The sequence below is a fragment of the Streptomyces sp. VTCC 41912 genome, assembly GCF_045799175.1.
GTDB lineage: Bacteria > Actinomycetota > Actinomycetes > Streptomycetales > Streptomycetaceae > Streptomyces > Streptomyces albulus_C.
Genome location: NZ_JBJMAB010000038.1, coordinates 1 through 56,201, shown reverse-complemented (window position 1 = coordinate 56,201; position 56,201 = coordinate 1). Strand labels below are relative to the sequence as shown.

At 72.0% G+C, this 56,201-nt stretch carries 50 protein-coding genes and 3 pseudogenes (1 of these 53 running past the window's edge); 25 read left to right on the top strand and 28 right to left on the bottom strand.

The features are described from left to right. From ACJ6WD_RS34040 to ACJ6WD_RS34030, 3 genes and pseudogenes are all read left to right on the top strand, one after another. Window positions 1-2, top strand: a 2-nt sliver of a protein-coding gene (locus ACJ6WD_RS34040) for a DUF1152 domain-containing protein (protein ID WP_233661359.1). It extends 1,114 nt beyond the left edge of the window; just 2 of its 1,116 coding nucleotides fall inside the window; its start codon lies beyond the left edge, outside the window; its stop codon straddles the left edge of the window (only 2 of its three bases are visible, at window positions 1-2). Window positions 3-188: 186 nt separating this feature from the next. Continuing rightward, the gene (locus ACJ6WD_RS34035; protein WP_233661360.1) at window positions 189-890 is read left to right on the top strand and encodes a metal-dependent hydrolase; all 702 of its coding nucleotides are present in this window, start codon (window positions 189-191) and stop codon (window positions 888-890) included. A gap of 170 nt (window positions 891-1,060) precedes the next feature. Next, window positions 1,061-1,165 (top strand): annotated as a pseudogene (locus tag ACJ6WD_RS34030) (short-chain dehydrogenase); the annotation flags it as partial. A gap of 28 nt (window positions 1,166-1,193) precedes the next feature. Here the strand turns inward: ACJ6WD_RS34030 and ACJ6WD_RS34025 are convergent. From ACJ6WD_RS34025 to ACJ6WD_RS34000, 6 genes are all read right to left on the bottom strand, one after another. Then, a complete protein-coding gene (locus tag ACJ6WD_RS34025; RefSeq protein WP_407617172.1) occupies window positions 1,194-1,415 on the bottom strand; it encodes a hypothetical protein in 222 nt (73 codons plus the stop codon). A 199-nt stretch (window positions 1,416-1,614) separates the two neighbouring features. Then, window positions 1,615-3,336, bottom strand: a complete 1,722-nt coding sequence (locus ACJ6WD_RS34020; protein WP_233661362.1) for an acyl-CoA dehydrogenase family protein — start codon at window positions 3,334-3,336, stop codon at window positions 1,615-1,617. Between the two features lie 67 nt (window positions 3,337-3,403). Continuing rightward, window positions 3,404-3,961, bottom strand: a complete 558-nt coding sequence (locus ACJ6WD_RS34015) for a PadR family transcriptional regulator (RefSeq protein ID WP_233661363.1) — start codon at window positions 3,959-3,961, stop codon at window positions 3,404-3,406. Between the two features lie 110 nt (window positions 3,962-4,071). Continuing rightward, complete coding sequence (locus ACJ6WD_RS34010; RefSeq protein WP_016573673.1) at window positions 4,072-4,644, bottom strand: dihydrofolate reductase family protein; 573 nt, start codon at window positions 4,642-4,644, stop codon at window positions 4,072-4,074. Between the two features lie 70 nt (window positions 4,645-4,714). After that, window positions 4,715-5,455 (bottom strand): SRPBCC family protein, encoded by a 741-nt coding sequence (locus ACJ6WD_RS34005; protein ID WP_407617186.1) that lies wholly within the window; start codon window positions 5,453-5,455, stop codon window positions 4,715-4,717. 2 nt (window positions 5,456-5,457) lie between these two features. Continuing rightward, window positions 5,458-6,123: a helix-turn-helix domain-containing protein gene (locus tag ACJ6WD_RS34000; RefSeq protein WP_331248944.1), complete on the bottom strand. Its 666-nt coding sequence runs from the start codon at window positions 6,121-6,123 to the stop codon at window positions 5,458-5,460. A 441-nt stretch (window positions 6,124-6,564) separates the two neighbouring features. Between ACJ6WD_RS34000 and ACJ6WD_RS33995 the strand changes: the two genes are divergently transcribed. Beyond that, window positions 6,565-7,185, top strand: a complete 621-nt coding sequence (locus ACJ6WD_RS33995) for a GrpB family protein (RefSeq protein ID WP_233661366.1) — start codon at window positions 6,565-6,567, stop codon at window positions 7,183-7,185. A gap of 9 nt (window positions 7,186-7,194) precedes the next feature. On the opposite strand, the gene truD is transcribed toward ACJ6WD_RS33995, so the two are convergent. From truD to ACJ6WD_RS33950, 9 genes are all read right to left on the bottom strand, one after another. Next, window positions 7,195-8,256: a tRNA pseudouridine(13) synthase TruD gene (truD, locus tag ACJ6WD_RS33990; RefSeq protein ID WP_407617171.1), complete on the bottom strand. Its 1,062-nt coding sequence runs from the start codon at window positions 8,254-8,256 to the stop codon at window positions 7,195-7,197. Continuing rightward, complete coding sequence (locus tag ACJ6WD_RS33985; RefSeq protein WP_407617170.1) at window positions 8,253-9,776, bottom strand: MFS transporter; 1,524 nt, start codon at window positions 9,774-9,776, stop codon at window positions 8,253-8,255. The genes truD and ACJ6WD_RS33985 overlap by 4 nt, the downstream gene beginning before the upstream one ends. A 63-nt stretch (window positions 9,777-9,839) precedes the next feature. Further along, window positions 9,840-10,652, bottom strand: coding sequence for a 2OG-Fe(II) oxygenase (locus tag ACJ6WD_RS33980; protein WP_407617169.1), 813 nt, complete (start codon window positions 10,650-10,652; stop codon window positions 9,840-9,842). After that, window positions 10,645-11,586, bottom strand: coding sequence for a hypothetical protein (locus tag ACJ6WD_RS33975; RefSeq protein WP_407617168.1), 942 nt, complete (start codon window positions 11,584-11,586; stop codon window positions 10,645-10,647). The genes ACJ6WD_RS33980 and ACJ6WD_RS33975 overlap by 8 nt, the downstream gene beginning before the upstream one ends. Beyond that, window positions 11,523-12,107: a hypothetical protein gene (locus ACJ6WD_RS33970; protein WP_407617167.1), complete on the bottom strand. Its 585-nt coding sequence runs from the start codon at window positions 12,105-12,107 to the stop codon at window positions 11,523-11,525. The genes ACJ6WD_RS33975 and ACJ6WD_RS33970 overlap by 64 nt, the downstream gene beginning before the upstream one ends. Further along, window positions 12,092-12,718, bottom strand: coding sequence for a 2OG-Fe(II) oxygenase (locus ACJ6WD_RS33965; RefSeq protein ID WP_233661371.1), 627 nt, complete (start codon window positions 12,716-12,718; stop codon window positions 12,092-12,094). Before ACJ6WD_RS33965 ends, ACJ6WD_RS33970 begins: the two co-directional genes overlap by 16 nt. A gap of 15 nt (window positions 12,719-12,733) precedes the next feature. Further along, complete coding sequence (locus tag ACJ6WD_RS33960; RefSeq protein WP_407617166.1) at window positions 12,734-13,546, bottom strand: SDR family NAD(P)-dependent oxidoreductase; 813 nt, start codon at window positions 13,544-13,546, stop codon at window positions 12,734-12,736. Window positions 13,547-13,793: 247 nt separating this feature from the next. Beyond that, window positions 13,794-14,498: a tyrosine-protein phosphatase gene (locus ACJ6WD_RS33955; protein WP_407617165.1), complete on the bottom strand. Its 705-nt coding sequence runs from the start codon at window positions 14,496-14,498 to the stop codon at window positions 13,794-13,796. Window positions 14,499-14,720: 222 nt separating this feature from the next. After that, window positions 14,721-15,494: a DUF6071 family protein gene (locus ACJ6WD_RS33950; protein ID WP_376439345.1), complete on the bottom strand. Its 774-nt coding sequence runs from the start codon at window positions 15,492-15,494 to the stop codon at window positions 14,721-14,723. A 372-nt stretch (window positions 15,495-15,866) separates the two neighbouring features. On the opposite strand from ACJ6WD_RS33950, the gene ACJ6WD_RS33945 reads away from it, so the two are divergent. The 5 genes from ACJ6WD_RS33945 (at window position 15,867) to ACJ6WD_RS33925 (ending at window position 21,929) form a co-directional block, all read left to right on the top strand. Further along, the gene (locus ACJ6WD_RS33945; protein WP_407617164.1) at window positions 15,867-17,237 is read left to right on the top strand and encodes a B12-binding domain-containing radical SAM protein; all 1,371 of its coding nucleotides are present in this window, start codon (window positions 15,867-15,869) and stop codon (window positions 17,235-17,237) included. Then, window positions 17,234-18,439 (top strand): aminotransferase class I/II-fold pyridoxal phosphate-dependent enzyme, encoded by a 1,206-nt coding sequence (locus ACJ6WD_RS33940; protein WP_407617163.1) that lies wholly within the window; start codon window positions 17,234-17,236, stop codon window positions 18,437-18,439. The genes ACJ6WD_RS33945 and ACJ6WD_RS33940 overlap by 4 nt, the downstream gene beginning before the upstream one ends. A gap of 142 nt (window positions 18,440-18,581) precedes the next feature. Beyond that, complete coding sequence (locus ACJ6WD_RS33935; protein ID WP_233661377.1) at window positions 18,582-20,054, top strand: carbamoyltransferase C-terminal domain-containing protein; 1,473 nt, start codon at window positions 18,582-18,584, stop codon at window positions 20,052-20,054. Further along, the gene (locus ACJ6WD_RS33930) at window positions 20,035-20,802 is read left to right on the top strand and encodes a hypothetical protein (RefSeq protein WP_407617162.1); all 768 of its coding nucleotides are present in this window, start codon (window positions 20,035-20,037) and stop codon (window positions 20,800-20,802) included. Before ACJ6WD_RS33935 ends, ACJ6WD_RS33930 begins: the two co-directional genes overlap by 20 nt. Beyond that, window positions 20,799-21,929: a methyltransferase gene (locus tag ACJ6WD_RS33925; RefSeq protein ID WP_331248938.1), complete on the top strand. Its 1,131-nt coding sequence runs from the start codon at window positions 20,799-20,801 to the stop codon at window positions 21,927-21,929. Before ACJ6WD_RS33930 ends, ACJ6WD_RS33925 begins: the two co-directional genes overlap by 4 nt. Before the next feature lie 15 nt (window positions 21,930-21,944). Here the strand turns inward: ACJ6WD_RS33925 and ACJ6WD_RS33920 are convergent, their stop codons facing one another. From ACJ6WD_RS33920 to ACJ6WD_RS33905, 4 genes are all read right to left on the bottom strand, one after another. Further along, window positions 21,945-23,075: an agmatine deiminase family protein gene (locus ACJ6WD_RS33920; RefSeq protein ID WP_233661380.1), complete on the bottom strand. Its 1,131-nt coding sequence runs from the start codon at window positions 23,073-23,075 to the stop codon at window positions 21,945-21,947. Window positions 23,076-23,215: 140 nt separating this feature from the next. Then, on the bottom strand, window positions 23,216-24,310 hold the full coding sequence (locus tag ACJ6WD_RS33915; protein ID WP_233661381.1) for an agmatine/peptidylarginine deiminase: 1,095 nt from the start codon (window positions 24,308-24,310) through the stop codon (window positions 23,216-23,218). Between the two features lie 295 nt (window positions 24,311-24,605). Continuing rightward, a complete protein-coding gene (locus tag ACJ6WD_RS33910) occupies window positions 24,606-25,190 on the bottom strand; it encodes a TetR/AcrR family transcriptional regulator (protein WP_055583263.1) in 585 nt (194 codons plus the stop codon). Window positions 25,191-25,253: 63 nt separating this feature from the next. Further along, window positions 25,254-25,811 carry a TetR/AcrR family transcriptional regulator gene (locus tag ACJ6WD_RS33905; protein WP_407617185.1) on the bottom strand — a complete coding sequence of 186 codons (558 nt, stop codon included), beginning with the start codon at window positions 25,809-25,811 and terminating at the stop codon, window positions 25,254-25,256. Between the two features lie 151 nt (window positions 25,812-25,962). On the opposite strand from ACJ6WD_RS33905, the pseudogene ACJ6WD_RS33900 reads away from it, so the two are divergent. From ACJ6WD_RS33900 to ACJ6WD_RS33865, 8 genes and pseudogenes are all read left to right on the top strand, one after another. After that, window positions 25,963-27,537 (top strand): annotated as a pseudogene (locus ACJ6WD_RS33900) (serine/threonine-protein kinase); the annotation flags it as partial. 609 nt (window positions 27,538-28,146) lie between these two features. Then, complete coding sequence (locus tag ACJ6WD_RS33895; RefSeq protein ID WP_331248937.1) at window positions 28,147-29,157, top strand: agmatine deiminase family protein; 1,011 nt, start codon at window positions 28,147-28,149, stop codon at window positions 29,155-29,157. Window positions 29,158-29,256: 99 nt separating this feature from the next. Continuing rightward, complete coding sequence (locus ACJ6WD_RS33890; protein ID WP_407617161.1) at window positions 29,257-30,912, top strand: ABC transporter substrate-binding protein; 1,656 nt, start codon at window positions 29,257-29,259, stop codon at window positions 30,910-30,912. Next, entirely contained in the window at window positions 30,909-31,868 is a 960-nt protein-coding gene (locus ACJ6WD_RS33885; RefSeq protein ID WP_233661386.1) for an ABC transporter permease, read from the top strand. Before ACJ6WD_RS33890 ends, ACJ6WD_RS33885 begins: the two co-directional genes overlap by 4 nt. Further along, window positions 31,865-32,722 carry an ABC transporter permease gene (locus ACJ6WD_RS33880; RefSeq protein WP_407617160.1) on the top strand — a complete coding sequence of 286 codons (858 nt, stop codon included), beginning with the start codon at window positions 31,865-31,867 and terminating at the stop codon, window positions 32,720-32,722. The genes ACJ6WD_RS33885 and ACJ6WD_RS33880 overlap by 4 nt, the downstream gene beginning before the upstream one ends. Then, complete coding sequence (locus ACJ6WD_RS33875; protein ID WP_331248934.1) at window positions 32,722-33,735, top strand: ABC transporter ATP-binding protein; 1,014 nt, start codon at window positions 32,722-32,724, stop codon at window positions 33,733-33,735. Before ACJ6WD_RS33880 ends, ACJ6WD_RS33875 begins: the two co-directional genes overlap by 1 nt. Next, window positions 33,728-34,525 carry an ABC transporter ATP-binding protein gene (locus ACJ6WD_RS33870; RefSeq protein WP_233661389.1) on the top strand — a complete coding sequence of 266 codons (798 nt, stop codon included), beginning with the start codon at window positions 33,728-33,730 and terminating at the stop codon, window positions 34,523-34,525. Before ACJ6WD_RS33875 ends, ACJ6WD_RS33870 begins: the two co-directional genes overlap by 8 nt. A 62-nt stretch (window positions 34,526-34,587) precedes the next feature. Further along, window positions 34,588-35,748, top strand: a complete 1,161-nt coding sequence (locus tag ACJ6WD_RS33865) for an agmatine deiminase family protein (RefSeq protein ID WP_331248932.1) — start codon at window positions 34,588-34,590, stop codon at window positions 35,746-35,748. 111 nt (window positions 35,749-35,859) lie between these two features. On the opposite strand, the gene ACJ6WD_RS33860 is transcribed toward ACJ6WD_RS33865, so the two are convergent. From ACJ6WD_RS33860 to ACJ6WD_RS33840, 5 genes and pseudogenes are all read right to left on the bottom strand, one after another. Beyond that, a complete protein-coding gene (locus tag ACJ6WD_RS33860) occupies window positions 35,860-36,120 on the bottom strand; it encodes a hypothetical protein (RefSeq protein ID WP_407617159.1) in 261 nt (86 codons plus the stop codon). Between the two features lie 272 nt (window positions 36,121-36,392). Continuing rightward, window positions 36,393-37,274 (bottom strand): serine protease, encoded by an 882-nt coding sequence (locus ACJ6WD_RS33855; protein ID WP_376439381.1) that lies wholly within the window; start codon window positions 37,272-37,274, stop codon window positions 36,393-36,395. 162 nt (window positions 37,275-37,436) lie between these two features. Further along, window positions 37,437-37,580: pseudogene (locus ACJ6WD_RS33850) on the bottom strand (FAD-dependent oxidoreductase); the annotation flags it as partial. Between the two features lie 213 nt (window positions 37,581-37,793). Next, window positions 37,794-38,531, bottom strand: a complete 738-nt coding sequence (locus tag ACJ6WD_RS33845) for a DUF998 domain-containing protein (RefSeq protein ID WP_407617158.1) — start codon at window positions 38,529-38,531, stop codon at window positions 37,794-37,796. A gap of 192 nt (window positions 38,532-38,723) precedes the next feature. Continuing rightward, the gene (locus ACJ6WD_RS33840) at window positions 38,724-39,443 is read right to left on the bottom strand and encodes a TetR/AcrR family transcriptional regulator (protein WP_407617157.1); all 720 of its coding nucleotides are present in this window, start codon (window positions 39,441-39,443) and stop codon (window positions 38,724-38,726) included. Window positions 39,444-39,501: 58 nt separating this feature from the next. On the opposite strand from ACJ6WD_RS33840, the gene ACJ6WD_RS33835 reads away from it, so the two are divergent. Continuing rightward, complete coding sequence (locus ACJ6WD_RS33835; RefSeq protein ID WP_407617156.1) at window positions 39,502-40,365, top strand: SDR family NAD(P)-dependent oxidoreductase; 864 nt, start codon at window positions 39,502-39,504, stop codon at window positions 40,363-40,365. Window positions 40,366-40,383: 18 nt separating this feature from the next. On the opposite strand, the gene ACJ6WD_RS33830 is transcribed toward ACJ6WD_RS33835, so the two are convergent. Both ACJ6WD_RS33830 and ACJ6WD_RS33825 read right to left on the bottom strand, forming a co-directional pair. Further along, window positions 40,384-40,962 (bottom strand): MSMEG_1061 family FMN-dependent PPOX-type flavoprotein, encoded by a 579-nt coding sequence (locus ACJ6WD_RS33830; RefSeq protein ID WP_374206895.1) that lies wholly within the window; start codon window positions 40,960-40,962, stop codon window positions 40,384-40,386. Window positions 40,963-41,106: 144 nt separating this feature from the next. Further along, complete coding sequence (locus ACJ6WD_RS33825) at window positions 41,107-41,772, bottom strand: GntR family transcriptional regulator (RefSeq protein ID WP_376555224.1); 666 nt, start codon at window positions 41,770-41,772, stop codon at window positions 41,107-41,109. A gap of 161 nt (window positions 41,773-41,933) precedes the next feature. Here ACJ6WD_RS33825 and ACJ6WD_RS33820 point away from each other — a divergent pair, with 161 nt between their 5' ends. The 3 genes from ACJ6WD_RS33820 to ACJ6WD_RS33810 are packed head-to-tail and all read left to right on the top strand — an operon-like array spanning window position 41,934 to window position 44,775. Beyond that, window positions 41,934-42,713 carry a (Fe-S)-binding protein gene (locus ACJ6WD_RS33820; protein ID WP_407617155.1) on the top strand — a complete coding sequence of 260 codons (780 nt, stop codon included), beginning with the start codon at window positions 41,934-41,936 and terminating at the stop codon, window positions 42,711-42,713. Further along, window positions 42,710-44,149: a LutB/LldF family L-lactate oxidation iron-sulfur protein gene (locus ACJ6WD_RS33815; protein WP_407617154.1), complete on the top strand. Its 1,440-nt coding sequence runs from the start codon at window positions 42,710-42,712 to the stop codon at window positions 44,147-44,149. Before ACJ6WD_RS33820 ends, ACJ6WD_RS33815 begins: the two co-directional genes overlap by 4 nt. Beyond that, window positions 44,146-44,775 carry an LUD domain-containing protein gene (locus tag ACJ6WD_RS33810; RefSeq protein ID WP_233661399.1) on the top strand — a complete coding sequence of 210 codons (630 nt, stop codon included), beginning with the start codon at window positions 44,146-44,148 and terminating at the stop codon, window positions 44,773-44,775. The genes ACJ6WD_RS33815 and ACJ6WD_RS33810 overlap by 4 nt, the downstream gene beginning before the upstream one ends. 159 nt (window positions 44,776-44,934) lie before the next feature. Here the strand turns inward: ACJ6WD_RS33810 and ACJ6WD_RS33805 are convergent, their stop codons facing one another. Then, window positions 44,935-45,396 carry a hypothetical protein gene (locus ACJ6WD_RS33805; RefSeq protein WP_407617153.1) on the bottom strand — a complete coding sequence of 154 codons (462 nt, stop codon included), beginning with the start codon at window positions 45,394-45,396 and terminating at the stop codon, window positions 44,935-44,937. Between the two features lie 665 nt (window positions 45,397-46,061). Here ACJ6WD_RS33805 and ACJ6WD_RS33800 point away from each other — a divergent pair. Further along, window positions 46,062-47,567 (top strand): cryptochrome/photolyase family protein, encoded by a 1,506-nt coding sequence (locus tag ACJ6WD_RS33800; RefSeq protein ID WP_407617152.1) that lies wholly within the window; start codon window positions 46,062-46,064, stop codon window positions 47,565-47,567. Window positions 47,568-47,603: 36 nt separating this feature from the next. Here the strand turns inward: ACJ6WD_RS33800 and ACJ6WD_RS33795 are convergent, their stop codons facing one another. Then, entirely contained in the window at window positions 47,604-48,857 is a 1,254-nt protein-coding gene (locus ACJ6WD_RS33795) for an FAD-dependent oxidoreductase (RefSeq protein WP_376439405.1), read from the bottom strand. A 786-nt stretch (window positions 48,858-49,643) separates the two neighbouring features. On the opposite strand from ACJ6WD_RS33795, the gene ACJ6WD_RS33790 reads away from it, so the two are divergent. The 3 genes from ACJ6WD_RS33790 (at window position 49,644) to ACJ6WD_RS33780 (ending at window position 56,071) form a co-directional block, all read left to right on the top strand. Next, complete coding sequence (locus tag ACJ6WD_RS33790) at window positions 49,644-52,274, top strand: Pls/PosA family non-ribosomal peptide synthetase (RefSeq protein WP_407617151.1); 2,631 nt, start codon at window positions 49,644-49,646, stop codon at window positions 52,272-52,274. Window positions 52,275-52,386: 112 nt separating this feature from the next. Then, a complete protein-coding gene (locus ACJ6WD_RS33785) occupies window positions 52,387-54,900 on the top strand; it encodes a non-ribosomal peptide synthetase (protein ID WP_407617150.1) in 2,514 nt (837 codons plus the stop codon). Between the two features lie 166 nt (window positions 54,901-55,066). Next, entirely contained in the window at window positions 55,067-56,071 is a 1,005-nt protein-coding gene (locus ACJ6WD_RS33780) for a TauD/TfdA family dioxygenase (RefSeq protein ID WP_407617149.1), read from the top strand. Window positions 56,072-56,201: the final 130 nt, after the last annotated feature.

Here is a 56,201-nt window from a genome sequence, read left to right as displayed (position 1 = left end):
GACCACGGCCGACGCCCCGCCCTGGGCGGTCCGCGCGGGAGCACGAGCTCCGCGGACCCCGTCGGGCGGGGCGTTCCGTTGCTGCGGGCGCAGTCCGCCCCCCACCCCGGTCGAACACGCTGGTAGCGTCTCCGCCGTTGTTGAGTGCGTGTCACCTGCACGCACCGGACGGGGAGGACGAACGCACCATGATGGGCCATTCGCACGCGATGAGCGGTGCCCTGCTCTTCGCGGCCACCACACCGTTCCTGCCCCCGCTGGTGATGCACGCCCACCTCGCGCCGCAGGAGATCCTGATGGGCACGGTGCTGTGCGCCGGCGCCGCGCTGCTGCCCGACCTGGACCACCACGACGGCACCATCGCCAACTTCCTCGGCCCGGTGTCCAAGGCCCTGTGCCGGTTCGTGGCCTGGATCTCGGGCGGCCACCGGCACGCCACCCACTCGCTGTTGTTCGTGGCCTTGATGACCGCGGGCACCTGGGCCGGTGTGACGTACCTGGGACGGCCGTTCACCCTCGGCATGACGTTCTTCCTCCTGGCCCTCGCGGTCCGGGCGCTCAACCTGTGCCCGCCCGGCCACGGGTTCTCCGCCTGGAGCACGATCGTCGCCATGGCCGGCATCGGCACCGCGGTGATAGCCAAGTTCATCCCCTCGGCGCCGGGCTGGCTGCCGTACGCCGTCGGTCTGGGGTGCCTGGCCCATCTACTGGGCGACTCCATCACCAAACAGGGTGCCCCGTGGCTGTGGCCGCTGAAGAACCGCTACGAGATCGTCATCATCAAGCACAGCGGCAACAAGCTGGAGACGGAGATCCTCACTCCGATCATGGGTGTGGCCACCGTCGTCCTGCTGTGGTTCACCGCGCTGTCGCCGCACTCCTTCAGCTGAGGCCGCGCCCCGGTCTCGGGGCGGGGGCGTTCACCGGCGCGCATGGTTACCGATGAATGGGCGACTCGCAGGGCAACGAACGAGCCTCCAGGGCGGACGGGACGCAAGTCGGACGAGCTTCAGGTGCGGTGCGCCGCGGTGCGGTGAAGACCGCTGCCGTGCGCGATTCGCGCCCGGCGGAGGCCGCCCGGGGCGCCGTACGGCTGGCGCTCCTGCCGGACGACGGGCCGACCGGCGGGTTCTTCTCCTGGGACGGCACGCCCGTGCCCTGGTGACCGTGGCGCCTGGCGCGGCCCGGTGGCGCTAGATGCCGAGGCCGACCAGGGCGCCGAGGTTCGTCTCGTAGCCCGCGTCCCGCTCGGCGCCGGTGTCCGCGGAGGCGGCGGAGGCCGCTCCGATCGAGAGCAGGACGGCCATCAGGGGAACCGCGACGAGCCGCAGGGCGCGGGAGCGGTGCGCGGCGGCGGTGGCGGGGCGCGCGTGGTCGACGTCGTGGGTGTTCTCTGCCAGCTGCGTGGGGTTCATGCGACAAGAGGTAGTGCATGCGCGGGCACGTTGCGCGGGGCGCGCCGTGGATGCGGTGCGCGAGGGCACGATCGGCGGGACGCCCGGCGAGCCGCTCTGGCGCCGGTCCCCGTCCAGCGGTGTCACGTCTCGGCGCAAGCGGGCGCGGCCCGGGGCCGGTTGTCCGGCCCCGGGTCGGCGGGCAGTGCGCGGGGGTGCGTTACGGCGCCATCTCGTACGTCCCGGCCAGTGCCTCGACGCGCTGCCAGACACGGGCGGACCGGGCCTCGTCGGTGACCGGGCGACGGACCGCGCCCAGTGCCCAGCGCTGCTGGTCCTCAGTGGCGGAGTCCTTGCCGTGCAGCTCGACGGCGTGCGCGGAGAAGTCCCGGACGAGGACCGCGAACAACTCGTCCAAAACGTCGTTCTCCAGGCCGGTCAGGTCCGCCTGCTCCAGGATCAGCTGGCCGTGCACGACCAGCGCGAAGAGCTGGCCGACGGCGAGGAGGAGGTCCAGGTCGCGGCTCTGCTCCTCGTCGGGGGCGGCGGTGGTGACGAACGCGCAGAGCGCATCGGCCTGTTCGCGGAAACGGGCGACGTTGGGCAGCTCGGCGTAGCGGTCGTAGGCGGCGCGCCAGTCGTGGAAGCGGATGGCGCCCAGGCCGCGGGCGGGCCCCTGCCGGAAGAGGAAGGCGTCGTCGGCCGCGTCGAGGCGGGTGGGCACCGGCGCGTACGCGGCGGGGTTGAGCAGGTGGTTGCCCATGAACTTCAGGATCAGGGCGAGGTTGACGTGGACCGTGCCCTCCAGCTTCGGCAGGCCCCGGATCTCGGTGGCCGCCTGGGCGAAGTAGGTGTCCTTCTCGAAGCCCTTGGCGGCGATGACGTCCCACATCAGGTCGATGACCTTCTCGCCCTCGGTGGTCACCTTCATCTTCGTCATGGGGTTGAAGAGCAGGTAACGGCGGTCGTCGGGGCCGGCGGAGCGGAAGTAGTCGACGGCGCGGTCGCTGAACAGCTTCATGCCGACGAGGCGGACGTAGGCGTCGGTCAGTTCGCGGCGCACGTGCGGGAAGGCGGTGACCGGGCGCCCGTAGAGGATGCGGTTCTGGGCGTGGGTGACGGCCTCGTACATGGCGTGTTCGCAGATGCCGATGGCGCCGGTGCAGAGGTTGAACTTGCCGACGTTGACGGTGTTGAGCGCGGCGTCGAAGGCGGCGCGCCCGGTGTGCAGGACGTCCTCGGGCCCCACCGGGTAGTCGTCGAGGCGGAACTCGCTGACGTACTTGGAGGAGTCGACGACGTTCTTCACCAGGTGGTACGCCGGGTGACGGCTGTCGGCGGCGAAGAAGACGTAGCCGTCCGGGCCCTCGACGTCGGTGCGGCGGCCGAAGACCGAGACCAGGCCGGCGGCGTTGCCGTTGCCGATGTAGTACTTGGCGCCGCTGGCCCGGAAGCCGCCCTCGCCGTCCGGCTCCAGCAGCATGTCGGTGGAGTAGATGTCGGCGCCGTGGGCCTTCTCGGACAGGCCGAAGGCGAACACCTCACCCTGGTCGAGGAGTGCGGCGGCGCGGTCGCGGGCGGCGGTGTTGTCGCTCTGCCAGACCGGGCCGAGTCCGAGGATGGTGACCTGCCAGGCGTACCAGTAGTCCAGCCCGTAGAAGCCGAAGATCTCGTTGAGGGCGGCTATCCGGGCGGTGTCCCAGCGCTTGTCGGGCTGCCCGTCCGCGGCGGAGGCGGGGGTGAGGAACTTCGCGAACAGCCCCTCCTTCGCGGCGAATTCGAGGAAGTCCGCCAGCCAGGCACGGGAGCGGTAGTCCTCGATGAGCTTGCGCTTGCCGCGCGCCTCGAACCAGTCGACGGTGGCGCGCAGCAGTCGACGGGTCTCGGCGTCGAAGTGCGCGGGGTCGTAGGTGCGGGGGTTGAACAGCAGGGAATCCGCCATGGGGGGACGCCTTTCCGAGCTCGGTGGTTTCGGGTGAGGGGTTCGGGGCCGCGGCGCCCGCGCGGGGTCAGGGCGCGGGGCGGAGCCGGTGGAGGGTGGCGAGGACGTCGTCGAGCCAGGCGATCGTCATCCGCTCGTAGGCGATGCCGCCGCGCAGCACGACGTGTTGGAGTTCCTGTCCGGCGTCGAGCGGGGCGTCGGCCCCGGGGCCGGTGAAGTCGCGCCGCTCGCCCGCGAGGTAGTGGGTGAGCCGGTCGGCGTGTGCCTGGCGGTGTCGCTCGACCTCGCGGATCAGCGCGGCCGGGTCGTCGAAGACCGCGCCGCGGATCTTGACGGCGAGGTCGTGCCGGACGCTCTCGGGTTCGACCGGTTCGTGCAGCCACCCGGAGAGCGCGGCGCGGCCGGGGCCGGTGACGGAGTACTCCTTCTTGTCCGGCCGGCCCTGCTGCGGCACGTCGCGGACGTCGATCCAGCCGTCCTGCTCCATCCGCTTGAGCACGCGGTAGATCTGCTGGTGGGTCGCGGTCCAGAAGTAGCCGATGGACCGCTCGAAGCGCCGGGACAGCTCGTAGCCGGAGCCCGGTTTCTCCAGCAGGGAGACGAGGATCGCGTGTTCGAGCGCCATGCCCCGATCTTGCTATGCAACTCGTTGCATAGACAAGCGGCACCGCCCGGGTGAGACGCGGCTCACCCGGGCGGCATCCCGTCGGACGGTCGTCGCGACCGGCGGCGTCGTCAGCGCACGACCTCGAAGACCTGCTTCTGCACGCCGTTGGCGTAGGCGTCGTGCTCGATGAGCTTCAGCTTCTGGGCGTCCTTGTCCGCGGCGCTGAACAGGCGCTTGCCGGCGCCGAGCAGCAGCGGGTAGACGAGCAGGTGGTAGCGGTCGATCAGACCGGCGTCCGAGAGGGCGCGGTTCAACGAGGCGCTGCCCTGGACGATGATCGGCCCGCCCTCGCTCCGCTTCAGGTCGGCGACCTCGTCGAGCGAGCGCAGGATCGTGGTCTCGCCCCAGTCGGAGACCAGTTGGTCCTCGGTGAGGGTGGTGGAGACGACGTACTTCGGCAGCGTCTTGTAGCGGGCGAACTCCGGCATGGTCGGCCACACCGGGCTGAACGCCTCGTAGCTGACCCGGCCCATCAGGATCGCGGTGGCCTCCTCCTGCTCCCGCCCCTTGATCTCGAACGCCTCGGGCACGAACTCGACGTCCTTGAAGGTCCAGCCGGCGTTGCGGTAGCCGGATTCGCCGCCGGGGGCCTCCACGACGCCGTCGAGGGAGACGAAGGCCGTGCTGATCAGAGTACGCATGGGTGATTCCTCGGTTTCTCGGGTGCGGGCGGCTTCTCGTGCGTGCCCGGCGTGCGCCGTGCCTGCGGTGTCAGGCGAGGGCCGCGGCCAGCCACTGCTGCCAGGCGGCCTCGGCTCCGTGCGGGTTCGGGCCGAAGAGGTGGTGGAACATCAGCACCGGGCCGCCGATGCCGTGGTGGAAGGTGTAGAGCCCGTCACCGGTCCGGACCTCGAAGCGCTCGTCGTCCGCCCAGACGACCTCGCCGTCCAGGGGCGGCAGGCCCGCCGGCTCCGCGTGCACCCGCGTGCCGTCGACGAGCGAGGCCGGCAGCGACAGGGCCCGGTACAGGGCCGCACGCACCTCCTCCGCCGGCCGGTCGCCCGGCGTCGCCACGGCGAAGACCGGCACGCCGGTGCGGCCGCGGAAGTGGCCGAGGTACTGGCCCAGGGTGTGGAGGTGGAACGGCCAGCCGCGGCGCAGTGCGTCGTACTCGTCCTCCCAGTCGTCGCCGAGCAGGCCGCTGTGGACGACGCGGAGTACGGTGCTGCCCTGCTCCCGGCCCTCGATCAGGTACTCGAACGCCATGAAGCGGCCGTCGTCGGCGGTGCCCGTGCGGGTGGCGAAGCGTCGGCCCGGCTCGTAGGCGGTGACCACGGCCTCCTCGCGGTGGCCGCCGGTTTCCATCCCGGCGACACCGCCCTCGCGCGGTTCGACGTCGTTGCACCCCATGAACCAGGAGTCGATCCCCGGCCCCGTGGCGATGGCCTCCCAGACCTCTTCCGGGGTCGCCGGCAGGGTCGTCGCCAGCTCGATCTCGAACGGATGGGTCATCTTCACGCGTCCTGTCCTGCTGTGGTGTGCGTCGTTGCGGTCTCTCCGGACGGCTGCGGATCCGTCTGCCCGCTCGGATCCGCGGGCTGCACGGCGGGGATCTGGTGGAGTCCGACCACCACGCGGTGACTGCGGCCCCGCGGGGCGGACTCGTCGTGGTAGCGGCCGACGAGGTCCGCCACCGTGCGGGTCAGTTCGTCGGCGAACGCCGCCCGGTCGGCCGCGGAGGCGAACCGCACCTCGGTGTCGATCCCGAAGGTCGCGACCCGCTTCCGGGCCCGGGAGGCACCGCTCAGCAGGGCGCCGACCTCCTGCACCAGCCGCGCCCCCAGTGCCAGCAGCCAGCGGGCGGAAAGCTGGTCCGGCGCGCGGGACGGGTCCGGACTGACGGCGCTCAGGGCGCTCGGGGAGATCACGTAGGAGGCGGCGGTGGCCTGGTAGATCCGCTCGGTGACGTTCCCCTTGCGGCGCTCCTCGGCGAGCTCGACCAGCCCGTGGCGCTCCAGTTCCTTCAGGTGGTAGTTGATCTTCTGCCGGGGCAGCCCCAGGCGAGCCGCCAACATGGCGGCTGAACCGGGCTCGGCGAGGGCGGCGAGGATCCCTGACCGTATGGGGGCCAGGGACGCCTCGGCGGCGGCGGGTTCTTCGATCACGGCGACATCCAGCACCGCTCCAGGATCGTACCGACAAAAAAATTTGTCAAGGAAGGGGAAGTTGTCGGCACGCCCTTCCCTGGACCTCACCGGGAGGGCGGCGCACCGGCGCCCGGCGGGCCGGCAACCGCCGAAGTGCTCAGGTCGGCGACATCCCGCTCCCGAACCGCCAGTGGGAGGTGCGGAGTTCGGGTCCCACGCCACCGCGGGCAAGGACAGCCGCTACGGAGCCCCCTGGCCGCCCCGGCCGCCGTTCCGCGTGGTCGAGCAGCGCGGCCCTGCCGACGGTGACCGGCGGCAGCTGCGTTCCGGTACCTCCGGCGCCGCCACGGCCGTCTCCGGTGCTGCCGACGACGCTTCCCACGAGGCGTCGACGCCACGGCGAGGAGCACGTTCACCGGTTTCAGGGATGCGCGGTCCCGCCACCCTGGGTGCCGGAGTCCCTACAATCGACTGATGCACAAGGACAGCTCCCCCGACGTCGTAGTCGTCGCTCCCGATCCCGGCTGGACGGTCCAGGGCGAGGACCTCGCAGAAGAGTTGCACGTCCTGCTCCGGCCGCTCGCGCTCCACGTCGAGCACATCGGCAGCACGGCGGTGCCCGGTATGGCGGCCAAGCCCGTTCTCGATCTCCAGGTGAGCGTGCGGGATCTGGCGGAGGCGGAGGCCGCGTTCGCCGGGCCGCTGGCCGAGCGGGGCTTCGCCCTCGCGCCGTATCGGCAGGACCACGTTCCCGCCGGCAGTGACGACGATCCAGCGCGCTGGACGAAGCGGCTGTGGATCCGTCAGGGCCATCGGGGGCTGGACGTCAACCTCCATGTCCGGAGGTCCGGTTCGCCGAACGAGCGGCTGGCGCTGCTGTTCCGCGACTGGCTGCGGGCGCACCCCGAGGCGGTACCGGCCTACGCCCGCTTCAAGCAGGTACTGGCGCAGGCCGTTCCGGATCTCGCCACCTACGCCGACGTCAAGGATCCCGTGGTCGATCTCGTGGTCGCCGTCGCCGAGCCCTGGGCACGGGCCACGGGGTGGCAGCCCTGCACCACGACGACGGCTCGGCCCGTGGCCCCCCGTCGCTGACCCCCCTCCCTACAGGTCGCTCGCCGCGGCGGTGCGGGCGGTCCAGGCGACCCACTGCGCCACCGCGTTGGTGGCGTAGCAGCCGGTGGGCAGGAAGAGGGCGAGTTCACAGGCGTACCGCCCCGGTGTGTCGGTGTCCTCGCCGGTCCGCTCGACGCGGACGCGGGTCTGCACGACCGTCGGGCGCAGGCCCTCGGTCCGGCGGATGGCCCCGTCGGTCCAGCGGTAGCGGACGTAGGACAGGGTCGGCGCTCGCCGGAGCAGCGACAGCACGTCGTCGCGGTGCGTGGCGAAGGCGTACGGGATGCCATCGCGGTGGGTTTCGTCGAGCGGGTGCCGATGGAACTGCCGCAGCCGTGCCGTCAGTTGCTCGTTCCAGACGTACGAGGCGTGCGCGCACAGGTAGAAGGCCCTGACCCGGGGGTCGATCGCGTCGAAGAACCCGGCGGCAGGTCCGGCGAATCGGCGGGCGTGCTCCGCCTCAGCGGACCGGGACGCCCGGACGAGGTCGAGCGCGGTCTGGTGGTCGTTCTCCAACAGGGCCCGGCCGATGTGGTGGGTGGTCTTGGGACCGCCAGCCACGCCGAACCGTTGGGTATCGTAGTAGTTGACGAAGAACAGGTCTCTGGTGCGTTCGCCGAGTCCGTCGAGGGCGGCGGCGAACGTCGGGCTCAGCCCGCGGACGGTGATCCGGAAGCCGTTGCCTTCCAGGTGTCCGGCGCGCAGGTCCTGTCGTCCGTAGCCGTGGGGGGTGAGGCTCATGGCGCGGTCGCCGGCGGAGTGACGCGCGTTGAACTCGGCGATCCGGTCCGGGGCGAGGCCGCCGCGGCAGGCGATGTGCTGTTCGGTGACGGCGTCCTCGTCCTTGAGCCCGGCCGCCGTCACGTCGGACGCGGGCACGCCGCAGACCGCAGCGATCCGGTCGATCGCCTCGAACGTGGTGTAGCCGCGCTTGCGCAACCTCAGGTACTGGTAGGGGGCGTCCGGCTCGTCCTGGACGGGCAGGACGATGGTCTCCTGGACTATGAAGTCGGTGTGGCGGGCCTTGAGGACGGGGTGCTCCAGGGTCACTTCGTGCCTTCCGTGCTGAGGGAACTGGCGGGATCCGGGCGGTGCGTGCCGCCGCGCAGGAGCGAGACACCGGTGGCGGCCAAGCAGAGGCAGAGCAGTACGAGCAGGGCCGTGCGGTGGGAGTCGGCGAGGCTCTGGGCGCCTGCGGACACCACGCGGAGCGGTGCGCCGATGTCGTCGGGGGATGCGCGCTCCGACGGCCCGTGGACGGCCACCAGAGCGAGTGAGAGGACCGTGCTGATGAGGTAGCCGGCGCTCTGGAGCACGGATCGGACGCCGTTGGCGATGCCGCGCCGGTGCGGCGGTACCAGCGTCATGAGCTCACCGGTGTTCGGTACGCCGAAGATGCCGGCGCCGGCTCCGGTCAGGAACAGTCCCAGTCCGATGAGCGCCGTGGGCGCCGGCGGGCCGAGTGCGATCACCAGGAACGCGATGCCCAGTGCGGACGTCGCGGTGCCCGCGCTGGACAGCACGCGTGCCGGATAGCGGGTGGCCAGGCGTCCGGCCAGCGGAGCGGTGAGCATGGCCCCGACGGACATGAGCATGACCTGGAGGCCGGCGGAGAGGGCGTCCAGGCGCTCGACCGTCTGGAGGTAGAGGGACATGACCAGCACGACGGAGAAGTAGGACACCGCCGTCAGGAAGGCGGCCAGCAGCGCTATCGTCCGCCGCCGGTCGCGGAACAGCCACGGATCCATCAGGGGGTACCGGCGGCGGCTCTGCACCACGGGGAACACGAGCAGGGCGGACACCGACAGGGCGGCACAGAGCAGCACGGTCGCGCTCGTCCATCCCCCGGCGACGCTCCCGTCCCCGCGGCCGCTCTCGGTCAGTGCCAGTGATCCACCGCCCAGGAACACCACGGACAACAGGGCACCCGCCACGTCGAACCGCTCGGACGCACCGCGGCCGTGGTCCGGGCGCAGGATGGCGGCGGACCAGACCAGGGCCGCCAGTCCGGCTCCCCCGCTGGTCCAGAAGACTCCCGACCAGCCCCAGGCGTTGGTGAGCAGTCCGCCCAGCAGGGGCCCGGCGGCCTGGGTGGCGGAGATCAGTATGGCGTTGATGCCGAGGGCCTTGGTCAGCCGCTCGGGAGGAAAGGCGTCCGCGAGCAGTGCGGTGGTGTTGGTGATCACGGCCGAGGCCCCCACGCCTTGGAGGACCCGGCCGAGGATGAGGATCCAGGCGTTCGGGGCCAGGGCGCAGCCGATGCTGGCGGCGGTGAACGCGGCGATTCCGGCCAGATAGAGCCGACGGCGCCCGAACAGGTCCGCGAGGCGCCCCCAGACCAACAGCAGGACGGTACTGGCCAGGAGGTATCCGACCATGATCCAGCTGGTCTGGGCGGCGGACGCCTCGAAGTGCCGGACGACGTCGGGCAGGGCCACGTCCAGACCGCTGGTGTTGAGGCCGGTCAGCAGGGCGGTGAACGAGGTCGCGGAGAGCACCCGGCGGCCGTAGCCGGTCGAGGGCGGGCTGAGGGCCGGGGCCGTGCGGACGGTGTCGTGGGGGCGGGTCAAGGAGGGACATCCGATCGGTCGCGGGACTGGCACGGGCAGTAGTGCAACCTGCGCGACGGCCTCTCAGTCACGCGCCGGCTCGGGGCCCGCTCGACCACCCGTCGCACCGGGCCGCTGCGCGTCGTCGAGGGCGGCGTCGCCCGGGTGTGCCTCCTGGTGGCCGGAACCGGTGTCGGCCGTGGGATCGATGAAGTGCAGCAGCAGGGTGCGCCGGTCCTGGCGTGCGTCGGCGGAGACCGGGGTGACGGAGTGCCAGGAGTCGGCCGACCGGACCAGCAGCACCGAGGAGCCCTGGTGGGGCGCGACCTCGGTCGTGACGTCGTCGGGTGCGCACGAGCCGAGGATCCGCAGCGTGCCGCGCCAGTGGGCCGGCCACCGGGAGTTGAAGTACCAGAGTTGGGTGACCACCTTGTCGGCGCGGTCGGTGTGCGGTGCGATCCAGTAGCCGGGGCCGTAGCGGACCGCCCGGGCCTCCACGGCGCAGTGTTCGAGCCGGCAACCGGTCGTCTCGGCGACGGCGGCGCGGTAGTCGGGTGCGGCCAGTTCGTCGACGAGCCGTTGCCACAGGGGTGTGAGGGCGTGGTGGCTGTCGGCGACCGGGCGGCCCTGGGTGATCAGGGGCAGGTTGCGCGTGCGGTAGGTCTTCTCCGCGCCGTTGCCCGTGCGCTCGGTCAGTTGGAAGCCTCGGGTGGGGAATTCGGCCTCCAGTCTGCGCGCGGTCTCGCCGGCGACGACGCCGTCGCGCAGGGTGCCGGGGATTTCCGCCCAGCGGTACGGCCGCTCGGCGAGTTCCGCCCGTCGCAGCACGGACAGGTCGAGAAGGCGGCCGGGGCCTCGGGGCGGGGTGGCGACGAGGGGCGACGGGACCTCAGGCATGGGTCCTCGCCTCCTGTTCCGGTGCCGGGGTGGTTCCGGAGGTGATCCTCGCGCCCAGGGAGCGGAGTTTGGCGGGGAGTCGGTCGTAGCCGCGGGCCAGGTGCTCCACGCCGTACAGCCGGTGCGGGGTGCCGATGGCCAGGGCCGCGAGCAGCAGGGCGGCGGCGGCCCGCAGGTCGTTGCCGCGAAGCGGACCGGGCGCAGGGTGCAGCGGGCCGGGGAGGATGCGCAGTTCCTGACCGTCCACCGTGAGGCGTGCGCCCATGGAGCGCAGTCCGTCGACGTAGCCGAACCGCCCCGACCAGACGGTCTCCACGAGCGCCGAGGCCCCCGAGGCGGCGAGCAGGAGGAGGGCGAAGAGGGGCTGGGCGTCGCTGTACACCAGGTGGGAGGCGGCAATGACGCGGTCCGGTGCGAGGGGGCTGGTGGCGGGGCGGACGTGCAGCAGTTCTCCGTCCCAGGCGAGCGGGACTCCGATGTTCCCCAAGTGGTGGAGTTCCGGGGCGAGTCCGTCCCGCACCACCTCCGGGCGGTCCAGCCGCAGGGTCAGGTTCCGGTCGAGCAGGACGCTCGCCGTGACGAACGTGATCACTTCCATCAGGTCCGAGGGCAGGGTGACGGAGGTGGCGCGGAGGGGCCCGTCCGCTCCCTGGACCTCGATGCTCTCCGGACGCACGTCCACCGCCACCCCGGCCCGCGCCAGCACGTGGGCCAGTTCCTGGGCGTCGGGTTTGGGATAGGGGTGCCGCAGCACCGTGTTGCCCCGGGCGGTGGCCGCCGCGAGCAGTGCGGTCTTGGTGGCGCCCGAGTAGTGGGGGCCGGTGGGGAGGCCGCGGTGCGGGTCGGGCGTGGCGAAGTCGCCCAGGTCGATCACCGCGCCGCGCAGTCCGCGGGGGCCGTGGCGGTCAGTCCGGCACCGTCGGTGGTGCAGCACGCCCCGAAGCGTTCCAGCACCCGGGCGATGTGTTCCACCGGCCGACCGCCGCGGCTTCCGCCGCCGATCCGGCAGCCGCCGTGCGCCCCGGATTCCACCCGCCCGTGCCTGGCCAGCAGGACCGGGAGCAGGTAGGCGCCGCCGTGGACCTGGGCCGACCAGTCAGCCGGGACGCGGTGCCCGTGCAGCGGGGAGGCGTCGATCCGCACCCGGTCCGCGGCTTCGTCGACGTCCACCCGGGCGCCGAGTTGCGTCAACATGGCGGCCAGTGCCTGGCGATCGGTCAACTGCGGTGCGTTGTCCAGGCACCAGGGTTCTTCGGACAGGCACGCCGCGGCCATGGCGGGCACCATGAGGTGCTTGAATCCGGCCATCCGCAGCTCGCCGCCCTGCGGTGGACCGGCCTCGACGTCCCAGTACGGCTCGCGGTGGATGGGGGCGCCGGGGGACGGCGGAGTCGCCACGGGGGCGTCGGTGGTGTGTCCGCCGGTGGGCGGGGTGGGCGTCAGCTGGGGTTCCACATCTCCACCTGGCAGGTCATCCGGAAGTGCGGGGCGTGGGCGGACACGGGGGCGACCGCGTGCCAGGAGCGTTCCGAGCGCGCGAAGAGCACCGAACGGCCGCCGCCCGGGACAACGGTGGCGTACGGGTGGTCGGACAGGTCGGGTCCGCTGCGGACTTCGAACAGTCCACCGTGCTCGTGCGCCCAGTCGTCGTTGAGGTAGAGGACGTGGGTGGCGCGCTTGCCTGGTTTGTCGGTGTGCGAGGAGATCCGGTCTCCGCCCTGGAAGACGAAGAGTCCGATGTCGAACGTGGTGTCGCCGACGTCGACGCCGATGGTCCGGGCCACCCAGTCGCGGTAGGCGTCCGCCTGGAAGTGCGCGACGAGCCGATGCCACGCCTCGCCCACCTCGGCCATGCCCGGTGCGGCGGCGCCGCGGTGGATCAGCGGCAGGACCGCCATCCGGTAGGTCTTGTCGCCGTCGCCGGTGCGCTCGGCGGGGTGCAGTGCCCCGGGCGGGGGCATCTGCTCCCGGAGCAGCCGGCAGGTCGCTGCCGGGATGACGGAGTGGGCCACGGCCCACGGGTACGGTTCGCCGTGTCGTTCCACCGGCGCGTGCAGGTCGAGCACGGGCGCGTCCTTAGGTCAGTCGTGCCGGGTGGGCAGGGGCGGCGCCGCGTTCGCGACCGCGGGAGGGTCGGGCTCTTCGGGGGCCTGCGGCCTGCGGGCCCCGTACGACACCTCGGGGGTGCCCTCGGAGCCGGGGGCGCGGCTGCGCAGGATCTGCACTTCGGTGAAGGGCCGGCGTTGGTCGGCGGCGATGTCCCAGACGATCCGGGCGACCCGGTCCGGGTCCATCATGGCGCCGAAGTCCAGGGCGAGCCCGGTGTGGAAGTCGGGTACGGCCAGCCCGCCGGGGTTGACCAGGGTGACGCGGTTCTCCGGGTGTGCCGCGAGCAGTTCGGGCACCAGGTTGCGCACGAACGTCGCCTGCGCGGCCTTCAACCCGCAGTACAGCGACTCCCGTTCGCGCCGCTTCCACGCGGACGAGGAAGCAACGGTGATCAGGTGGACGGGCCCTCCGGCGGCGGCGAGCAGGCGGCGGAGGAAGTTGACCGGGCCGGTGAAGAGCAGCCGGGTCAACTGCTCGACCTCGTCCTCGGTGGTATCCGCGAGGGTCTTCTTCAGGAACGCCCCGGCGACCCACAGCACGTAGCAGGGGGCCGGCACCTCGACATCGGTGTCCCGCACGCTGCGCGGATCGCACAGGTCCAGGTGCCGGGGCAGCAGGCCGTCGTCGGAGAGGCTCTCAGCGGTACGTCCGTAGACGACGGTGCGCAGTCCGCGGGCGTGTGCGGACAGGGCGAGCGCACGGCCCAGGCCGTGGGTGCCGCCGATGACCGCGGCGCCTCGGAAGCGCCCTGAGTCGGGTGGTGTGGCGGAGGTGGGTGGGCTCATGGGTGCTCCTGTGACCGGCGGTTGGGGGTGCGTACGGACAGGGAGCGCGTCGGAGGATTTTCTCTGTTCCGGGGAGGAGGCAAGGAGCTGGCCACTGCGGCAGGTGCCGGCCGGTGTACCGGGGTACGGCGTTCTGGTTGTGTCGCGGCTGACCTTCTCCTTGCCTCCACCTTCGGGCAGGGAACCGTCGCGCGGTGCTCCGGTGGCAGGCACGGCGTGCCGGGGGGGGCTCGCCGGGCGGGGGGAATCAGGGCGGTTGGGCGCGGGACGCGGAGGCACCGCGGAGCGCGTCCGTGACGGCGGTGAGGTCTCCGGGGCGGGCTCCGGCCCGCACCAGTGCGTCCCGCACGCTTCCGTGCCGCTGACGCAACTCGGTCAACCAGGTCCGCATGACCACGGCCGGGGTGTCGAGGTGGACCAGGTAGTCCTGGCGTGTCCAGCCGTGGGCCCGCCACTTGTCCGCGAAGCGGTCGACGAGCGGACACAACGCGGTGCCACTGGCCGCGTAGTCCGCGACGATGCACTCGTCGGGCACCCCGGCCAGGGCCAGGACCGCGGCCACCACCACTGCCGTACGGTCCTTGCCCAAGTGGCAGCAGATCAGGAACGGTTCGTCGGCGGCCTCGGCCAACGCACCGAACAGCGCGCGGACGGCTCCGGCGGCGCTGTTCAGGAGGATGGCGTGGTAGTAGCGCACGTAGTGTTCGGGGGTCGGCCGGGGGACGTGCACGAGATCGCGCGGGTATCCCGCGAGTGGGGTGCGGGACCATCGCACGCCGCGTGCGAGGAGTGCCGTCGGGTCGCCCGAGCGTTCCGTCTCGCGCGCCGAGCGGAGGTCGATGACGGTACGCAGGCCATGGTGATCGGTCAGTTCCGCCGCGAGGACCGGGGCCATGGTCGCGCCGGCTCCCGCGCGCCAGATGCGGCCCGCCGCGATCCCCACCGGTGCCACGGCGCGCAGGTTGACCGCATCGGAGGCCGGTCGGGGCGGGTGCGGCTCGGGAGGCGGCGGGCTCATCGGGCGGGCAGGGCGCCGAGCGGCCGGTGACGGACCGCGGTGCGGGTGGTGTCCATCAGGGGTGCCTTTCCCGGTGGGACGGCCGTTCGTGCCCGGGACGCCGGCCGTCGCGCTCGGCGGAGGAGGGGCACCGGCCGGCCGTGGAACAGCGGACGGTCAGGGGTAGAGGAAGCCACGGTTCGCGGGGCGGAACGCGCGCCGACGTCCGAAGGCGGGGCCGGTCGGCGGCGCGGCGGACGCTGCCGCGGGGCGTCTGAGCAGTTGGCCGGCCGCCACGTACGCCGCCAGCTTGTGCGCCCACGCCTCGTGACCGTCCTCCGCCGGATGCCGTCCTTTCCATCCGGTGCCGGATGCCCTGAGCACGTCGGCCATGGAACCGTCGGCGTCGCCGAACCGGTAGAAGCGGGTCCGGTCCACCATCTCCATCCCGGCGCTGTCGGCCAGCCCGCCCCGGCCGATGCTGTCGAAGGACCCCTCGATGGCGTCGAAGAAGAGGTACGGAATCCGGCACTGTTGCAAGAACGCCTGGAGGGAGAGGATCTGCGTGAGCAGGCGGGCCCCGCACTCGCGGTCGTGCCAGGCGAACTTGCGGTAGACGTCGGCCAGTTGCTGGACGTCCGGGTGCTGCTGCGGTTGATAGGGAATGACCTGTCGGAATGCGCCGTCCACGTAGAACTCCCGGCGCATGGCACCGGACCAGCCGACGATGACCAACAGCTGCCCTTCTTCGGCCGCTTCGCGATGACCGGCCAACCAGTCGATGGTCGTGCGGACGACCCGGTCGTTGGATCCGGAGATCACTGCGTCGTTCACCACGCGGTCGGCGTCCAGGAACTCCCCGATTCGCCCGGGCCAGGCGTTCTTCTCCCGGTAGCACCGTAGTTCCGGATCCGGGTCCCGATCGTCCACCAATTCGGCGCCGTACGTCATAGAGCAGCCATTTGCGTAAATCAACATATGATTTACCCCCATGTGCGCACCACGGAAGCAACGTCAAAGTGGGCAGGCTTCCGCCGCGGTGTGAAATTGAAGCAGCCCTCCTCCACGTTCGGCAACCTGTCGCATATCCGTCCCGCGAACTTCAGCCATGTGACGGAAGAGGAGCCTGAGGGGCGAGTTATCGCGATCAATTACCGTCACGCCAGGGCATTGACGATGCCCGTGCGAGCAAGGACCACACCAGCGGGTCCGGAAAATCCTTCGGCTCAAAATTGCCGAATGAAGGGGGGCTCGACGGGGGTAGGGAGACCCGCAGGTTTTCGCGCACTGTGCCCGCTCCGCCCGCTAGGCAAGGAAGCGCACATGACCGACGTGTTACTCATCTGGCCGCCCCACGTACCCAGTTACTTCAACGCCGGCCACCACAGTCCGCTGTACATGGTCGCCGGCCATCTGCGCCGCCTGCCGCAGACGGGCCGGGTGGACACCTGCGAGGCCGGCACCCTCAGCATGAACTGGAAGGGCGTCGGCGACCTGCTCTACCAGGGCCGCTACGACGTCATCGCGGTGATGAACGACTTCGACGCGGTGGACGGCCTGCCCCGGTTCGCCGAGTACGCGCGGGCCCTGTCCCCGCACAGCCGACTCATCACGTTCGGACGGCTCTCCAGCCTCAATCCCGGATTCTTCCGGCAGTTCGACCTGGACGCGGTCGTACAGTCCGGGGACTACGAATGCGGCGTCGCGCACTACGTCGCCGCGCTCGCGACAGCCCGCCCGGAAGACGCCGCCGCGACGGGATTTCCCGGTGTCGCGGTACGGCACGGCGATCGCTGGCTCGAACCCGACGGCCACGGAGATCGACTGGCCCCCGAAGAGTGGACCCTGCCCGATGTCTCCGAAATTCCTTACCAGGATTACGACCGGTTCTACTCCCGGGACGAACACAAATTCTGCGGCATCCCCTTCCGACGCGAACTGGTCGTGCCGGCGGCCCGCGGCTGCCCGGTCGGCTGCGAATTCTGCGAGGTCCCGGAAATCTTCGGCCTCCGCGAACGCCGGCTCCCCGTGGACACCGTGATCGACTACATCCGGGACAGCTACGCCCATCACCCCTTCGAATACGTCGCCTTCTACGCCCCCACGTTCACCCTGGATCGACGCTGGGTCCGTCAGCTGTGCGAACGGTTCATCGAAGGCCCGGTGTCACCGCAATGGAAATGTGCGACCACGGTCCACCACCTGAGCGAGGAAATGGTCGCCCTGATGGGGCGAGCCGGCTGCGTCCGCATTTCGGTGGGGCTGGAAACCCTGGAGGAAGAGGGCCAGGGCGTACTGCCCCGCAACAAGCGGATCGAAGCGGAGCGGTTCCGGGCACTCGCGCGCTGGTGCACCGGGTCCGGAATCGAACTCAACGCGTTCATCATCGTCGGGCTGCCGGGCACCTCCGTCCAGGGCGCCTCCCGCACCATCGAACTCGCGCGCTCGCTCGGCGCCCGCATCCGCCCGACCATGTACACCCCGTACCACTCGATGACGGGTGACATGACGACTCGTCAAGTAGCCCGCTACAACCGACAATTGATCACTGCCGGCCGGTCCGTCGACGCCGCGGACGACGATCGCGACACCGGCCGCCAGCGCGAGGCCGACGCCCGGTACGCCTTCCTCTTCGGGCCGGAGGACCGGCTCACCGACGTCCACGAACGCATTCCCAAACGGACCGCCCCTTGACCGGCCCGGAACCCCACACCCCCACCGGCACCCACACGGTGAGCCTGCACGACTTCCGCTTCCCGCTCGGGACCGAGACCCGCACCCTGACCTGGCAGCCCCGCGAACTGCGCCCCGGCGTCCTGAACCTCAAGAGCTGCGAACTCCAGCACCCCTGGAGCGACCGGCTGGTCAGTCGCGAACTGGCCGCGCTCTCCCTGGCCGAGACCCTCGCCTACCCCGTCCAGGACCACGTCCTTCGACAACTCGCCGCCTACCACGGGCTCGATCGGCCCCACATCCTGCTCACCGCCGGCTCCGACTACGGCATCGGCCTCGTCGTCGACGCCCTCGTCCGCCCGGTCGGCCGGCTGCTCCTCCAAGAACCCGCCTTCGAAGCCTGGCGCCACTACGCCCAACTGCGCCGCGTCCACGTGACGGGAGTCCCCGGCATCACCGGAGCACCGCCCACCGTCGACCCTGCGCCCCTCCTCGACCTGCTGCGGTCCACCCCGCGGCCCGCCGTGGCCGCCGTCACCAATCCGGGCAGCCCCAGCGGTCTGCGGTACCCACCGCCCGCGATGCGCCAACTCGCCGAGACCGCCCGGGAACACGGCCATCTGCTCGTGATCGACGAATGCTACGGGGACTTCGTCCACACCTCCCACGCACCGCTCGTCGCGGAGTTCTCCAACGTCGTCGTGGTGCACTCCTACTCCAAGACCTTCGCCCTGGCGGGACTGCGCATCGCCGCCCTGCTCGCCCACCCCGTCCTGCGCGAACACCTCGGCCGCTTCCGCCCCGAGAACGCGGTCGGCGCCCCGGCCGTCGCCCTGCTGGCGCGCCTGGTGCCGCAGGGCGAACGCTGGCGGGCGATCTGGCGGGACGTCCGCGCCATCCGGCACGGCTTCGTCGACCACGTCCTGGCCAGGCACCCGGACTGGCGCGTGCTCGAACCAGGCGCCAACTTCGCCACGTTCTGGTCGCCGGATCCGGACACCGCCGATGCCGCCCGCGACCACCTCGCGGCACACCGCATCCGCATCCGCTCCCTGTCCGACGTCCCCGGGCTGCGCGGCTGCTTCCGGGTGTCCCTGGCGGACCGGCCACAGATGCACCGCGTCGCCGAGCTCCTGGACGACGTCGCCGACCGCGCGACTCCCCCGACCACCGCCCCGCTCCCCGCGCGGGAAAGCCCCCCGCACGACACCCGGCCCGCGTGACGGCCGCACCCGCCGGCCGCCGTCCCTCGGCCGCCACCACGGCGACGAGGCCCGGCCGGGCGGTGTGCGCCCCACGGCGCGGACCGCCCGGCGGGCTCGGCCCGAGCGCCCCGATTTCCCGCACACCTGGAGGTGCCGCACCATGGCGCACATCCTCGGCCTGTCCTGCCGCAGCCACGATGCGGCGGTCGCCGCGGTCCGCGACGAGGAACTCGTCTTCGCCTCGCACTGCGAGCGGTACAGCCGACGCAAGAACGACCCCGCACTGGCCCCTGCGGCGCTGTCGGCGGCCCTCGCCCACCTGGATCGCGTCGACGACGTCGTGTACTACGAACGCCCCGTCCTCAAACGCACCCGGCAGCTGCGCTCCGGACAACTGAACCTCGCCGCCGACCCGATCGGACTGCGCGGGTACCTGCGGCGCTTTCCGCAACTGCGCCGAGCCCGGGTGCACATCGTCGACCACCACCGCTCGCACGCCGCCGGCGGCTACTACACCTCCGGTCTGGCCGAGGCCGCCGTGGTGGTCGTGGACGGCATCGGGGAGTGGAACACCGTCTCCCTCTGGCACGGGCGTGGCGACCGCCTCGATCGGGTGGCAACCGTCAACTACCCGCACAGCATCGGCCTGTTGTACTCCGCCTTCACCCAACGCACGGGCTTCAAGCCCAACGAGGAGGAGTACATCATGATGGGACTGGCGGCCTATGGGACGCCGGACCTCGCCGACCTGATCCGGAACGACTTCGTCGAACGCGATGACTGGCCGCACTTCCGCCTCACCCGCTCGGTGCACCGGGGTATCGCCGACTGGCGGCCCGAACTGACCGACCGGGCGACCCTCGCCGCCAGTGCCCAGGAAGTGACCGAACGGCTGCTGGACGGGCTGTTCGCCTGGGCCGCCAAGGAGACGGGCTCCCGCAACCTGGTCTACTCCGGTGGCGTCGCGCTCAACTGCGCCTACAACGCGCGACTCGCCCGCACCGGCCTCTTCGACACCATCTGGATCATGCCCAGTCCCGGCGACGCCGGCAGCTCGGCCGGTTCGGCGCTCGCCCATCTCGGCCGGCACGTCCGGTGGCCGGGCCCGTACCTCGGCCACGACATCGGACGGGAACCGGACCTGGAGGAGGTCCTCGCCGCACTCGTCCGGGGCGAGGTGGTCGCCGTCGCCCACGGTCGGGCCGAATTCGGCCCCCGCGCGCTCGGCAACCGCAGTCTGCTCGCCGACCCCCGGCCGCCCACGGCCAAACGCCGGGTGAACGCGATCAAACGCCGCGAGCCGTTCCGGCCGTTCGCCCCCGTGGTACTGGAAGAGCACGCGCACGCACACTTCGACCTGCCGGTACCGACCAGCCCCTACATGCAGTTCGTCGCGCGGGCCCACGACCCCGAGGCCCATCTGGCCGTCTGCCATGTCGACGGCACCAGCCGCGTGCAGACCGTGAACGCAGGGCAGAACCCCTTCCTCCACCGCCTGTTGCGGCGCTTCCACGAAGAGACCGGCTGCCCCATGCTGCTCAACACCAGCCTCAACATCAAGGGCGAACCCCTGGTCAACACCACCGAGGACGCCATCCGGTTCGGGAAGCTCCATGGCATCCGCGTCCTGTGAGGCGCCACCGGACCCGCCGCCCCGCCGGATCGTCGTACTCGGCAGTCCGGGCAGCGGCAAGACCACCTTCTGCCACCTCCTCGCCGCCGCGACCGGCCTCCCGCTCTACCACCTCGACGACCTCTACTGGTCCGCGGACTGGTCCCGACCCGGCGAAGCGGAGTGGACCCGCCTCATCGACGACCTGTGCGCCCTCCCCCGATGGATCGCCGACGGCAACTACGCCGGCAGCGCCGAACCACGCGTTGGAGCAGCCGAGTTGGTGGTGCTCCTCGACCGTCACCCGCTGCTGTGCGCGGCGGCACTGGTGCGCCGCTCGTGCCGCCTGCGCCGCACGGCGCCCGCTCCCCCGACCCACGACGCACCGCGGGCGGCACGCGACGGCGGACGCCGAAGCCGGCAGCCGACGATGACGAGCGCGCGGGAGTACGTGCCGCGCCGCCTGCGGAACACCGACGCGCCGCCCGTGCGCAGCGTCACCGCGCTGCTCCGCAAGGCACTGCTCTTCCGGCGCAGGGACCTGGTCGTCATCCACACCGCGCTGCTCCGCACCGGCGCTCCCGTACGCCGCTGCCGCACCCGGCGCCAGGCAGCGGCCCTGCTCGCCGCGTTCGCCCCGGCCCCACGATCGGCCACCGGCCGGGACCGCGCCCCCGTACCGCCGGCGAATCCACCGCCGAACGGCACCCTCGTCCCCTGCACCTGCCCGGCCGCCGCCACGGCGACGCCCCCCTGGAGAAGCATGTGAACACGCCACCCGCCCAGCCCCGGCACGACCGCCCGGAGCCCGCTCCCGGCCTCGCCGAGATCGCCGACATCGTCACCCCGTTCGCCGTACGGGCGGCGGCCACCCTCCGGCTCGCCGACCACATCGCCGCCGGTCACACCGAGCTTCCCGATCTGGCCGAGGCGGCCGGCGCCGAGCCGCGGGCCCTGTGCCGACTGCTGCGGTTCCTCACCTGCCGCGACATCTTCGCGGAGCCCGAACCCGGCACCTACGCACTGACCGGCCTGGCCGAGGAACTGCTCTGCGACCACCCGGCCAACCTCCGGCAGTGGCTGGACGCCGACGAGGTGGCCGGCAGACTCGACGCCACCTTCCCCCACCTGGTGGAAGCGGTCCGCTCCGGCACCTCCGTCTACGCGAAGGTCCACGGCGCTCCGTTCTGGGAGGACCTGGGGGCGTCCCCCGCCCGGACCGCCTCGTTCGACCGGCTGATGGCACAGGTTTCGCCCTCGACGAGCGGAATCGGCACCGCCTACGACTGGTCGGGCGTGCGGCACGTGGTCGATGTCGGCGGGGGCACCGGTGCCCTGCTCCGCGAGGTCCTCGAAGCCCACCCGCACCTGCGCGGCACCGTCGCGGACCAAGCCGGTTCGGTGGCCGAGGCTCGCCGTCACCTCGCCGCGCACGGCTTGGACGGCCGTGCGGACGCTGCGGCATGCGACATGTTCGCCGTTGTCCCGCCCGGCGGTGACGCCTATCTCCTCTCCCGCGTCCTGGCCGACTGGGACGACGAGAGGGCCGTGCGCATCCTGCACACCTGCGCCGCCGCCCTCACCGGCCAGGGCCGGGTGCTGGTGGCCGAACGCGTGCTCCCCCACCCACCGGCGCCCGACGCACCGGACGGCGGAGACCCGTCCGAGATCCGGCGGCTGACCTCGCACGATCTGCGGATGCTGGTCCTCTTGGGCGGCCGCAAGCGCAGCACAGCCGACTACGCGCACCTCGCCGAACGGGCCGGCCTGGACCTCCACGCCTCACACCGGCTTCCCGGCGGCGCCACCGTCATGGAGTTCCACCCCGCGACGCGCGACCAACGGGCCGCCGCAGGCACCGCCGAACCACCGCTCCACACGCCCTCCCCGGACTGACCTCGCTCGAATCCGCTACTTGGCCGGCTTGCCCGGCTGGTCGTGGGTCGAGCAGTGGATGCCGCCGCCGCCCGAGGCGATGGTGTCGATCTTCACCTGGACGATGTCGCGCTGCGGGAAGTGGTCCTGGAGGATGCCCTTCGCCCGGTCGTCGGCCTCGGCGTCGCCGAAGCGCGGCATGAACACTGCGCCGTTGGCGACGTAGAAGTTCGCGTAGGTGGAGACGAAGGCGTCGCCCCGGCCAGTGATCTTGTCGAGGTCCGGCTGGGGCAGGTCGACGACCTCCAGCGACTTGCCGCGGGCGTCCGTGGCGTCCTTGAGCACCGTCCGGGCCTGGTCGGCCGCGCGCGACCAGACGTCCGGAGGGCTGTCCGGGAAGGCGCGGTCCACGAGGACGACACCGGGCGCGGTGAACCGGGCGATGCTGTCGACGTGCGCGTCGGTGATGTCCTTGCCGCGCACTCCGGCCAGCCAGAGCACCTTCTCGATGCCGAGACTGCTCTTGATCTCGGCCTCGATCTGGTCGCGGCTCTTGCCGGGGTTGCGGTTCTTGTTGACCACCGAGCTCTCGGTGATCAACAACGTGCCCTCGCCGTCGGTCTCGAAGGAACCGCCCTCGGCGACCAGCGGGGCCTTGGTGCGCGGGACGTCGTACTTGTCCAGCAGGAGGCGGCCGACCTGGGCGTCGTTGCGGTGCTCCTGTTTGTTGCCCCAGCCGCTGAAGTTGAGGTCGACGCCCAGGAGGCGGCCGGAGTCCTCGACGAACAGCGGGACGGTGTCGCGCGCCCACAGGTCGTCCACCATGAGGGGGATCACCTCGACCTGGGACCCACAGGCCCGCTGGGCCGCGTCCTGCTGCTCGGGGCGGGCCATCAGCACCACCGGCTCGTACTCCGCGACGGCACGGGCCACGCGCGCGATGTCCTCCCGGACGGCCGGCAGTTGGTCGCCCCAGACCGACTCCAGGGCCGGCCAGGACATGAAGGTGCGGGTGTGGCTGTCCCACTCGGCGCCGAACCGTCGTCCCGACGCCTTCGAGGAGGGGGAGGCGGGGCCGCTGGGCGTCGCGCGCGGGCCGCAGGCCGCCGCGCCGAGGGCGACGGCGCCGATGCCGGCGAAGGAGCGCAGGACCTTGCGGCGGGACATGGGGGGAAAAGACACAGAGAACTCCGGCATTCAACGGGCGAGCGTGCATTCAGGGGGAATTCGGCCTGAATTTCGGCTGCTGCGGGTTAAGGGTATTCGACGGCCCTGGCGAATTCGGGCAGGTCTGGGGGCGCGGCTGCCTACGGGACGGGTTGGTGCATCGTGGAACAGTGAATTCCACCGCCGCCGCCCATGAGGCGGTCGACGTCCAGTTGGACCACCTCGCGGCCGGGAAACGCCTCGGCCAGCGTCCGGCGGGCCGCGGCGTCCGCCCTCACGTCGCCGAACTGCGCGGTGATCACCGCACCGTTGACGAGGTGGAAGTTGAGGTACGAGTCCACGAACGTCGAGCTGCGCGGGCGCACGCTGTCGGGCCCGTCCACGCGGATCACCTGGAGGCGACGCCCCCTGGCGTCGGTCGCGGCGGAGAGAATGGCGTACTGCTCGCGCGCGTCCCTGGCCCAGACGTCGTTCCGGTCGTCCGGCGGGACCTGCACGAGGACGACACCGGGGCGGACGAAGCGGGAGGTGACGTCGATGTGGTTGTCGGTGATGTCCCGGCCGCGCACCCCGGGAACCCAGATCATCTTCTCGGCGCCGTACGCCGCCAGGACCGCCCTTTCGATGTCGTCCCGGCTCATGCCGCGATTGCGGTTCTTGTTCACCAGGCTGCTTTCGGTCGCCAGCACCGTGCCGTCACCGTCGGTCTCGATCGAACCGCCCTCTCCGACGAATTCGGCCTCGCTGAAGGCGATTCCGTTGAATTCGGCGACGGACCAGGCCACTTCCGCGTCGTCGTGATGCGTCTGCTTGCGGCCCCATCCGTTGAAGTTGAGGCCGACGGCGTCGAGGTTGCCACGGCCGTCGCGCCGGAAGACGGCACAGGTGTCGCGCATCCAGAGGTCGTCCGTGGGGATCGAGTCGACGACGGTGACGCCGGGGCCGCAGGCGGCCGTCGCGTCCTCGGCGGTGACGTCGTCCGGCGCACACATGATCACGGGCTCGTACGCCGCCACCGTGCGGGCGACCAGGGCGATGTCCTGCTGGACGCCCGCCAGGTGGCGCCCCCAGACGGATCTCCGCGACGGCCACGACATCCAGGTCCGCGCGTGGGGAACGTCGTCGGCCGGCACGTGCCAGCCGTGCGCTCCGGCGTCACCGGCCTGGGCCCCGGGCGAGGGACGCGGCCCGAGAAGGGCGTCGAGCAGCCACTTGCCTACGGGGAGGTCGTTCATGGGGGGCTCCACATCGAATCCGTGAGTGCGGGCGATCGTTGGCCGCGGGTCCCGTGCGGACCGTGGGCGAAGCGGTCCCGTCGCCGCCGTCCAAGGACGAGCGCGTCGACGACGCGCACAGCGGGATCGGGTGCGGCCGCACCACCTACGCCCGGGATGCCGTGGTGGCGGGGCGTAGCGCGGGAGTCCGGGCGCGTCAGAGACCCGGTATCACCATGCCCCTAACTGTGACACTGACTGGATTTTCAGTCAACTCGCTCGCCAGGCGCGTCCCCGTTTCACGCCCACCCGGGAGTCAGCCCTGAGGGCTCCCGGCAAGCTCGCGCTCCAGCGCGGCGGCGACGTGCGCCCGTGCCTCGGCGGTGCTGAGCAAGCCGGCCAGCCAGCGTCCGCTCAGCCCCTCCACCAGGGAGGTCAGCCGGACCGCGACGGCCCGTGAGTCGACCGTCGGGGGAATGCTTCCGTCGTCCTGCCCGTCCTCGATCAGCTCCGCGACGTCGACGAGCCAGCGCTCGGTCAGCGACGCGAGCGTCGGTCGCAGTCCGTCCTCGAACGTCGCGGCGGCCCGCACCTCGCCCCAGACGGCGGAGTTCTCCCGCACGGTGGTGTCGTCCTGGAACTCCGCGGCCAGGAGGGAGAGCAGCAGCTCACGGATCGGGGTACCGCCGACCGCCGCGACGTCGGCATAGCTCTCGGCCCGGTCGTTGACGTAGTCGAGGGCGCTGGTGACCAGTCCGGCACGGTCGCGGAAGTGGTAGTAGATCAAGGTCTTGGAGACGCCCGCCTCGGCGGCGACGTCCTCCACGCGCAGCCCGCGGACCCCGCGCAGGGCTATCACTCGGCAGGTTGCTTCCAGCAGCTTGGCTCGTCGGGTAGTCACGTGCGTACAGTAACCACCGGCGTGCCCTGGGGCGGGCCCCGCGGCGGCGGACTCGCCCCGCCCCTACCGACGTCCCAGTCGTTCCAACTCCGCCTCCACGGCGTCCCGTACGAGCGCGCGGGCGTGCTCCAGGGGCAGGACGCCGCCGAGCCAACGCATGCTGAGCCCCTCCACCAGGGCCGTCAGCCGCTCGGCGGCGACGGTCAGGCCGGCGGCGGTGGCCAGCGGGCGCATCCGGCCGAGCAGTTCGGCGATCTCCTGGACCCAGATCAGCGTGGCCCTGGCCAAGTCCTCCCGCAGCTGGGGCTCGAAGATGGCGCTGGCGCGCAGCTCGCCCCACGCCGTGCTGTTCTCCCGCACCTCCTCGTCGTCCTGGAGCTCCAGGAGCAGGGCCTGTTCGAGTTCCTGCCGGGGGCTGAGGGCGGGGGCTTCCGGGGCGCGCTCGGTGGTGTAGCCGGCTGCGCGGTCGTTGATGAACTCCAAGGTCCGGCGCAGGATGCCGGCCCGGTCCTTGAAGTGGTAGTAGATGAGGGCGGTGGACACACCGGCCTCCGCCGCCAGCTCCTCGACCCGCAGTCCGCGCACCCCGCGCCGGGCGATGACCCGCGCGGCCGCCTCCATGATCGCTGTTTTACGGTCACTCACGGTTACCCACCTTAGTTCCACCGCCCCGTTCTTCGGTCCTGGAATCCAGATTGACTGAAACTTCAGTTAACATCAGCCGCGCGGCCGTCGATCCGGTCCCACACTCCCCGATCGGTCCTCGGCGGCTCACCTCCGCCGCTCCTTCCGAAAGAGCCACACCATGACGACCCACCGTCCCGGCGCGCTGCCCAGCCCCGCGGCCCTGGCCGCCGACGATCCGGAGGAGATCGGCGGGTACCGGCTGCACGCCCGGCTCGGCTCGGGCGGCATGGGGCACGTGTACCTGGCGTACACACCGGGCGGCCGGCCGGTGGCGCTCAAGGCGGTGCGGCCGGAACTCGCCGGCGACCCCGAATTCCGCCACCGCTTCGTCCAGGAGGTGGCCAACGCCCGGCGGATCCACGGCCTGTACACCGCGCAGGTCGTGGACGCCGGCGTCGACGCCGTGACGCCGTGGCTGGCGACGGCCTACGTGCCCGCCCCGTCCCTGCACGAGGTGCTCCGCCGGCACGGTCCGCTCCCGGTGCAGACCGTGCTCCTCCTCATGGCGGGCATCGCGGAGGCGCTGCAGTCGATCCACGACGCCGGCGTGGTCCACCGCGACCTCAAGCCGGCCAACGTGCTCGTCGCCGCCGACGGCCCCCGGGTCATCGACTTCGGCATCGCGCGGGCCGCCGACGCCGTCGCGCTCACCAGCGCCGGCCTGCGGATCGGCACGCCCTCCTTCATGGCCCCCGAGCAGGCCCTGGGGCGCGTCGCCACCGCCGCCACCGACGTCTTCGCGCTCGGCGCGCTGGCCGTGTACGCGGCGAGCGGCGCGCCGCCCTTCGGTGACTGCCCCGAATCCGTGGCCCTGTACCGGGCGGTCCACGAGCCGCCCGACCTCGCCCGCGTGCCGGTCGAACTGCACGACCTGCTGGGACGGTGCCTGGCGAAGGACCCCGCCGACCGCCCCACCACCAGCGCGGTGATCGAGGCCGTGCGGGCCCACCCCGCCCTGGGCGCCCAGGTGCGGTTCACCGAGGGGTGGCTGCCGACGGCCGTCCACACCGAGCTCGTGCGGCACGGCGAACCGTCCCCGCCGGCCCCGGCACCCCACGCGCAGCCCACCGTCACCGCCACCTCCCCGCCCCTGCCACCGGTCGAGGGGCCCAGCCCGTCGGCGCCGGCCCCGGCGCGGCGCGGGCGGCGCACCGTCCGTTGGGTCGTGCCGGCGGTGGTCGCCGCGCTGCTGCTCGGCGGCGGTGCGGTCTACTACTTCGACTACCCGCCCGAGGACACCGCGTCGTCCGCCGGATCCGAGGAGTCGCAGGGCGCGCCCGAGGACGCGTACGGCCCGGGATACGCCGGCGTGGAACTGACCTCCCCGGATTCGGGCTACGAGTTCGACCTCCACAACGGCAAGGTCGTTCCGGAGTCCAGCGTCGACTGGTACCTGTCACGTTCGGCCGCCGAGTTCGCGGTCCCCACGGACAGCGACGCCTTCGTCGCCCCCGGAGACAGCCTCACCCTCGGCGACTGCCTCGCCGGCATCGACACCGCCCCCGCGTCCTCCCTGAAGTTCGACGCGCTCGAAGACCAGCACCCCTTCTGCGTCCGCAGCCCCAACGGCCGCGAGGTCGCGATCGTGCGGCTGGTCGAGGTCGCCCCCGGAGGCGGTGAGGTGTCGGTCTCCCTCAGCCAGTACCGCAAGGACGGCTGAGCGCGCCGCGCCCCTCCCCCGCGAAACGGCGGTTGCCTGGCACGCGCCGTTTCGAATCGAGCAGATCCTTGACCGTCCTCTTGACTGAATTTTCAGTCAGTGTCACTCTTCACGCGGAACGACGCCGCTCACCTGCCACAGAAAGCGACGCAACGATGCACAGAGACGAACGCAGCGGACTGGTCACCCTCGACGGCGAACCCATGCACTCCGAACCCGCCGACACCGTCTTCCTGTCCAGGCTCCACCTCCTCTGAGGGGCCGGGTGCCGGGCCGGAGCCCACCCGTGGCGCCCGTGCGGCGACGGCCTCGGCACCGCCCTCCCGCGCACCACGTCGCCCACTCCGGCCCGCCCGGCGCCCTCTGGGCCCAACCTGCGCCCACATCCCTGTGACGTCCGCAGGATTCTTCGTCGAACTTCTTGACTGAATTTTCAGTACGGGGCAAGATTCCCGCACATCGAAGGTCCACCCCGCACTGGACCTCTCAACGCGCCCTGGATCATCGGCAGTCGCCTTGCTTCTGCCGTCCCGCCGTCCTGGCGCTCGCCGTCTCACACACCCCCGGCCCCCCTCCTCCCGTCCGGAAAATCCGGAGAAGAGAGTTCCCATGAGCTTCCGCATGCCCGCTGAGTGGACCGCACACGAGCGCTGCCTGATGGCCTGGCCCACCCGGCCCGACCTGTGGGGCAGCGTCCTGGACGCGGCCCAGCAGGAGTACGCCGACGTGGCGCGTGCCGTCGCCCGGTTCGAGCCGGTGACCATGGTCGCGCCGCCCGGCCACGGCGACGAGGCCCGTGCCCTGTGCGGTCCGGGGATCGAGGTGCTCGAACTGCCCCTGGACGACTCGTGGTTCAGGGACTCCGCACCGCTCTTCGTGCTCGGCCCCGACGGCCGACGGGCCGGCGTGGACTTCCGCTTCAACGCCTGGGGCGGCAAGCACCGACCGTTCGACGCCGACGACCGGATCAGCGGCCTGCTGCTCGACGTGCTCGGTGACCCGTCCGTGCGCTCCGAGATGGTCCTGGAGGGCGGCGCCATCACCGTGGACGGCGAGGGCACACTCATCACCACCGAGCAGTGCCTGCTCCACCCGAACCGCAACCCGGGGATGAGCCGGACGGAGATCGAGGCCGAGCTGAAGGCCCGGCTCGGCGTCAGCAAGGTCATCTGGCTGCCGTACGGCGGTCTGCTGGACACCGAGACCGACGGCCACGTGGACGGCGTCTGCGCCTTCGTCGCCCCCGGCAAGGTCGTGGTGCAGCTGCCCGACGACCCCACGCACCCGGACCACGCACGGATGCGGGCCAACCGCGCGGTGCTGGCGGCCGCCACGGACGCCCGCGGACGCCGCCTGGAGGTCGTCGAGCTTGCGCAGAGCGCGTTCGTCGAGGTCGCCGGTGCACAGGTGGAGGTCGGGTACCTCAACTTCTATCTGGCGAACGGGGGCGTCGTCGTCCCGGTCGCCGGCCTGCCGCAGGACGCCAAGGCGCTGGCCGTCATCGCCGCGGCCTGCCCCGATCGCACGGTGGTGGGCGTCCCGGCCCGGGTGATCGCCCACGGCGGGGGCGGCGTCCACTGCATCACCCAGCAGGTTCCCGCCGTGGCGCCCGGGGCCTGAGCGCACCGCGCCCGCGCCGGCCCCGGGCCGTCCGTCGCCCGGACGGCCCGCGGCGGCCACCCTCGCCCGACCCGCCGTGCAAGGAGAGGAACCGCATCGATGCCCGCACCTCCACCCCGCCCGAGGAGCCGCCCTCCCCGGTGGCGAGCCCTCGCAGCCGGGGCACTGTCCACCCTCCTCCTGACGTCCGCCTGCGCGGGGCCGCCTCGTACCGGCGCCTCCGGCACGCGCACCGACTTCCGACTGTCCGCGCGCACCCCGGCCGCCAAGGGGGAGATCGACTCCTTCAGTTGGGCCCTGTACGCGGAACCGTCCACGCTCGACTACGTCTCCGCCTTCGACTACCCGCAGAACATGATCCTCTCCAACGTCTGCGAGAGCCTGATGCGGTGGACGCCCGGGCTCACCATGGCCCCCGGCCTGGCCCGCAAGGCGACCCATCCCGACCCGTTGACCTGGGTCTACGACCTGCGGCCCGGCGTGCGCTTCCACGACGGCGGCGTGCTGAGCGCCGACGACGTGGTCTTCAGCCTCAACCGGCAGCGGGACCCGGCCAACGGGTCGGCATGGGCCTCGGTCTTCAAGAACGTGGCCGCCCTGACCAAGACCGGCCCGCTCCAGGTGACCGTGCGACTGGCCCGACCCGACTCGCAGTTCCCGCAGTACATGGCCACCGCCGCCGGAGTGGTGGCGAGCCGCTCCGGGATACGGGCGGCGGGCCGGGACTACGGCACCTCCGGCAGCCTGGACTGCACCGGCCCGTTCCGGCTCGGGACATGGGACAAGGGCCAGTCCGTCGAACTGCGCCGCTTCGACGGCTACTGGGGCCGACGGGCCAAGTCGGCGAAGGTGGTGTTCCGCTTCCTCCCCGACGCCTCCGCGCGGACCAAGGCGATGCTCGGCGGCGAGGTGGACGGCGGATACCTCATCCCCACCGAGAGCTACGCCGCACTGCGCTCCAGCGGTGTCGGCTCCCTCTCCTTCGGTGAGGGGCTGAGCACGGTCAACGTCAACGTGACGAACATGCACGGCCCGCTCGGCGACGTCCGGGTTCGTCGCGCGCTGTCCCTGGCGCTGGACCGACGCGGTTTCGTCACGACCGGTCTGAGCGGGGCCGGAGCGGCCACCGGCGCCCTCACCGCCAAGGCCGCCTGGGCCGCCGCCCCGGCACCGGTCAAAAGCGCCGCCTTCGACTCACTGCCGCCGACCGAACGGAACGTCGCCGCGGCCCGCAGGCTCGTCGAGGAGGCGGGCGCCACCGGCAAGACGGTCACCCTCGCCACCAGCTCCATCGGCCAGGACGTGTCCCTGCTGGCCACCGCGGTGCAGGCGGCCGGCACCCGGATCGGACTCGACGTCCGCCTGAAGACCATCGCCCCCAACGCCTTCTCGGCGCTGTTCACCGACCCCGAGGCGCGCAAGGGGATCGACATGTTCCCGGAGACGTACTACGACTCCATCACCGATCCGCTGGACCTGCTGAGCAACTTCCAGACCGGCGCCTACCAGAACTACGCCGGCTACCACGACCGGGCCTACGACGCCCTGGTCGACCAGGCCCGGGCGACCGACGACCCGGCCCGTCGCCTCGCCGTCGAGGCCCGGCTCCAGCGCAAGGCGGCCGAGCAGGTCCTGTGGATCCCCGTCGCCGAGTGGCCCACCGCCGTGTTCCTCAACAACCGGATCACGGGCGCACCCACCACCATCTGCTACCTCTACTACCCCTGGGCCGCCGACGTCGGGGCCGCGCGATGAACTTCGTGCGATTCGCCCTGCGACGCGTCGTGGAGATGGCCGCCACCCTGCTCGGCGCCTCCTTCGTGATCTTCGGCGCGATGTACCTGGCGCCCGGCAACCCCGCGAGTTTCCTGCTGTCGGGACGTTCCGCCTCGCCGGAGACCCTGCGCGCCCTCAACGCCCAGTACCACCTCGACGCCCCGTTCGCCGTCCGGTACGCCCGCTGGCTCGAACAGTTGCTGCACGGCGACTTCGGCCGCTCGATCACCTACCGCACCGACGTGTCCCGGCTCCTCGCGGACCGGTTGCCGGCCACCCTGCTGCTGGTCTTCATGGCGCTCGTCCTGGTGCTGGTCGGCGGGCTCGTACTGGGCCGGATCGGTGCGGTCCGCGGCGGCGCCGTGGACTCCACGATCCTCATCACCACCGCGCTCGCCGTGGGCACCCCCTCCTTCGTCGCCGCGGTCCTGCTCCAGGGGCTGTTCGCGCTGCGGCTGCACTGGTTCCCCGCCGGCGGAACCGGAGACGGCCTCGGGCAGTTGCTCTGGCACCTGACCCTGCCCGCGCTCGCCCTCGCGCTGTACCTGATCGGCATGCTGGCGCGCGTCACCCGCGGCGCCATGCTCGACGTCCTGGGCCAGGAACACGTCACCGTGGCGCTCAGCCGCGGGGTGCCGAAGCGCCGGGTCATCGGTCGCCACGTGTTCCGCAACGCGCTGGGCACGGTGCTCACCACCGGCGGCCTGATCGTCTCCACCCTGCTGGTGTGCACCGTCCTGGTCGAGTCCGCCTTCGGCGTCGGCGGCATCGGCCAGCTCCTCGAACTGTCCATCACCACCAAGGACTTCCCCACGGTGCAGGCCATCTCCCTGATCATGGTCGGGCTCTTCATGGCGGTGAACCTCGTGGTCGACCTCCTCCATCCGCTGGTCGACCCGCGCGTCACCTACGGCCCGGGGAGGTCGATCGGATGACCGCCGTCGTCCCCCTGCGCAGACCCGGTTTCGCCCGGATCCGCACCGCGGGCGCGCCGCTGTACCTGCTCTGCCTCGCGGCCGTCACCCTGCTCGTCCTGGCGGCGCTGCTCGCGCCCTGGCTCGTGCCGGCCGATCCCAACGCGGTCGACCTGGGCAACGCGCTCGCCGGCCCCTCGGTGGGCCACCCGTTCGGCATCGACGCATCCGGCCGCGACACCCTCTCCCGCCTGCTCGTCGGCGCCCGCACCTCACTGCTGGGCCCGCTCGGGGTGGTCGCCTTCTCCACGCTGACCGGTGTCGTCGTCGGCGCGCTGGCGGGATGGCGGGGCGGTTGGTTGGATTCGGTCCTCTCCCGCAGTACGGAACTCGTCTTCGCCTTCCCCGGGATGCTGCTCGCGATCCTGATCGTCTCCGTGTACGGCGAGGGGCTCCTGGCGCCCGTCCTCGCCCTCGCCGTCGCCTACCTCCCGTACGTCAGCAGGCTCACCCGGTCCCTGGTGCTCGCCGAGCGCGAACGCCCCTACGTCAGCGCCTCCTTGGTCCAGGGGCAGTCGGGCCTCCAGGTCTGCCTGCGACACGTCCTGCCGAACATCGCCCCCGTCGTCCTCGCCCAGTCCACCATCAACTTCGGCTACGCCCTCATCGACCTGGCCGGCCTGTCGTTCCTCGGTCTGGGCGTCCCGGCGCTCACTCCCGACTGGGGCCGGATGGTCTTCGACGGCCAGACCGCCGTCCAAGAGGGCTATCCCCTCTCGGCGATCCTGCCCTGCGCCGCGATCGTGTTGACCGTCGTCGCCTTCAACGTCGTCGGCGAACACTGGGCCGACCGGGTTGCCAGAAGGGACCGCTGATGAGCGCCCCCGTTTCCCCCGCCCTGCTCGACACCGCACCCGTCCTCGACATCAGGGGGCTGCGGCTGCGGCTGCCCCGCACCGCCCGGCCGGTCCTGGACGGTGTGGACCTGACCGTCTCCGCCGGCGAGACCGTCGCCCTGGTCGGCGAGTCCGGCTCCGGCAAGACCCTCACCTCGCGCAGCGTCCTGCGCCTGCTGCCACCGGGGGCCGTCGCGGAGGGCCGGATCACCGTCGCCGGCGCGGACGTGCTCACGCTGACGCCCCGGCAGCTCCGCACGCTGCGCGCCGGCACCGCGGCGATGATCTTCCAGGACCCCCGGGCCGCCATCAACCCGCTGCGCCGCATCGGCGACTTCCTCACCGAGAGCCTGCGCCTGAACACCAAGACGCCCACCGCCGCGGCCGAAGAACGCGCCGGCGCGATGCTCGAAGCCGTCGGCCTGCCGCCCGCACTGCTGCGGCGCTACCCGAGTCAGGTCTCCGGTGGCATGCTCCAACGCGTCATGATCGCGGCGGCGTTGATGGGGGAACCCGCCCTGCTCCTGGCCGACGAGGCCACCACCGCCCTCGACGTCATCAGCCAGGCGGAGATCGTCGCCCTGCTCGCGGACCTGCGCACCCGGTTCGGCACCGGGCTGCTCTTCGTCACCCATGACCTCGGCCTGGCGGCGGCCCTCAGCGACCGGGTGTGCGTCATGTACGCCGGCCGGATCGTCGAATCGGCCCCCGCCGGGGCCCTGTTCGCCCGGCCACGGCATCCGTACACGGCCGCGCTGCTCGCCGCCACCCCACGGCTCGACGCACCGCAGGGTCGGCTCGACGCCATCGAGGGCCAACCCCCGGATCTGCGTACGGAGTTGACCGGCTGCCCGTTCGCGCCGCGTTGCGCGTCCGCGACCGACGTGTGCTTCGAACGCACACCCGCCGCGGACGCGGTGCCCGGCGCCCCCGCCCACCTCGTCTCCTGCCACCACGGCGACCGGCTCGAAGGGAGCACCGGCCATGCCTGAGCCCGCCCTGGTCGTCACCGGACTGTCCCGCTCCTACGGCACCGTCCGCGCGGTGGACGACGTGACGTTCGCCCTCCCCTCCGGCGGGTCGCTCGGCATCGTCGGCGCGTCCGGCTCGGGCAAGACGACCACCGCCAGGATCGTCGTCGGCCTGGAATCCGCGGACGCCGGCGAGGTCGTGGTGCGCGGCCGGCGGCGCGGCGACCGGGCCCGCGGACGGGCCGCCCGACTGGCGCGCGCCCGCGAGGTGCAGATGGTCTTCCAGGACCCCTACCTCTCCCTCGATCCGAGGGTCAGCGTCGACGCGCTGTTGCGGGAGACCCTGCGGCTCCACTTCCCCCGGGTCGACCGCTCCCGCCGCACGGCGGAACTCCTCGACCAGGTGGGACTCGGCACCCGGGCCGCGGGGGCACTGCCCCGGCAGCTCTCGGGCGGCCAGCGCCAACGGGTCGCCATCGCACGGGCGTTGGCGGTGGAGCCAGCCGTCCTCGTCCTGGACGAGGCCGTCGCCGCACTCGACGTCTCGGTGCAGGCACAGATCCTCAACCTGCTCGCCGACATCCGCGCGCAGACCGGCATCAGTTACCTGTTCATCACCCATGACCTCGGGGTGGTGCGCTGCGTCACGGACGACGTCGTCGTCATGCGCCAAGGACGCATCGTCGAATCCGGCGGTACGACGCAGGTCCTCGACTCCCCCCAACACCCCTATACCCAACTGCTGTTGGACTCCGTCCCCCGCCCCGGGTGGGATCCCCGGGCCATCGCCACGGCCCGACGGACCCCGTAGCCGCACCGGCCCCGGAACGGATCCGTACACCACTGGTCCACCCGACCGATCGGAGAGCAGAGATGGACGACCACTCCGCACGACAGACCCGCGTCAGCCGCGCCCTCGCCAGAAGGAGCTTCCTGGTCGCCACCGGCCTCGCCGCGGCCGGCGCCGCCTGGTCGATGACCGGCACCGGCAAGGCCCTGGCCACCGGCTCGGCACCCGCCACGGCACAGGGCTTCGCCGTACCGGTCGACACCGTCGCCCACAGCAGGACCTGGATGGCCTGGCCCGACAGCACCGGTGTCTGGGGGCCGAAACTCCCCGGCGTCCAGACGAACATCGCCCTGATAGCCCGCACGATCGCGAAGTACGAACCCGTCACCCTGTGCGCCAACCCCGCCAGCGCGCAGGCAGCCAGGAACGCCTGCGGCCCCTCCGTGACCGTCCTCGACACGATCCCGGTCGACGACTGCTGGATGCGCGACAGCGGCCCCGTCTTCCGTACCGACGGCGCCGGCGGCCTGGACGCCATCGGCACGAACTTCAACGGCTGGGGCGGCAAGCAGCGCCACGCCCAGGACGCCCTGGTCGCCGAGCGGATCGCGGCCCACCTCGGAGTGCCGTTCACCGCCGCCGGCTTCGTCGGCGAGGGCGGCGCGGTGGAGACCGACGGCGACGGCACGCTCATGGCCACCAGGAGCAGTCTCCTCAACACCAACCGCAACCCGGACCTGAGCCAGGCACAGGTCGAAAGCGCGCTGTACGAGGCGTACGGGGCCACCAAGGTGATCTGGTTCAACGGCGTGACCGGGCGCGACATCACCGACGACCACGTCGACGCCACCTCCAGGTTCCTGGCCGCCGCCTCCGGTCTGGTCCAGACGCCGCTCGCCACGGACACCGACGCCTGGTCGCAGGACGCGCGCGAGCAGTACCGGATCCTCTCCACGGCCACCGACGCCCGGGGCAACCCGATCACGGTCACCCCGCTCCAGGGCCCCGACTACCAACGCATCCGCTCCACCAGTCCCACGTTCGTCGCGGCGTACGCCAACTACTACGTGTGCAACGGCGCCGTGATCTCCGCCCAGTTCGGCGACACCCGGGCCGACGCCGCGGCCAAGGCGACGCTCCAGCAGATCTTCCCGGACCGGGTCGTCGAACAACTCGACATCGACAGCCTCGGCGCGGGCGGCGGCGGCATCCACTGCGTCACCCAGCAGCAACCGCGGCCCTGACCCGCGGCGGGCGTCGTCGCACCTGGCTGCCGCGGGCCCGGCGCCAGTCCGGCGACCCCGCCATGCCCAAGGGCGCATTCCGCACCACATGCGGAATGCGCCCGCAACAGCTCAGAACCGCTCGCCTCCGCGCGCGCGAAACGTGACGGGTGGCGGTGCGCCCTGGCACGCGGGACCCGGCCCGGACGTGTCCTGGGCGCGGATGCGGAGCAGGGTGGCGACCCAACTGCGGTACGGCCGCCACCGGTCGGCGACGGCGGCCAGTCGCGCGACGTCGGCGGCGGCCGGGGCGAAGGAGACGCGGACGTGCAGGGCTGCGGGGTCGGGGTCGGGGTCGGGGTCGGGGTCGGGGTCGGCGATGGTGACGGACATGGGAGTCCCTCCCTATGTCAAAACTTTGACACCACCGACACTAGGGCGTCGATACCACCATGTCGAAATGCTGACATGCCACACGCGATTGACCTTGCCGCAGCGACGACGATTCCACGGAGGAAGGCATCGACGCCGTTGAGCACCTCCGCACGCCGTGCTGGTGGCGCAGGGCGCCGACGACCCACGCGTCGTGAAGGCCGCGTCCGGCTGCCCGAACGACCGGTCCCCGTGCACGCGGGTGCACGGGGACCGGTTCCACGTCGTACGGGTCAGTGCCGCACGCCCGAGGGCTTGGGCAGGGTGCAGCCCGAGGCGTTCAGGTCCAGCTTGTTGCCGGCGCCGAAGCACTTGGTGATGAAGTAGGTCTCCTGCGCGTAGCCGATGCCGTCGTGGACGGTGACGTTGCCGTTCTCATCGACCTCGCACGGGTTGTTGAGGGTGCACCGCTCGCCGTTCTCGTTGATGGTGTTGTTGATGGCGGTGACCTTGCCGGTGCTGTTGTCGACCACCGGCGAACCGGACGTGCCGCCGATGACCTTGCACTCCGGGGTGTAGCGGACCGAGTCCTTCCAGGTCCAGTCACCCTCCTTGACGGTGGGCGCGAACCCGTCGACGCTACAGCTGTAGGTCTTCTTCCAGTAGCCGGAGACGACGGTGATCCCGGCACCCTTGGTCGGGTGGTCGGCGGACAGCTCCAGCGCCTTGATGCCGTACTTCTGCTCGATCTGCGCGTAGGTCGAACCGGTCTGATACAGCGTTACATCGGTGTCGGTCATCGTCGAGTAGGCGACCTTGGTGGCCTTGATCGTGCCCAGGTCGCCGGCGGACTTGTCCAGGACGGTGAAGCTGCGGCTGGAGGGCTGGTCGACTATCACCTCCCCCGCCGACGGCATCCCGCTCTCCAGGCAGTGCCCGTTGGTCATCACCAACGCGGGGTCGTTCGGCTGCGAGGCGGGCATCTTGACGATCGATCCGGAGCAATTGTCCAACGCCACCGTGCCGGCGAAGTCAACGGCCTTGGTGCGCGGGGGCTTCGGCTTGTGGTGCGCGGGGGCGCCCGCCGGGGCGGCGCCCGCCGGACCGGCGGTGGCCAGCAGGGCGGCGGCTCCCATGACGGCGGTGGCCAGGGTGCCGACGAGAGGTCGATGCATGTGGGGGTCCTCTCAACTCTGTGTACCGGCGCGGCATGACGCGGGGTCCCGTCCACCGCCTCCGGATTTGTCATGCGCATTCTGTGCCGTCGTGCGCCCCGCGGCAATGAGATTCGGTGAACGAGGAGAAATTGCCGGCCTGACACTCCGCCATCTGCCCCCTCAGGCAAGGGTGAAGCGACCCCCACGGGGCCAGAACGCGCCCGAAGCGGGCATCTTCTTCATGCGGCCGCAGGTCGGCCACGGCAAGGCCGTCACCGTCTCCTTGTACCGGACCGCCGCGCGGCCGGTCGGGCAGATCCGGCAGCGGGCTGACCGGCATCGAGTCGGCGGCGGAGATCGCCGAACGGCACCCGGAGTTGAACGTGGTGCTGCCGGCAGGCGCGAGCCCGGCGCCGCCATGGATCCGCGGGCCGAGGCGGACGCGGGGGCCGCGCTCGACCGGTTCGTGACACGGAGCCGGAGTGACGCACATCCGGCGCGAAACACCTTGCGGGAAGGGCCGGTTGGGATCTCCGCTCAGTCGCGGCGCACCGACGGTCGCGGCCCTCCCGCGGCGTCCGCTCGGTGCGCGCGGAGTGCGGCGAGGCCGCTGACGACGATCCACGCGTCGACCGCGAAGGCCGCCATGCGCTCCAGGGTGCCGAGGCCCGTTCCGGGATCGTGCTGACCGAAGAACGACCACGCCGCGAGCACGGCGGCAGCGGCCAGGGCCAACGTCACGGCGCGCAGTCTGCCGAACGGCGAGCCCACCGGCACGAATCCGGCGCAGAGCAGCCCGAGGTTCCCCAGGCCCATGATGAGCAGCGCGCCCAGCACGTGCAGGTTCTCGTCGACGTCCGCGGGAACGCACCCGACCAGGACCCACCCCGCCGCGTTGAGGGCGAACAGGATGCGGGCCGCTGCCGCGAGCCGACCACGGCCCCAACAGGCGGCGGTCGCCACGGTACCGAGGAGCAGCAGTGCGCCGTGGAGGACGAAGGAGGCGTTCATGACGTCGTGCAGCGGTGAGCACACGTAGCGGGGGCGGGAGGCGTCCCAGGTCCGGCAGTGGACGTTGCCGAGGTCGCTGACGTTGTTCGTCGCCCAGCTGAAGGGCGTACGCCAGGCGGAGGCGACGACCACTTGGACGACGAGGAACTGCACGGCCGCGACGATCCATGCGGCCGCACCGAGCCGCACGGCCGGGGAGACGCGGTGGGCGGGGCGCTGCGGGTGCGGTGCCCGCGGTATGTGCGGAGCGGATGATGAGGTCATGGCTTCCCTTCGCGGACCGGGGTGCGCGGTGGACCTCCGCGCAGGGGCTGCACGGAGGTTCGCCGGGCGGGGTGTTCGCGAAGGTTCTCAGGCGAGGCGGTTCCCCACCTCCCCGCAACGGGGGACACCGGGGGCGCCGTGACGGGGAGGAGGGGCCGGTCCTTTCGGGGGAGGTGCGCGGCGCGCCCTCGCCTACTCTGCTTCGCCGCCGGCGCGGTACCCCCGGAGCATGGCGCCGAGGATGTCGGTCAGCCGGGGGACGACGTCGACGACGGCGTGGCCGAGGTCCGGGTCCGTCTCGTACAGGCGGCGCAGTTCGGTGCCCGGGGCGGCCATCTGCCACAGCGCGCCGGCCATGGACGTGGCGGTGGCGACGACGTTGCCGGCCTGCGCCGGGCTCAGCGCGGCCACCCGGCACAGCGCCTCGCCCACCGCGGCGACCTCGGCGAGGGCGGTGACCTTGAAGCAACGGACGCTCTCCAGCGACACGTTGCGCTCCAGGTTCATCGGCGTGTGGGCGAGCAGATCGCAGAACAGCGGCCGCGCCACCAGCGACTCCGCCAACAGACCGGCCACCGCGCGCGAGCGGGGCTCGTGGCGCACGCCGTCGGCGGACCGGGCGGCGCGCGCGTCGCCCGCGTCCGGCGCCGCGTCGACGAGCCGCTCGCGCACCGCCCGCGACCACTCGACCCACCCGGCGGCGGCCAGGCGCAGGAAGATCTCTTCCCGGGTCTCGAAGTAGCGGAGCATTCCCGACTTGTGCATGCCGACCTCGGCGGCGATGTCGGTCAAGGTCACCGTGCGGATGCCGTGCGCGGTGGCCAGGCGGGCCGCCGCGTCGAGGATCGCGGCCTCGCGGGCGAGCTTGGCCTCGGAGCTGCGGGCTCTGGTGGGCTGACTGCGACTGGCCATGACGCCATCGTAACGCAACACGGTTGCACTATTAACGCAACCGTGTTTCGCTATCTCCATGGCAACTCAGACGTGGTTCCTCACCGGTTCATCCCGCGGCCTCGGCCGCTCCCTCGCCGTGGCCGCCCTGGAAGCGGGCGACCGGGTCGTCGCCACCGCCCGCAAGCCGGAACAGCTCTCCGACCTGACCGAGCGGTACGGCGACCGGGTGCTCCCGGTCGCGCTCGACGTGACCGACGCCGCCGCCGCCGCGGCCGCCCTCGACGCCGCCCGCGACCGCTTCGGCCGCATCGACGTGCTCGTCAACAACGCCGGCTACGCGAACGTCGCCCCGGTCGAAACGGCGCCGGAGGACGACTTCCGCCGCCAGTTCGAGACGAACTTCTGGGGCGTGTACAACGTCTCCAAGACGGCGCTCCCCCTCCTGAAGGCGCAGGGCGGCGGCACCGTCGTGCAGTTCTCCTCGATCGGCGGCCGGGTGGGCGGCAGTGCCGGCCTGGGCTCCTACCAGGCGGCCAAGTTCGCCATCGACGGCCTCACCCGGGTGCTCGCCACCGAGACCGCGCCGTTCGGGATCCGCTACCTGGTCGTCGAACCCAGCGGCTTCGCCACCGACTGGGCCGGCTCCTCCATGGACGTCCAGGACGTCCCGCCGGAGTACCAGGAGACCGTGGGCGCCTTCACCGAGCGGGCCCGCGGCAGCCGGTCCGCCGGCGACCCGGACCGCGCCGCCGAGATCCTGGTGCGCGTGGTCAAGCGCGACCACCTCCCCACCCACCTGCCGCTGGGCGCGAACGCGGCCCGGATGGCGCTCGACCACGCGCGCCGGCAGAGCGCCGAGGCCGAAGCCTGGCGGACCGTCTCGGTCTCCGCCGACTTCGGCGCGGAGTACCCGGTCGCGCTCCCGCCGGACGCCGCGTAGCCGGCGGGCACCGACCGGCTAGGCCGGCTGCCCCGCGGACCGCCCCCAGGTGTCCGGGCTCCACAGCCCCGAGCGGTTCAGCGACCGCGGGCAGTGCAGGTAGACCTCGTCGACGTCGAGGAGCAGCGCGAGCCTCGGCCGCTGCCCCTTGACCGCCATGTCGGCGAAGAAGGGGGCGTCGGTGAGGATGCGCGCGCGGCCGTTGACGCGGAGCACGTCCTTGGCGCCCGGTATGAGGAACAGCAGGCCGGCACGCGGGTTCGCCAGGACGTTGTGGAAGCTGTCCCCGCGGCGGTTGCCCGGCCAGTCCGGCAGGGCCACCGTGCGGGCGTCGACGACGTGCGCGAAGCCGGGGCCGTCGCCGCGCGGCGACACGTCGCAGTTGCCGTGGGCGTCCGCCGTGGCGAGCAGGCAGAACGGCGAACGGGCGAGCAACTCCCGGTCCTGGTCGTCCAGTTGGTCGTGCACCTTGTCGATCACCGCGGGGTGCGGCTCGCCGAGGATCTCGCGCAGCCGCTCCGGGGAACGCAGCTCCACCAGTCCATCGCCGCGCCCTTGGGCCGTGCGGGGTTCCAGGGCGTGCGTGACGTGCGGCAAGGCCGGCTCCTCAGGTCGTACGTGATGCTCCAACGACGACTGGGGCACCGCCGGAGGGGGTTGCCGCACCCACCCTAACCGACAGTCATTAGGTTAGCCTCACCTAAGGGTTCGCGGGCATCGCCCGGGCCGCGAACGCGGCGATCACGCCACGGGAGGCAGCAGGGCCGAGCCGCCCGCGAGGCCGATCCGGTGCAGGACCGCCGCCACATGGCGGGTGAGGAGTGCGCGGGCGGCGGTGCCGTCGCCGCGGCGGATGGCCTCGGTGATGGCGGCGTGCTCGCCGAGGTCGTCGGCGGCATGGCCGGGGCCCGCCGTCGAGGCCGCCGCGATGCGGATCTGCTGGTCCCAGAGGTTCTCGTGGAGCCGCGCCAGGACGGGGTTGCCACCGGCCCGCATGAGCTGGGTGTGGAAGGCGCGGGCGACGTCCAGCGCCCGCCGGGACGAGACGCCGTCCGGTGCGTCGTTCCCGGCCTGCGGCAGCGTCTCGGCGGCCTGGCGCATCGCCTCCGGACCCCGCGCCGCCAGGGCGTCCAGCGCGAACAGCTCCATCAGCAGCCGCGCTTGGAGGACGGCGTGCGCCTCACCCGGCGTCACCGGCACGACCAGGGCGCCGCGCTTGGGGTACAGGCGCAGGAAGCCCTCCGCCTGCAGGCGCAGGAACGCCTCGCGCACGGGAGTGTTGGACAGGCCGAGCTCGGTGGCCACGGCGCGCTCGGAGAGCAGCTCGCCGCCGGGGTAGCGGCCGTCCAGGAGGCGCTCCCGGACGTGGGCGTACGCGCGGTCGGCGGTCGGCTTCGACGGTGTCATGGCACCCATTGTGCCTGCTCGCCGCAGACATCCACCTAATCTTCCGTCTATGCTTACGTCTATCATCGTGACGCCCCCGCCCCGTCACGACCGGTGGCCGGTGCCCGGCGAGCGGTGGCCGGAGCGACCGATTCCCCCCTTCCCGCGACCAAGGAGACACGATGCGCACCGCCCTCTTCGTGACCTGCCTCAATGACGCGCTCCATCCGCAGACCGGCCGAGCCACGGTCGGCCTCCTGCGACGGCTCGGCGTGAGCGTGGACTTCCCACCGCGGCAGAGCTGCTGCGGGCAGATGCACTACAACACCGGCTACCGCAAGGAGACCGCCAAGCTCGCCCGCCACTTCGTGGACGTCTTCGAGACGTACGACGAGATCGTCGTGCCCTCGGCCTCCTGCGGCGGGCTGCCCTCCGAGGCGTACGAGCGCGCGGCCCAGGCGGCCGGGGACGCCGGCCTGCTGCGCGACGTGCGCGCCATCGCCCCGCGCGTCCACGAGTTGACGCGCTACCTCACCGACGTCCTCGGCGTGGAGGACGTGGGCGCCCACTTCCCCCATCGCGTCACCTACCACCCCACCTGCCACAGCCTGCGGGCCACGGGGCTGGGGGACCGTCCCTACCGCTTGTTGCGCGCGGTCGACGGCATCGACTTCGTCGAACTGCCCGCCGAGGAGGAGTGCTGCGGGTTCGGCGGCACCTTCTCGATCAAGAACGGGGCCGTCTCCGGCGCGATGAACGGCGACAAGGCCCGGCACGTGCGGGAGACCGGCGCCCACGTGCTGGCCGCGGTCGACAACTCGTGCCTGATGAACATCGGCGGCCGACTCACCAAGGACGGCCACGCCGTCCGCACCCTGCACCTGGTCGAGATCCTGGCCCGCACCCGGGCCGACGGACCGCTCGCGGACGTACCGGTGGCACGGAACGGAGCACTGCGATGAGCAAGACCTTCATGGGCTGGCCCACCTTCCCCAAGGCCGCCGAGACCGCCACCGCCGACGCACCACTGCGCGCGAACGTCCGCCGCGCCACGCACACCATCCGCACCAAGCGCGCCGCGCTGGTCGACGAGCGCCCCGACTGGCAGGACCTGCGGGACACCGCGGCCGCACTCAAGGACGACGTCCTCGCCCACCTCGACACCTACCTGGAGCAGATCGAGGAGAAGGTCACCGCGGCGGGCGGGACCGTCCACTGGGCCGGCGACGCCGAGGAGGCCAACCGCATCGTCACCCGCCTCGTCCAGGACACCGGCGAAACCGAGATCGTCAAGGTCAAGTCGATGCTGACGGAGGAGATCGGGCTCGACGGGGCCCTGGCGGCGGCCGGGATCAGCGCCCGCGAGACCGACCTCGCCGCGGCCATCGTGCAACTCGGCGACGACCTGCCGTCCCACGTCGTGGTCCCGGCGCTGCACCGCAACCGCAGCGAGATCCGCGACGTGTTCGTCCGGGAGATGGGGAAGCACGGTCGACCGGCGCCCGAAGGACTCTCCGAGGACCCCGAGGAACTCGCCGAGGCCGCCCGACTGCACATGCGCGAGAAGTTCCTCACCTCGCGGGTCGCCGTCTCCGGCGCGAACTTCATGGTCGCCGAGACCGGCACCCTGTGCATCGTGGAATCCGAGGGCAACGGCCGCATGTGCCTCACCCTCGCGGACACCCTGATATCCGTCGTCGGCATCGAGAAGGTCATCCCCACCTGGCAGGACCTGGAGGTCTACCTCCAACTGCTGGCCCGCAGCGCCACCGGCGAACGGATGGCCCCCTACACCAGCACCTGGACCGGCGTCACCGACGGCAACGGCCCGCGCGCCTTCCACCTGGTGCTCGTCGACAACGGCCGCACCCGCGCGCTCGCCGACCCGGTCGGGCGCCAGGCCCTGCGCTGCATCCGCTGCGGTGCCTGCATGAACATCTGCCCCGTCTACGAGCGCACCGGCGGCCAGGCGTACGGCTCGGTGTACCCGGGCCCGATCGGCGCGATCCTCAACCCGCTGCTCAAGGGGGCGGACGATCCGCAGACCGCCTCGCTGCCCTACGCCTCCTCGCTCTGCGGCGCGTGCAACGAGGTCTGCCCGGTCAAGATCCGCTTCACCGACGTCCTCCTCGAACTCCGCCACGACATCGCCGAGGGCGACGCGAAGGTCAAGCACCCCGCGGAACGGGTCGCCCTGAAGGCCGTCGCGGGCGCCATGGGGCACGGCGCGCTGTGGAACGCCGCCGTGAAGGCCGCGGGCACCGCCGGGCGCCTGGTGCCCAAGAACGCGCAGCTGCCCGGCCCGTTGCGCGGCTGGACCGACAGCCGGGCACTCCCCGACATCCCCGAGGAGTCCTTCCGCAGTTGGTGGAAGCGGACCGAAGGAGGCACCAAGTGAGTTCCCGCGAGGCCATGCTGCGCCGCATCCGCCAGGCCACCGCCGACCTGCCCAAAGACCCCGGCCCCGTCCCCCGCTCCTACCTTCGCCACGCCCCCGCGGTGGTTCCCGGCGACCGGTCGGCAGCCGTCGCACTGCTGGTGGAGCGACTGACGGAGTACGGGGCCGAGGTGCACCGCAGCGCCGAGGCGGACCTCCCGGCAGCGGTCGCCGGCGCCCTCGCGGCAGCGGGCTCCGCCGTCGTCCCCGCCGGGCTGCCCGACGCCTGGCTAGCCCGCTGGTCGGGAGTCGTCCGTCGCGACGCCCCGCCACTCACCCACGCCGAACTCGACGCCACCGACGCCGTGCTGACCACCTGTGCGGCAGCCGTCGCGGAGTCCGGCACCCTCGTCCTGGACGGCGGGCCCGGCCAGGGCAGGCGCGCCCCCACCCTCCTGCCCGACCTGCACGTCTGCGTCGTCCGCGGCGCGCAGGTGCACTCCGCCATGCCCGAGGCCATCGGCCGGCTGGCGCCGGCGCGCCCCCTGACGTGGATCAGCGGGCCCTCCGCGACCGCCGACATCGAGATGATCCGCGTCCGCGGCGTGCACGGTCCGCGGCGGCTGACCGTGCTCCTCGTGCCGTGACGCGGCGTCCGGTGCGCGCGGCGGCGGGTGGCGGGCCGAGGTGCGCGCCGGCGGGGCGTTCGGCCCGGTCCGGCGCCGCGCGCCAGGCCGTGTCCGGTAGGACGGAGCGATCCACCGGACAAGCCGTCGACCGCCCGCCTCACTCGGGTGTGCGCAGGCTCAGAACCCTGGGCTCACCCAGTGGGCCATGATTCCGGTGCGTCCGTCGTCACCGCTGGAGATGGCGGCGCCGGCGGTGGCGGTGGCCCCGTTGCGGTACCCGTAGAGCATCACCTTGTCCGGGGCGGCGAAGGCGTACAGGAACGTCTGCCCGGCGGTGGCCTGGAAGCCGAAACCCGCGGCGGATTGGATGCCGGTCACTGCCTCACTGCCGGGCATGATCCCGGCGTTGTTGTACAACGCCGTGTGGATCAGCAGCAAACCCCCGCTCGCGATGAGGGCGAAGTTCGTGTGGGCGTTGTAGGCGATCTCCCACACTCCGGCATAGGGGATGGTGAGTGCCGGGACCTCGGAGATCTTCTCGTAGACGCTGTCGGTGGTGAGGACGTGGTTGAAGGTGAGCGGGCCGGTCTGAGTCCAGGAGCCTCCCTGCGCGAGGGCCGGACTGGTTGGTGTTGTCATGCCTGTGACGGTATGCGTGGCAGTGGCAACTGGTAGGGCACTCCTGGCAGTTCGTCGGTAATTGTCTCGCGGTTGGCCGGAAGGTCTCAGAGAAACGTTCCGGCCGGTGACGGGAGTTCCGTAGGGAGGGGTGATCGTCATGACGTCCACGGGCGACTCCACCCATCTCAAGGCGGCGCTCGACACCGGCATCGGGCACCTCCGCGGCACGGCGGGCGTGCCGGCCCGGGCGTGACGGCCGCGGGCCGGCGGCTGACGGCCGGTCCGACGGTTACCCGACCGCCGTCACTTCGTTGCTGTGGGTGTGCGAACCTCTCGTCTCCTCGCGGCACTGGCCCTGGCGGCACTGACTGCCGGTACCGCCGTCGGCGCCGCTCACGCCGCCCCCGCCCCGCCCGACAGCAGGATCGAAGGCCGAGCGGACCACGGACCGCTGCGCTGCCCCCAGTGGTTCCGGGAACCCCATTGCGTGGAACTCCTGGGCGGACCGTACGAGGGCTGCCCCTGCAACGAGGACCGCCCGCCGTGGCTGCCACGGGGTCCGCAGCCTCGCTGACCGTCCCTCATTGCCCCTGGCCGCCCTGGCTCGCCCGTCCGCCGCGCCGCCGTCGGGTTCGGCGCGTTCCGGCGGGCCGGCGGCAGACGGCCGTAGCAGGATGGCCGCGATGAGTACCCCGCACTGGCTCTTCGGCGACCAGCTCGGTCCGCACTTCCTCGCCCGTGGCGCGGACGGACCCGGCCGGGACGCCCCCGTGGTGATGATCGAGGCCCGCTCGGTGTTCCGCCGGCGCCGCTTCCACCGGGCCAAGGCCCATCTCGTGCTCTCCGCGATGCGCCACCGGGCCGCCGAACTCGGCGACCGGGTCGTCTACGTCCGCGCCGAGACCTACCGCGAGGGCCTGCGCGAGGCCGCGCCCGACCGGACCCTGACCGTGCACCACCCCACCTCCCACGCCGCCCTCCGCCTGGTGCGTTCCCTGCCGCACGTTCGGGTGTTGCCCGCCCGCGGATTCCTGCTGCCGCACGAGGCGTTCCGTGCCTGGGCGGACGAGCACGGCGGCGGACGCCTGCGGCAGGAGGACTTCTACCACTGGGTGCGCCGCGAGCTGGACCTGCTCATGGACGGTGACGCCCCGGCCGGCGGACGCTGGAACCACGACCACGCCAACCGGGAGGCCCCGCCCAAGGGCAGCCGCACCCTCGGCGCGCCCGCGCCCTACCGGCCCCGCGAGGACACCATCGACGAGGAGGTCCGCGCCGACCTGGACCGTTGGGAGCGCGAGGACGGCATCCGCTTCGTCGGCCGGGACGGGCCGCGCCGCTTCCCCGCCACCCGACGTGAGGCGCAGGCCGCGTTGCGGCGGTTCGCCCGGCACCGGCTCGCCGGCTTCGGCCCGCACGAGGACGCGATGCTCGCCGCCGACCCGGTGATGAGCCACAGCCTGCTGTCGTCCTCCCTCAACCTCGGCCTCCTCGACCCCGCGGAGTGCGTGGCGGCGGCGGAGGACGCCTGGCGGGCCGGCCGGGCGCCCGTCAACAGCGTCGAGGGCTTCGTGCGGCAGGTCGCGGGCTGGCGCGAGTACGTGTGGCAGTTGTACTGGTACTTCGGCGACGACTACCGCCACCGCAACGCCCTGTGGCACCACGCGCCGCTCCCCGACTGGTTCCGCGAGCTCGACGCGGACGCCGTCACCGCCCGCTGCCTGGCCACCGTCCTCGCCCAAGTGCGCGACACCGGCTGGACGCACCACATCCCGCGGCTGATGGTCCTCGGCAACTTCGCCCTGCAGCGCGGCTGGGACCCACGTGCGGTGACCGACTGGTTCCACCGCTGCTTCGTCGACGGCTACGACTGGGTGATGCTGCCCAACGTCATCGGCATGTCCCAGTACGCCGACGGCGGCCGGATGACCACCAAGCCCTACACCTCCGGCGGCGCCTACATCCACCGCATGAGCGACCTGTGCGCGGACTGCGCGTACCGTCCTTCGGACCGCACCGGACCGCGGGCCTGCCCGTTCACCACCGGCTACTGGTCCTTCGCCGACCGGCACCGCGCGCTGCTCGCCGGCAACCAGCGCACCGCGCGGGCGATCCGCGGCCTGGATCGCCTGGGGGACCTGGACGAGGTGTTGCGCACCGACCGCCGGTGGGACGCGGGGCCGCCGTGAGCCCGGTGCGCGGGTGGCCCGTTCGGGTGCCTGCGCTCACCCGCCCGTCAGGTCCGCCAGCACCTCGCGGGCGGCCCGGGCGCCGGAGGCCATCGCCCCCTGCACCGAACCCGTCGCGCGGTGGTCACCGCACACATAGCGGCCCGCGCCCAGCCGGGTGCGGCGGCTGAGGGGCAGTCCCGGTGGCATCGCGGGCAGCGCTTCGTCCACCGTGCGCGTCGCGATCAGGTCCCAGTCACCGGTGTCGGTCTCGTAGCACTCCGCCAGGGCGGTACGTAGTGCCTGCTCCCGGCCCGCGAGGTCGCCGCCCAACGCGGAGGTCGCCACCAGTGCGTGGCCGCGCGGGGCGTGGCCCGGGTGGACCTCGCTCAGCACGCAGGTGTTCACGAAGCGTCCCCGCACGTCCGTCATCAACGTCGGCTCGCGCAACGGGGAGCGGGTGGCGAGGTGGTGGTAGGTGGTGACCGTGCGGTAGGGCGGTACGGCCAGGCGTGGGAGCAGGCGGGCGGCCGCCGCCGGCCCGACCGCGACGACGACGGCCCGGGCCGTCACTGCCCGGTCCCCGTCCACGAGGACTCCGTCGTCGGTCAGTTCCGTGACGGGCGACTCCAACGACACCGTGCCGTAAGGAAGTTGGGCGGCCAACACCTGGGGAACGGCCCCGATGCCGCCGGCCGGCAGGCAGAGGGTGCCGCGGACCATGCTCCGCCAGACCAGGTGGAAGAAGCGGCCGGAGGTCGCCAACTGGTCCTCCAGGAACACCCCCGACAGGAACGGCCGGAAGAACCGCGCCACGAAGTCGTCGGTGAAGCCCGCCCTGGCCAGCGCCCGGCGCGTCGTGGTGTCCTTCCCGCGCCGCAGCAGCGTCGCGGGGGCGAGCACGTCCCGGCCGGTCAGCGCGGCCAGGGCGGCCAGGTCGCGCGGCCCGGCCAGGCCGCCCGCCAACCCTTCCAGGGCCTGCCGGGCCGCGCGCGTGGGGTCGGCGAACCGCAGGCGCCGGCCGTCGTCGCACACCAGGAAGCCGGGCGTGAACGGGCGCAGCCGCAGGCGATCCAGTCGCACCCGGCGCCGCACTTGCGGATAGGCCGTGTTGAAGACCTGGAAACCCCGGTCGACGGTGCACCCCGCCACAAGGTCGGTGCGCATCCGGCCGCCAGGCCGGTCTCCGGCTTCCACCACCCGCACCCGCAGTCCGGCCGCGCACAGGTCCGCGGCGCAGGCCAGCCCGGCGGGCCCGGCGCCCACCACGACGACGTCCCACGCCGTGTGGTCGAGGTGTCGGATGCTCAATCTCGTTCCCTCACATCCCGGGTCCGCGGGGTTCAGGCGGGCACGCCACGCGTTCGGGCGTCGTTCCAGTATGCCGTCGGACACGGTTCGGCGCCGACGGTGACCGGGCCGGTCCCAAGCCCGGCTTGTTGCTCTGCTTTCCCCTTGTTCGCCGCCCGTGCCCGGAGTGCGGTGCCCCGCGCCACCGTTCGGCGTCACCCGACCGGGCCAGGGTCCACGGTGCTCACGACGCCCGTCGAGTCCGCTGCACAGGCCCCGAAACAGAGCGCCTGACGGCCCTCGGTGCACCGCTTGGGCGGGCGGCATTCGATGGTGGCCCCCGAGGGCCTCGGGTAGCGTTGCGGTCATAGGTGAATAAAGAGCTGTTCAAGCCGGAGGATTTGAGGGTCGAGCGATTCCCCTTACGAGGGGACGCCAAACCGAGAACCCGAATTTCCCGTCCCACCCGCGGTCGGCGCGAAGGGAGGTGCCGAAATTCTTCCGGTCCGACGTGCCTGATGCGTCGGTCACCATCGGATCGGCTCAGCAACACGCTTCGGGGCACGGTTCTCCGCGCGCTTCCTTCCCACGGGAGGCGAGGAAGGTCCGTCGTCCTCCGGTCTCGATCGAAGCAGCTCAGGCTGCTGGAACAGCTCGGTCGACACACTCATCGCCGCCGGAAGCACCCGGTCCGAGCACGCCGAAGCTTCTCCGGCACTGCGGCACCTCATGGGTCGTTGCCGACCGCACTCCTGGTGAGTCGGTTTCCGCCGGCAAAAGCAGGCATGAGGCGCTCAAGGAGCTCACATGGTGAACGAATCTACCGACGGCCCGTCCGGCGGAACCGGTGAAAACGACATACCCCTGACGGGCGGCGGAGAATCAGTGGCCAGCCTGGAACGGGCCTTCGCGGAATTGCTGGCAAAGGTGATGACGCGCACCGAACCGATTCCGGCCGACGGTCATTTCTTCGCCGATCTCGGCGCGGACTCCATGGTGATGGCCCATTTCTGCGCCCGGGTCAGGAAGCGGGCGGACCTGCCGTCGGTGTCGATGAAGGACGTCTACCAGCATCCGACCGTCCGGAGCCTGGCGGCGGCACTGGGTGCGGACGCTCCCGTGGCCTCGGCTCCCGCGCCGCGCACCGCCCCGGTACCGACCGAAGCGCCGCTGCCGGGCAGCACCGCGCGCTACGTGCTGTGCGGGGCCCTGCAGTTGCTGTTCTTCTTCGGCTACTCCTACGTCCTCGTGCTCGCCACCACCCGCGGATACCAGTGGGTCTCCCGTGGATCCGGTCCCCTGGCCCTCTACGGGCGGGCGGTCGTCTTCGGCGCCGCCGAATTCTTCGGCCTGTGCGCCTTTCCGATCGTGGCCAAGTGGCTCCTCATCGGACGGTGGACGGCCCGCGAGTTCCCGGTCTGGGGGCTGACCTACCTGCGCTTCTGGATCGTGAAGGTGTTGGTGCACGCCAACCCCATCGTGCTGTTCGTCGGCAGTCCGGTGTACGTGCTCTACCTGCGGGCCCTGGGCGCCCGGATCGGCAGGCACGTCACGGTCCTCTCCCGCTCCGTCCCCGTCTGCACCGACCTGCTGACCATCGGCACCGGGTCGGTGATCCGCAAGGACGCGTTCCTGCTCTGCTACCGGGCCCACGCCGGGCGGATCCAGACCGGGCCGGTCACCCTCGGCCGGAACGTGTTCGTCGGCGAGCACACCGTCCTCGACGTGCACACCGCCATGGGGGACGGCGCGCAGCTCGGACACGCCTCCGCCCTGCAACCCGGCGAGGCGGTGCCGGCCGGCCAGCACTGGCACGGCTCTCCCGCGCAGCCGACGGAGGTGGAGTACCTGCGGGTGGCGCCGGCCCGGTGCGGGACGGGACGGCGTGCGGTCTTCGCCGCGGCCGGCCTCGCCAGGTCGCTGCTCGTCGTCCTGCCGTTGACCGTCTTGGTCTTCGCCGTCCTGTGGGCCAAGGTCCCGGTGTTGGGCGACGAGGGGAGGCTGAGCGGACTGGAGCTGTCGTCGGCGACGTTCTACCTGAACGCGCTGGTCCTCTCCCTGGTGCTGTTCTTCGGCTTCGTCGTGGTGGGACTGGCCGTGGTGTTCACCGCTCCGCGACTGATGCGCCGAGCGGTCGAACCCGGGGTGGTCTACCCGCTGTACGGCTTCCGCTACGCCACGCACCGCTCGATCGCGCGGCTGACCAACGTCAAGTTCTTCACCTGGCTGTTCGGTGACAGTTCCTACATCGTCCACTACCTGCAACGGTTGGGGTACGACCTCTCCCCCGTCGAGCAGACCGGTTCGAACTTCGGCAGCGGCGTGCAGCACGAATCGCCGTTCCTGAGTTCCGTCGGGAGCGGCACGATGGTCGCCGACGGCCTGTCGCTGGTCAACGCGGAGTTCTCCAGCACGTCCTTCAGCGTCGCCCGCACGGCGATCGGCAAGCACAACTTCCTCGGCAACCACATCGCCTATCCGGCGGGTGGGCGCACCGGCGACAACTGCCTGCTGGCGACCAAGGTGATGGTGCCGCTGGACGGGGAGGTCCGGGAGGGCGTGGGCCTGCTGGGTTCGCCGAGCTTCGAGATCCCGCGGTCGGTGGAGCGCGACAGTCGCTTCGACCACCTGCGCAGCGGCGACGAACTGCACCGGCGCCTGGCCGCCAAGAACCGCTACAACCTCCGCACCATCGCCCTGATCCTGCTCGTCCGCTGGCTGCACTTCCTCGGGTTGGTGCTGTTGAGCCTGGTGACCACCACCCGGGACGACGTGCTCGGGCACCTGTTGGACGCGGGGTTCCTGGTGTTCGTGATGGCGTACACCGCCGTGTACTTCGCCTTCGTGGAGCGGTACACCCAGCGGTTCCGCCCGTTGCAACCCCAGGTGCGGTCCATCTACGACCCGTACTTCTGGCACCACGAGCGACTGTGGAAGGTCCCCGACACCCACCTCAACGCCTTCAACGGCACCCCCTTCAAGAACCTCGTGTGGCGCCTGCACGGCGTCCGCCTGGGACGCCGGGTCTTCGACGACGGCTGCCACCCCTCCGAGCGGACCCTCACCACCATCGGCGACGACTGCACCCTCAACGCCGGCAGCCGCATCCAATGCCACTCCCAGGAAGACGGCACCTTCAAGTCCGACCGCAGCACCCTCGGCGCCGGCTGCACCCTCGGCGTCGGTGCGCTCGTCCACTACGGCGTCACCCTGGGCGACGGCGCCACCCTCGCCGCCGACTCCTTCCTCATGAAGGGCGAGGACGTACCACCCCACGCCCTCTGGGCGGGCAACCCCGCCACCGAGACGCACGTCCGCCGTGCCGTGGTCTCCCCCGCAGACGGCGAACCGGAACCCGCATCCCTGGTGGACCGCCGGACACCGCCAAGACGCTCCCCGCACCACGGCACGACCGTCGCCAAGCGGGCACCCGGCTGACCCCGGGCCACCGTGACCGGCCGCCCACCCAGCACGGTACGAGCCACCACCGCCGCAGCCCGCGAGCGGGCCAGCGGCACCGCGGCACGAGGCAGTAGAGGGAGCACTGACGATGACGAAGCTGACGGAAGCGGACCGCGACTACTGGGAACAGGCCCTGGCCGCAGGGGGGTTCACGGCGGTTCCGCGCTGGTCCACCGAGGCGGGGACCGACCTGGCCGGGTACGAGTTGGCGCTGCCCGCCAAGACGGGGGCGGCCGTGGTCCGCCAGGCCGCGGCGCTCGGCAGCCCGGTGGAAGCGGTGCTGTTGGCCGCCCACGCCACGGTGCTCGCCGCGCTGTCGGGGGAACCGGACGTCACCACCGGGTACCGTGCGCCCGACGGTGGCGCGCCGTTGCCGTGCCGGGTGTCCACCACCGGTGCCAGCTGGTGCGAACTGGTGGAGCGGTCCACCCGTGCGGTGGCCGGACTGCTCCCCCACCGCGGGGTCACCGCCACCGAGCTCTCGCGCCAACTGGGCCTGGACCACGTCCTGTTCGAGACCGAACTGGATCTGGCGGGGGCGGTGGACGAACTGGCTGCGGGCACCGTGCTGCGGGTGACGGCGTCCTGGGAGGGCGACGGCTTCACACTGGGCGTGCGGTACCGGACCGCGGCGCTGGACGCGGCGGCCGCCGCCCGGATAGCCGGCTACCACCGCGCCGCGCTGACCCAGTTCGCCGCCGATCCGCAGGCCGCGCCGGTGCCGTCGGCGCTGCTGTCGGCCGCGGAGCGCCGTCTGCAGTTGGAGGGCCTGGCCGGGCCGCACCGGGAGCTGCCCGATCGGCGCTTCCACGAGCTGTTCGAGGAGCGCGTGCGGGTCCATCCGGACGCCGTCGCCGCGGTCCACGGCACCCGACGGTGCACCTACCGGGAACTCAACGAGCGGGCCAACCGCCTGGGACGGGCCCTGTTGGAGCGGGGGTTGGGGCACGAGGACGTCGTGGCGGTCGTCACCGAACGCAATCTGGACTGGCTGGCCGCCGTGCTGGCCGTCTTCAAGGCCGGCGGCGTCTACCTCCCCATCGAGCCGGGCTTCCCCGCCGACCGGATCGCGACCATGCTCGCGCGCGCCGCATGCCATCTCGTCCTGACCGAGTCCGGGAACACGGCCACGCTGGACCAGGCGCTCAGCGCCGTGCCGGACGTCCGTACGCTCGGCGTCGACGCCGCGCACGACCGGACCCAGTCCGCGGAGGACCTGGGCGTCAAGGTGGCGGCGGACCAACTCGCGTACATCTACTTCACCAGCGGCTCCACCGGGGAGCCCAAAGGCGCGATGTGCGAGCACGCCGGATTCCTCAACCACCTGCACGCCAAGATCACCGACCTCGGCATCACCGAAGGACAGGTCGTCGCCCAGACCGCCCCCCAATGCTTCGACATCTCCCTGTGGCAACTGGTCACCGCCCTCCTCGTCGGCGGCCGCACCCACCTCGTCGACCAGCACACCATCATGGACGTCCCACGCTTCGTCGACACCCTCGCCGACGGCCGCGTCACCGTCCTGCAAGTCGTCCCCTCCTACCTCGAAGCCGTCCTGTCCGACCTCGAACGGCACCCCCGCCCGCTGCCGGACCTCCGCTGCGTCTCCGTCACCGGGGAGGCGCTCAAGATCACCCTCGCGCACCGCTGGTTCGCGGTGCGGCCCGACGTCCGGCTCGTCAACGCCTACGGCCTGACGGAGACCTCCGACGACACCAACCACGAGGTCATGGACCGGCCGCCGGACGGCGAGCGGGTCCCGCTCGGACCGTGCGTGCCCAACGTCCGCGTCTACGTCGTCGACGACGACCTCCAGCCCGTGCCGCTGGGCGCTCCCGGGCAGATCGTGTTCTCCGGCGTCTGCGTCGGCCGCGGCTACGTCAACGACCCCGAACGCACCTGCGCGGCCTTCCTCGACGACCCCCACCGCATCGGACAACGCCTGTACAAGGGCGGCGACTACGGCCGGTGGCTGCCCGGCGGGAAACTGGACTTCCTCGGGCGACGCGACGCCCAGGTCAAGATCCGCGGCTTCCGCATCGAGATCGGTGACGTGGCCAACGCCCTGTTGCGGGTGCCGGGGGTCAGTGACGGCGCGGTGCTGGCCGTCGGCGACGAGAGCCAGGCACAACACCTGGTGGCCTTCTACACCGGCCCGCAGCCCCTGGAGACGGACGACCTGCGCGGACACCTCGGGAAGGCACTGCCCCCCTACATGCTCCCCAGCGCCTTCCAGTGGCTGGAGCGGCTCCCCCTGACCGCCAACGGGAAGGTCGACAACAAGGAGTTGGCCCGTCTCGTCGCCCGGCCGCAGGAGCCCGAGGCCGCCGACCGCGCTCCGCACACCCCCACCGAGGTGCGACTGGCCCGTGCCTGGGCGGAGGTGCTCGGCATCCGGGAGGACGAGGTGGGTCGGCTGGACCACTTCTTCCGCCGGGGCGGCACCTCGCTCTCGGCGCTGAAACTCGTGATCGCGCTCGACCGGGCCGTCTCGCTCAAGGACCTGGCCAGTCACCCGGTCCTGGCCGACCTGGCCGCCCTGCTCGACGGGCACGAGGAGCGCGTGGGCGACCCGCGCGCCGTCCCCGCACCGCCACCGTGATCCACGCACCGGGCACCCGCGCGCCTGCGCGCGCACCTCGCCCGCGCGGGGCGCGGACCGCCGCGCGCACCGACGTCCAGACGATCCCGATGAGGCCGCACACGGCACGGCCGCCCCGCCCCCTCGTGGGGAACGCGGAGCAGCCGCGGACAGGAAAGGCACCGACATGTCACTGCCACAGTCAACGATCGCGCTCGACCTGGACCGCCAGCCGGGCCGGCCCCCGATCCTCACCGCCGAAGCGGGCGCGGACCCCGCGCAGTGGGCCGCCCGGAACCGGGATGCCCTGCGCGCCGTCCTCGCGGAGCACGGCGCAGTGCTGGTCCGCGGACTGGGGCTGGCCGACGTCGACCGGATCGCCACGACCTTCCCCGCGTTGTCGCCGGACCTGATGGTGGAGCGCGAGAGCTTCGCGCCGCGGGACGACCACGGGCAGGGCGTCTACTCCTCCTCCCCGTGGCCGCAGAACCAGCCGATGTGCATGCACCACGAGCTCAGCTACGCGCTCCGCTTCCCCGGCCTGATGCTCTTCGCCTGCCGCACCGCACCCACCGACGGCGGAGCCACCGCGGTCGCCGACGCGAGCGCCGTCCTCGACGCCCTCCCCAAGAAGCTGATCAAGCCCTTCGAACGGCAGGGCTGGTTGCTGACCCGAAGCTACAACGACGAGATCGGGGCCTCCGTCGCCCAGGCGTTCGGCACCGACGACCGCGAGGCCGTCGAACGCTACTGCCGCGCCAACGCCATCGCCTTCGACTGGCAACCCGACGGCACCCTCCGCACCCGCCAACGCCGCAGCGCCGTCGTGCGCCACCCGGTCTCCGGACGCCGCTGCTGGTTCAACCAGATCGCCTTCCTCAACGAATGGACGATCGCCCCGGAGATCCGGGAATACCTGGTCGACACCTACGGCGCCGACGGACTCCCCTTCAACACCCGCTACGGCAACGGCGACCCCATCGAGCCCGACGTCATCGAACTCCTCAACGCCGTGTACCAGGACCACACCGTCCGCGAGCCCTGGCGCGCCGGTGACCTCCTGCTCGTCGACAACGTCCGCACCGCACACAGCCGGGAGCCGTTCGACGGCCCCCGCGAAGTCCTCGTCGGCATGGGCGCTCCCACGTCCCTGGCCGACTGCTCGCCCACCATCGAGGTGACCACGCCATGACGACCCTGCACTCCGCGGCCGACGGGCCCGCGACCGCCACGCCCCGTACCGTACCGCCGTTCGCGGTGATCTCCGGGGCCCAGGTCCAACGCGCCCTCCAGGGAAGGGCACCCGAGATCGTGGACCTGAT

Bases quoted from the DNA above. Each gene is read 5' to 3' on its own strand.
- ACJ6WD_RS34035 (WP_233661360.1), top strand. From the start codon at position 189: ATGATGGGCCATTCGCACGCGATGAGCGGTGCCCTGCTCTTCGCGGCC.
- ACJ6WD_RS34025 (WP_407617172.1), bottom strand. From the start codon at position 1,415: ATGAACCCCACGCAGCTGGCAGAGAACACCCACGACGTCGACCACGCG.
- ACJ6WD_RS34020 (WP_233661362.1), bottom strand. From the start codon at position 3,336: ATGGCGGATTCCCTGCTGTTCAACCCCCGCACCTACGACCCCGCGCAC.
- ACJ6WD_RS34015 (WP_233661363.1), bottom strand. From the start codon at position 3,961: ATGGCGCTCGAACACGCGATCCTCGTCTCCCTGCTGGAGAAACCGGGC.
- ACJ6WD_RS34010 (WP_016573673.1), bottom strand. From the start codon at position 4,644: ATGCGTACTCTGATCAGCACGGCCTTCGTCTCCCTCGACGGCGTCGTG.
- ACJ6WD_RS34005 (WP_407617186.1), bottom strand. From the start codon at position 5,455: ATGACCCATCCGTTCGAGATCGAGCTGGCGACGACCCTGCCGGCGACC.
- ACJ6WD_RS33995 (WP_233661366.1), top strand. From the start codon at position 6,565: ATGCACAAGGACAGCTCCCCCGACGTCGTAGTCGTCGCTCCCGATCCC.
- ACJ6WD_RS33980 (WP_407617169.1), bottom strand. From the start codon at position 10,652: ATGCCTGAGGTCCCGTCGCCCCTCGTCGCCACCCCGCCCCGAGGCCCC.
- ACJ6WD_RS33960 (WP_407617166.1), bottom strand. From the start codon at position 13,546: ATGAGCCCACCCACCTCCGCCACACCACCCGACTCAGGGCGCTTCCGA.
- ACJ6WD_RS33950 (WP_376439345.1), bottom strand. From the start codon at position 15,494: ATGACGTACGGCGCCGAATTGGTGGACGATCGGGACCCGGATCCGGAA.
- ACJ6WD_RS33945 (WP_407617164.1), top strand. From the start codon at position 15,867: ATGACCGACGTGTTACTCATCTGGCCGCCCCACGTACCCAGTTACTTC.
- ACJ6WD_RS33935 (WP_233661377.1), top strand. From the start codon at position 18,582: ATGGCGCACATCCTCGGCCTGTCCTGCCGCAGCCACGATGCGGCGGTC.
- ACJ6WD_RS33930 (WP_407617162.1), top strand. From the start codon at position 20,035: ATGGCATCCGCGTCCTGTGAGGCGCCACCGGACCCGCCGCCCCGCCGG.
- ACJ6WD_RS33920 (WP_233661380.1), bottom strand. From the start codon at position 23,075: ATGTCCCGCCGCAAGGTCCTGCGCTCCTTCGCCGGCATCGGCGCCGTC.
- ACJ6WD_RS33915 (WP_233661381.1), bottom strand. From the start codon at position 24,310: ATGAACGACCTCCCCGTAGGCAAGTGGCTGCTCGACGCCCTTCTCGGG.
- ACJ6WD_RS33905 (WP_407617185.1), bottom strand. From the start codon at position 25,811: ATGGAGGCGGCCGCGCGGGTCATCGCCCGGCGCGGGGTGCGCGGACTG.
- ACJ6WD_RS33895 (WP_331248937.1), top strand. From the start codon at position 28,147: ATGAGCTTCCGCATGCCCGCTGAGTGGACCGCACACGAGCGCTGCCTG.
- ACJ6WD_RS33890 (WP_407617161.1), top strand. From the start codon at position 29,257: ATGCCCGCACCTCCACCCCGCCCGAGGAGCCGCCCTCCCCGGTGGCGA.
- ACJ6WD_RS33885 (WP_233661386.1), top strand. From the start codon at position 30,909: ATGAACTTCGTGCGATTCGCCCTGCGACGCGTCGTGGAGATGGCCGCC.
- ACJ6WD_RS33880 (WP_407617160.1), top strand. From the start codon at position 31,865: ATGACCGCCGTCGTCCCCCTGCGCAGACCCGGTTTCGCCCGGATCCGC.
- ACJ6WD_RS33875 (WP_331248934.1), top strand. From the start codon at position 32,722: ATGAGCGCCCCCGTTTCCCCCGCCCTGCTCGACACCGCACCCGTCCTC.
- ACJ6WD_RS33870 (WP_233661389.1), top strand. From the start codon at position 33,728: ATGCCTGAGCCCGCCCTGGTCGTCACCGGACTGTCCCGCTCCTACGGC.
- ACJ6WD_RS33865 (WP_331248932.1), top strand. From the start codon at position 34,588: ATGGACGACCACTCCGCACGACAGACCCGCGTCAGCCGCGCCCTCGCC.
- ACJ6WD_RS33860 (WP_407617159.1), bottom strand. From the start codon at position 36,120: ATGTCCGTCACCATCGCCGACCCCGACCCCGACCCCGACCCCGACCCC.
- ACJ6WD_RS33855 (WP_376439381.1), bottom strand. From the start codon at position 37,274: ATGCATCGACCTCTCGTCGGCACCCTGGCCACCGCCGTCATGGGAGCC.
- ACJ6WD_RS33845 (WP_407617158.1), bottom strand. From the start codon at position 38,531: ATGACCTCATCATCCGCTCCGCACATACCGCGGGCACCGCACCCGCAG.
- ACJ6WD_RS33840 (WP_407617157.1), bottom strand. From the start codon at position 39,443: ATGGCCAGTCGCAGTCAGCCCACCAGAGCCCGCAGCTCCGAGGCCAAG.
- ACJ6WD_RS33835 (WP_407617156.1), top strand. From the start codon at position 39,502: ATGGCAACTCAGACGTGGTTCCTCACCGGTTCATCCCGCGGCCTCGGC.
- ACJ6WD_RS33825 (WP_376555224.1), bottom strand. From the start codon at position 41,772: ATGACACCGTCGAAGCCGACCGCCGACCGCGCGTACGCCCACGTCCGG.
- ACJ6WD_RS33820 (WP_407617155.1), top strand. From the start codon at position 41,934: ATGCGCACCGCCCTCTTCGTGACCTGCCTCAATGACGCGCTCCATCCG.
- ACJ6WD_RS33815 (WP_407617154.1), top strand. From the start codon at position 42,710: ATGAGCAAGACCTTCATGGGCTGGCCCACCTTCCCCAAGGCCGCCGAG.
- ACJ6WD_RS33805 (WP_407617153.1), bottom strand. From the start codon at position 45,396: ATGACAACACCAACCAGTCCGGCCCTCGCGCAGGGAGGCTCCTGGACT.
- ACJ6WD_RS33800 (WP_407617152.1), top strand. From the start codon at position 46,062: ATGAGTACCCCGCACTGGCTCTTCGGCGACCAGCTCGGTCCGCACTTC.
- ACJ6WD_RS33790 (WP_407617151.1), top strand. From the start codon at position 49,644: ATGGTGAACGAATCTACCGACGGCCCGTCCGGCGGAACCGGTGAAAAC.
- ACJ6WD_RS33785 (WP_407617150.1), top strand. From the start codon at position 52,387: ATGACGAAGCTGACGGAAGCGGACCGCGACTACTGGGAACAGGCCCTG.
- ACJ6WD_RS33780 (WP_407617149.1), top strand. From the start codon at position 55,067: ATGTCACTGCCACAGTCAACGATCGCGCTCGACCTGGACCGCCAGCCG.